The sequence below is a fragment of the Mesorhizobium sp. M0923 genome (genome assembly GCF_040319365.1).
GTDB lineage: Bacteria > Pseudomonadota > Alphaproteobacteria > Rhizobiales > Rhizobiaceae > Mesorhizobium.
This window is the reverse complement of sequence record NZ_JAMYNW010000003.1, coordinates 55,810-109,441: the sequence shown is the minus strand read 5'-3', so window position 1 is coordinate 109,441 and position 53,632 is coordinate 55,810. Positions and strand designations below refer to the sequence as shown.

The following is a 53,632-nucleotide window of genomic DNA, read 5'->3' as shown; positions in this document are numbered from 1 at the left end:
GCTGCCGCTGTGCCGGCCATCCGCGAGCGACTGGAGCGGCTCGGGATCGACGTGCCGCTGGTCGGCGATTTCCATTACATCGGCCACAAGCTCCTGGCCGATCATCCGGCCTGCGCTGAGGCCTTGGCCAAGTACCGCATCAACCCCGGCAATGTCGGTTTCAAGGACAAGAGGGATCGGCAGTTCGCGGCGATCGTCGAGATGGCGATCCGATACGACAAGCCGGTGCGCATCGGCGTCAACTGGGGTTCGCTCGACCAGGAGCTGCTGACCCGGCTGATGGATGACAACCAGGCCCAAGGCTTTCCGCTGACCGCGCAGGAAGTGACGCGCGAAGCGATCGTGCAGTCGGCGATCCTGTCGGCCGAAATGGCCGAAGAGATTGGCCTTGCGCGCGAGAAAATCATCCTCTCGGCCAAGGTCAGCGGCGTGCAGGATCTGATCGCCGTCTACACCGAGCTCGCCACCCGTTCCAACCATGCGCTGCACCTCGGCCTGACAGAGGCCGGCATGGGCTCGAAAGGCATTGTCGCATCATCGGCTGCGATGGGCATCCTGCTCCAGCAAGGCATCGGCGACACCATCCGCATCTCGCTGACGCCGGAGCCGAACGGCGACCGCACACGCGAAGTGCAGGTGTCGCAGGAGCTGTTGCAGACCATGGGCTTCCGGCAGTTCGTGCCGATCGTCGCCGCCTGCCCGGGCTGCGGCCGCACGACCTCGACCGTGTTCCAGGAGCTTGCCCAGAACATCCAGGCCGACCTGCGCAAGAACATGCCGGTGTGGCGCGAACAATATCCCGGCGTCGAGAACCTCAAGGTCGCGGTGATGGGTTGCATCGTCAACGGTCCGGGTGAATCCAAACATGCCGATATCGGCATTTCGCTGCCCGGAACCGGTGAGACGCCGACCGCCCCGGTGTTCGTCGACGGCAAGAAGGCGGCGACCCTGCGCGGCCCGTCGATCGCCGCGGATTTCGAGAAAATGGTTTCCGACTACATCGAACGGCGGTTTGGCCAACACGGCAAAGCCGCGGCGGAGTAGTTCGATGCGGCGTTTGCTTGGGGCGACGCTGGTTGTCATTTGCTGGCTGGGCTGGGCGACAGCCGTCCAGGCCGATCCGCCGCGGCCCGCCAAGCAGAAGCTGATCGATCGAGTTTGCGATCTTATCGAGACGCATGCCGACCAGAACGGCCTGCCCCGGGATTTCTTTGCCCGGCTGATCTGGAAGGAGAGTCGCTTCGATCCCAATGCGGTCAGCCCCGTCGGTGCGGAGGGTATCGCCCAATTCATGCCGGGTACCGCCAAGATGCGCGGGCTCGCCAATTCGTTCGATATCGAGCAGGCTATCCCGGCCTCGGCAAAATACCTCGCCGAAATGAAGACCGGCTTTGGCAATCTGGGCCTCGCCGCAGCCGCATACAATGCCGGCGAGAGCCGGGTGACGCGCTGGCTGAATTCCGGCGGCTTCTTGCCGATGGAGACCGAAAGCTACGTTTTGGACGTCATGGGCGAGCCGGCCGACAGGTTCACCGATGCCGCGTATGCCGGCGTCATCCGGCCGCTCGACAAGAAGGCGAGCTTCGCTGCCGCCTGCCGCACGCTGCCGGTGATCATGTCCAGAACCGTGCCGATGTCGTCGATCAACATCAAGCCATGGGGCGTGCAGGTGGCCGGCAATTTCCGCCGCGCCGCGGCGCTCAATCAGTGGAGCAATGTGAAACGGCGGTTTCCAGCCTTGCTCAGCGGTCGCAATCCGGTGGTCAGCCGGGTGCGCACACCGATCGGCAGGCGCGGCATCTATGCGGTGCGGATCGGCGCCGACACCAAAGCCAAGGCCGACGATATTTGCCAGAAGCTGCACAGCGTCGGCGGCGCATGCATTGTGGTGCGCAACCGGTAAAGCCATATGTCGGCGCGTTTCGCGCCATTGCTGCCCATCTCGCTCCCGCTGGGCGCTTCATCTTCGACACGCGATCACATTTTCCGTGAACCCTTAAGCAGAACCGTCAGGCAGGTCTTGCATCGTCGTTGATGCGGGGTAAGGTCCCCGCGATTTTTCGCGAAAGGGATCAGCATGGCCGACTTCAAGACACTGGACGACATCGGCAATATCAGCGGCAAGCGTGTGCTGGTGCGTGTCGACCTCAACGTTCCCGTCACTGAGGGCAAGGTCACCGACGCCACCCGCATCGAGCGCATTGTACCGACCATCGCCGAGCTGTCCGGCAAGGGCGCCAAGGTCGTCCTGCTTGCACATTTCGGTCGTCCCAAAGATGGACCGGCGCCGGAATTCTCGCTCGAGCCGATCGCCAAGGCGACGGCGGACGTGCTCGGCCGTCCGGTTGGCTTTGCCACCGACTGCATCGGCGACAAGGCCGCGAGCGCCGTCGCCGCCATGGAAAGCGGCGATGTGCTGCTGCTCGAGAACACCCGCTTCTACAAAGCCGAGGAGAAGAACGACCCGGCCTTCACCGAAAAGCTCGCCGCCAACGGCGACATCTTCGTCAACGACGCCTTCTCCGCTGCGCACCGCGCCCATTCGTCGACGGAAGGGCTGGCGCACGTGCTGCCGGCCTTCGCCGGGCGCACCATGCAGGCCGAGCTCGATGCGCTGGAAAAGGGCCTCGGCAATCCCGTCCGCCCGGTTGTCGCCATTGTCGGCGGGGCCAAGGTCTCGACCAAGATCGACTTGTTGATGAACCTGGTGAAGAAGGTCGACGCGCTGGTCATCGGCGGCGGCATGGCCAACACGTTTCTCGCGGCACGCGGCACCGACGTCGGGAAATCCTTGTGCGAGCACGATCTCGCGACCACCGCCAAGCAGATCATGATCGAGGCGGCCGAGGCCGGCTGCGCCATCATCCTGCCCGCCGACGCCGTTGTCGCCAGGGAGTTCAAGGCCGGTGCCGCAAGCGAGACCGTCGCCATTGCAGACGTACCAGCCGACGGCATGATCCTCGATGTCGGCGCGAAAACCGTGAAAACCATTGCCGAATGGATCGACCGTGCCGCGACGTTGGTCTGGAACGGGCCGCTCGGCGCCTTCGAGATCGAGCCGTTCGACCATGCGACGGTGGCGACGGCCAGGCACGCGGCAGCGCGCACCAAGGCCGGCAGGCTGGTCTCGGTGGCCGGCGGCGGCGATACGGTGGCCGCCCTCAACCATGCCGGCGTCAGCGATGAGTTCACCTATGTCTCGACGGCCGGCGGCGCTTTCCTCGAATGGATGGAAGGCAAGCCCTTGCCCGGCGTCGACGTCTTGAAGCGCTGAGCGCGGCGTTAATAACAGCGCGAAGCAGTGCGCTCGCGATTTTCAATCGATTCGCGCTTCTCCGACGAAAGGGTTCGACTTGAACCTGCGTTGCTCTGGTGGTCTGCTGGGTACGGGTCAATTCTTTCAGGAGAAGCACGATGAGCGAACGTCTCGAGGACATTGCCGCCGCGATGGTGGCCAACGGCAAGGGCCTGCTGGCTGCCGACGAGAGCTCCGGCACTATCAAGAAGCGCTTCGACGTCATCGGCGTCGAGTCGACCGCCGACAGCCGCCGCGACTATCGCGAGATGATGTTCCGCGCCAGCGATGCAATGACCAAGTACATTTCCGGCGTTATCCTCTATGACGAGACCATCCACCAGAAGGCCGCCGACGGCACGCCGCTGGTCGACATCATCAAGGCATCAGGCGCCATTCCCGGCATCAAGGTCGACGCCGGCGCCAAGCCTCTGGCAAGATTTCCCGGCGATACCATCACCGAAGGCCTGGACGGCCTGCGCGAACGCCTCGCCGACTATTACAAGCTTGGCGCCCGCTTTGCCAAATGGCGCGCGGTAATCGACATCGATGTTGCCAAGGGGGTGCCTTCCGCCACCTCGATCGGCTCGAATGCCCATGCGCTCGCCCGTTACGCCGCGCTTTGCCAGGAAGCCGGCATCGTGCCGATCGTCGAGCCGGAGGTGCTGATGGACGGCGCTCATGACATCGACACTTGCTACGAGATCAGCAAGGCGACACTGACAAAGCTATACACCGAGCTCTATGCGGCCCGCGTCGTCCTCGAAGGCACCATCCTGAAGCCAAACATGGTTCTCGCCGGCAAGAAATCGGGCAAGGTCACCAGCCCCGACGAGGTCGCCGAAAGGACGATAAAACTGTTCCGCGAGACGGTGCCAGCCGCGATCGGAGGCATCGCCTTCCTTTCGGGCGGACAATCGGACGAGCAAGCGACCGCCAACCTCAACGCCATCAACGCCATCGGCCCGCATCCGTGGAAGCTGACCTTCTCCTACGGCCGCGCCTTGCAGGCCGCTCCGCAGAAGGCCTGGAGCGGCAAGGCGGCGAACGTCGCCGCCGCGCAGGCCGCCTTCGCCCATCGCGCCCACATGAACCATCTGGCAGCGCTTGGACAATGGCAGCCGTCGCTGGAGCAAGCCGCTTAACCGAATCCATCTTGCGTTTCTCCCGACCCGGGCCACGTGCCCGGGTTTTGCTTGAAAGCAGCAAGGGCTGCAATTTTCTTGCAACTGAAATGCAGCTCGGTGTCGGCATTCCTCGCTGCCGAACGTCCTCCGTGAAAAGAGGAGCAGACCTATGCCAAACAACAAGACCGTTTCGCAGGAAGACTGGTTCCAGGCGCACAAGGCGCATCTGGCGCGCGAAAAGGAATTGACGCGCTTTCGCGACCGCGTCGCCGCCGAACGCCGCGAATTGCCATGGCTGAAGATCCGCAAGGACTACGTCTTCGAGACCGAGCAAGGGCCAAAGAAACTGCCCGACCTGTTTGGCGGCAACAGCCAGTTGATCGTCTACCATTTCATGTTCGGGCCGGGCGCCGATTATCGTTGCGAGGGCTGCTCGTTCCTTGCCGACCACATCGACGGCGCCAACCAGCATCTCAGGCACCACGATGTTTCGCTTGTCGTGGTGGCGCGGGCGCCGCTGGCCGAGCTTCTGCCCTACAAGCAGCGCATGGGCTGGAAATTCGACTGGGTGTCGTCCTACGCCTCGGACTTCAACTTCGATATGCACGTGTCATTCACCGACAAGCAGATCTCGGCCGGCGACACGACCTACAATTTCGAGCGGCGCGCGCGGAGATCGAAGGACCTTCCCGGCACCAGCGTGTTCTATCGCGACGAGAAAGGCGACATCTTCCTGACTTTCATCTCGCGCTCCAGAGGCGGCGATCCGCTGATCGGCGCCTATCACTATCTCGACCTGACGCCGAAAGGCCGCAACGAAACCGGGCCGCATCATAGCCTCGCCGACTGGGTGCGGCTGCATGACGAGTATGAAGACCAATCCGGGACGCATGACTGCTGCCATTGAGGCGACAGGCTGTCGCTGCAAGGTCGTTCACCTTCAGTGCAACATGCGCTAAGTGCTGTTCGCTGTGCCCCTAAAAGGGATTTGCCATGCGGCGCTTTCCGACCCTTCTCACCTGGCTCGCCTTTCCGGTCTATGTCTGGCAAGGACTTGGCGTGCGTCGCCGCACCACCCGCATGCTGCCGGCACAAGGTCGGGTCATGCACGAGATATCAGGCCAGGCGCCGGCAATCTCGCTGCTGGTGCTCGGCGATTCCTCCGCTGCCTCAGTCGGCATCGGCAATTCCGAAAACGGATTGGCCGCGCAACTGGCCGTTCTAATTGCGCAACGCACCGGCCGCACCGTGCGCTGGCGGGCAGCCGGCTTCAACTCGGCAACCTCTGGCCAGATCCGCGATCATGTGCTGCCCAATCTGTCGGCCGATCCGTGGACGCATATCGTGCTCGCCATCGGCACCAACGACACCAAGAATTTTCATTCGGTACCGCGCTTCAAGCGCGATTTTGGCGGCCTGCTCTACGCGCTGCGCGCCAAATGGCCGGAGGCGCGCGTGGTGTGGTCGCCGGTGCTGGAGTTCACCCGGGCGCCGGCAATGCCGCCGCTGCTCGGCAAGATCCTCGAGATCCGCGCCGGCGAGATGAACCGGATGGGCGAGCGCCTTTGCCTCGAGCGCGGCGCCATACCGGCGCCCCGCCTGCCGATCACCGACGCCGAGGCCGGCTTTGCGTCGGATGGATTTCATGCTTCGGAAGCCGGCTACCGCGCCTGGGCGGAACATCTGGCCGGCTTGGTGCTCGCCAACGAACCGGGCGTCGCGTAGCGGCTGCCGGCACTAAAGCGCGTCGCGTTCGATTGGCCTCATGCGACGCTACTTTAGGTTCTTTGTTTTTGTATGTCGTTGGCGCAAAACCGCTGCACACTTTTGCGCGACATGCATTACGTCCAGTGTCCGAGCACCGCCGTAATCGAAATCGCCGCCATAGCCAACAGCGCCAGCTTCCAGAAATCGCTGCGCCGCTTCAGCCCCGGCCAGCCGAGCGGCTTGATGAGCTGGATGACCATCATGGCGATGATGACGAGCGCGAGAAGTTTCGACATGCAGCCTTTGATCAGCATCGCGGCTGGCTGTCAAAGCGGCTCCGCGATCGCGGTCTTTCCACCGCGGCACGCCTCTTTTCAGCACTGTTCGATCACTTCGGTGGACAAATCGGAACGCCGGTCGCGAGAGCCGCACCCTCCTGACTGACTGCTGTCAGTAGGGGTGTGCGATAGTGCCTGCATCGAAAGAGAGGAGACCAGCCATGAACGGTTTTACTATTCTGCGTAGCGTGCAGCACTATGTCGGCAAGATCCGGACGATGCGCAATGAGATCCGCACCCAGCGTTTCATGAACACCCTGCCGGCGGACATCCGCAAGGATATTGGCTGGCCGGACATGTATGGCGACCGCCACAATGGCGGCAATTGAGGCAATCTTTCTGCCCGGCGTTTGGATGCGGCCCGGCGATAAACAGGCATGCTGAAGCCTCCTGACAGTATGGTGTCAGGAGGCTCGTGCCATAGTGGGATGGCCGTCAGAGACGGACGGCCGAGAGGACGATCGATGAAAAGCTGGACCGACAGGCTGAACACGCCTGGCATCAACGGCATAACACCGTCGCCACGCACCATCGCTGATGTCGTCGAAGGCCAGCCGATGCTGGTTCCCACAGCTCGCCAGGTCGATGCATTCATCTGCGCCATCCCCGAAGGCATGGATATGGATATCCGGGCTTTGCGCACCGCGCTCGCCATCGAGCACGGTGCCGAGGTGACATGTCCGGTCACCATCGGCTATCATCTGCGTACCGTCGCCGAGGCCGCCAACGAGGATCTTGAGCGTGGCATGGCGCTGGGCGACATTGCGCCGTTCTGGCGGGTGCTCGACGCAAGCACGCCGACAACGAGGAAACTGTCCTTCGGCGCGGCCTCCGTCGCCGCGCAGCGCAAGCGCGAAGGGCTAGAGCAATAGACGCCGAGGGACCATACGATGCGCCGCGCCGACAGGCTCTTCCAGATCGTGCAGCACCTGCGCGGTGGCCGTCTGGTCACCGCCCAGAAGCTGGGCACGTGGCTCGAGGTTTCCGAGCGGACCATCTATCGCGACATCGCCGACCTGCAGTCGACCGGCGTGCCGATCGACGGCGAGGCCGGTGTCGGCTACATGATGAGGGAGGGTTTCGACCTTCCGCCGCTGATGTTCACGCGTGACGAGATCGTCGCGCTGGTCGCCGGCGCCCGCATGGTGCGCGCCTTTGGCGGCGCGGCCATGGCGCGAGCCGCCGACGAGGCGCTGGTCAAGATCGGCGCCGTGCTGCCCGACGCCGAAAAGGACCGCATCGCCCGCACCGAGATCCACACGCCGATGTGGGTGGTAAGCGACGCCGCCCGCGAAGCCATCGACCTGATTGAGCGGTCCATCGAGAAACGTCAGGTGCTGACCATCGACTATTCGGATGAGGCCGGCCGCAGCACCGCGCGCGACATCCGCCCACTCGGCCTGTGGTTCTGGGGCAAGGTGTGGACCTTGGTCGCCTGGTGCGAGATGCGCGGCGATTTCCGCGCCTTCCGCATCGACCGCATCGCCTCCGTGGTCATCGCCGGCCGCACCTTCAAGCCGGAGCGCGGCAAGCAGCTCGCCGATTTCTACCGCGCGGTGGAACGCAGCGAGGACTACGGCATGGCACCGGACCGGGCGGCGCGAAGCTGACACGGAAGATCGAAAAAAAAGCCCGCTTGAAAGCGGGCTTTTTGTTTTGGATGCGAGACCTCTATTCCTCTTCGTCCGTATCCTTGTCCTTCGACTTCAGCGCCGAAAGCTTGGCGAAGACGGCGTTGGCGTCGAGTTCGCGGTCCTCGTCCTTCGGCTTTTCCGGCGCCGGCACCAGCCGTTCGGTCAAGGCGGCCGGCAGCAGCGTATCGCCGACCGGCTGCGCCTGCTCGCGGCCGCGCGAGGCGCGGTTGATTTCCATGTCGAGGTCGATCTGCGACGTCAGGCCGAGCGTCACTGGATCCATCGGCTGGAGATTGGCGGAGTTCCAGTGTTTTCTGTCGCGGATCTGGTCGATCGTCGACTTCGTCGTGCCGACAAGGCGGGAAATCTGCGCATCCTTGAGCTCGGGATGGTTGCGCACCAGCCAGAGGATGGCGTTGGGCCGGTCCTGGCGCTTGGACAGCGGCGTGTAGCGCGGACCCTTGCGCTTGGATTCCGGCACCCGCACCTTGGGGTCGGAGAGCTTCAGCCGGTGGTTCGGGTCCTTCTCGGCGCGCGCGATCTCGTTGCGAGTGAGCTGGCCGGTCATGATCGGGTCCATACCCTTGATGCCTTGCGCCGATTCGCCGTCGGCGATCGCCTTGACCTCAAGCGGATGCAGTCCGCAGAACTGCGCGATCTGCTCGAAGGAAAGCGCTGTGTTGTCAACCAGCCAGACGGCGGTCGCTTTTGGCATCAGCAGCGTATTGGCCATTACAAAAATCCTTCTCGTTCGCCCGCGTTCCCGCGCGGGCGGTGGTTTACAGCCACCAAAATGGGAAAATCGCGGTCTATATAACTGCTCACTCGCCATTTCGCAATGTTTTTGGCAGGCGCGCGTCAAGGACGGCATGGCGGCGCGACCAGCAGACCGCGAAGGGTCGGCACATGAAGCCATGCAGTCGAAAGCTTCAAAAAGACAAAGCCCGCCAGACCAAGGTCGGGCGGGCTCGGAACCGACGACGGAAATCCGTCTGCTACGGCTCTGGCTTCTAAGGCTTGATCCCGAACCGCGGCTCGGCGTTGCGGAAAAGCAGCGCCCGGTCTTCGGACAGGATCGTGCTCGAGATCAAAGCCCTTGGCGGGCGATTCTCTCTATGTCGCCGCGGTTGATGCCGAGATCATTGAGCTGACGAGCGTTCAGCCGGTTCAGTTCGCGCACGGTTTCGTTGTACATGCGCCAGTTACGGAAAGCGCGGATCGGGTTCATGGTAGTCCTCCATCGTTTCGATGCCGCGCAAATAGGCATCGGCGATGAAAAATTGAACAGACGCTTTTGCGTGGCGGCAATGCGTTTGTTGCATTGCACCATTAAGCCTTCGTTCAGCCTGTTTACCGGCCGTCAGGCGACATCGAGCACAATCTTGCCAATGTGCTCACCCTCCTCCATCCGCTCATGCGCCCGCCAGGCTTCCTTGAGCGGGAAGATCGTGTCCATCACCGGTGCAACCTTGCGCGTGCCGAGCAGCGGCCAAACCTGCGCCTCCAGCGCAGCCGCGACTGCCGCCTTGAAGTCCACCGTGCGTGGCCTGAGCAGCGAACCCGTGTGCACGAGTCGCTTGGCCATGATTTTGAAGAAATCGGCGCTCGCCACCGCTCCGCCCTGCGTCGCGATCTGGACGATGCGGCCCTCCACGGCCGCAGCCTCGTAGTTTCGCGCGACATAATCGCCGCCGACCATGTCGAGGATGACGTTGGCGCCCTTGCCGCCAGTTGCCTCCTTGACCGCGGCGACGAAGTCCTCCTCGCGGTAGTTGACCGCCCGGTCGGCACCGAGCTTGAGGCAGGCGTCGCATTTCTCCTTGCTGCCGGCGGTGGTGACGACATAAGCGCCGAAAGCGGCAGCAAGCTGAATCGCCGTCGTTCCGATACCCGATGAGCCGCCATGCACGAGCAGCGTCTCGCCGCTCTTCAGGCCGCCGCGCTCGAAGACATTGTGCCAAACAGTGAAGTAGTTTTCCGGCAGCGCCGCCGCTTCGGTGTAGGTAAAGCCGGCGGGCAGCGGCAGCACGCTGCCGGCATGAACCTTGACATATTCGGCATAGCCGCCGCCCGCCGTCAGCGCGCAGACCCGGTCGCCGACGCGCCAGCGCGATATCTCGTCGCCGAGGGCGGCGACTTCGCCCGCCGCTTCCAGGCCCGGCAGATCCGACGCACCTGGCGGCGGCGGATAGGCACCCTTGCGCTGCTGCACGTCGGGCCGGTTGACGCCGGCGGCACGCACCCGGATCAGGATCTCGCCAGGGCCGGGTACCGGCACGTCGCGGGTTTCCGGTTTCAGCACCCGCGGCCCGCCCGGCTCCGAGATGGCGATCGCCATCATCCTGGCCGGAATTTTCTGTGCGTTCGCCATGAATTTTCCCGTCGTGTTTCGCCGGTTTCTAGCGCCAGCTATTGCCTGCCATTTGCATCCATACCCCTGCCCTATGTATGCTCATTGGCAAATCAGGCAAATGGGCAATCACGGAGGAGCGACGATGGCGGTCTTCGACGACGAACCCAAGAAGAAAGCGCGCCCGCACGAGATCGGGCAGGATCTGTCGCTGCTTTCTGTCGATGAATTGTCCGAGCGGATCGGCATCCTGCGCGGCGAGATCGCCCGGCTGGAAGCCGAGCTCATGACCAAGGGCTCCACCAAGTCGGCGGCAGAGGCGCTGTTTCGCCGCGGATAGTACTGCGGGCAATTCCAAAAGCTCGGGCACGCCGCCGAAAAGCCCGAATGCCGCTGTCTCCAGACCTGTGCCCCGAACCCCAGCCGGATTGAACAATGTTCGCAAGCTACAGACCGATCCTCTCGCTGCTGCGCGGCACCGCGTTCCTGCTGGCGGCATCCGGGCTGCACGGGCTGCTGTTGCCGCTGCGCGGCCAGGTGGAGGGCTTCTCGACCGCATCGCTCGGCCTGATGGGCACGGCTTGGGCCGGCGGCTTCGTCACCGGCTGCTTCTTTGCGCCACGCATCGTGCGCCGCGCCGGTCATGTCAGGGCTTTCGGCGCCTTTGCCGCATCGGGAGCGATCGTCGCACTGCTCACCGGCCTGATCATTGATGAATATACCTGGATCCTGCTGCGCGCCTTCACCGGCTTCACCATGGCCGGTGCTTTCATGGTCATCGAAAGCTGGCTGAACGAGAAGGCCACCAACGAAAACCGCGGCACCGTCTTCGGCCTCTACATGATGGTCACCTATGCCTCGATCATGGGCGGTCAGATGATCGTTGCCGGCGGCGATGTGAAATCGGCGTCGCTATTCATGATCACCGGCATTCTGTTTTGCCTATCACTGATCCCGACGGCGGTCTCGACGGCGTCGCACCCCAAGCCGCTGCAGGACGTGTCGCTTGACGTCAAAGGGCTCTACGTCAATTCGCCGGTGTCGGCGATCGCCTGCGTGCTGATCGGCATCGCCAACGGCGCCTGGGGCACGCTTGGTGCCGTTTATGGAGCTCGCATCGGCATCTCGACGGCCGAGATCGCGCTCATGATGAGCCTGGTGGTCATCGCCGGCGCCGCCATGCAGCTTCCGGCCGGGCGGCTCTCCGACACGACGGACCGTCGTTTCGTGCTGGCGGGCGCGGCTTTCGGCGCTGCGCTGTTCGCCATCGCCATCTTCCTGTTCGAACCGCGCTCCGGCGTCTTCGTTATCGTCTGCACCGCCGCCTACGGCGCCTTCGCCTACACGCTCTATTCGATCGCGGTGGCGCATGCCAACGACCATGCCCGATCGGAAGACTTCGTCAAAGTGTCGGGCGGCCTGCTGCTGCTTTATGGCTTCGGCACGATGATCGGCCCGCTGCTGGCCGCCGGCCTGATGGGCTGGATGCGTCCCGAGGGGCTGTTCCTGGCTACTGCGTTGGCGCATCTCTGCCTGGCCGCCTATACGCTGCTGCGCATCAGCCGTCGCGCGCCGGTGCCAATCGAAGGCCGCGATGCCTTCAAGACCCAGCCGGCCGACCGCTCGGTGACGCCGGAAGCGTTGCGGCTCGACCCGCGCAGAAAAGCTGAAACCGACGGTTGAGATTCGAGACGCTTTGCCCCACAAATAAGGCATGATGCTTTCCGACGCCTTCATGGCGATTGCCGATCCCAACCGGCGCTATCTCTTGGAAGAGCTCCGGCGCGGACCGAAGACCGTCAACGAACTGGCCTCTGGCTTGCCGGTGTCCCGCCCGGCCGTTTCGCAGCATCTGAAGGTGCTGCTTGATGCCGGGCTGGTCAACGCCAAGCCGGAAGGCACCAGGCGCGTCTATACGGTCAGCAATGCCGGCTTCCTAAAGCTCAACATCTGGCTCGACCAGTTCTGGGATGCAGAGCAGCTCGGTTCACCCGGAAGCTGAGAGGCGTCGTCCGCGCGTCGGGCAGCTCGTGCAGCCTCGGGCCTGGAGCAATTCCAGGAAAAGTGTGAAACGGTTTTCCGTCCGGAATTGCGCAAAAAACAAAAGGATCGAGCGGTTCGGCGTTTCCGTGAAACGATGAACCACTCTCTAGCCGTTGTTGTAGGGGAAGAGCTTGAAATAGGGCTGCGCTTCCTCGATCACACGGGCAACCGACGGGCGCCGCAGCAGCCGGTCGTGATAGCGCCTCACCGCAGGATATTTGTCGCCGAACGGCTCGACCTTGTTAGCGTAGAACAGCGCGGGGGCGGCGGCGCAGTCGGCCATGGTGAAGCTCCCGCCCACCGCCCATGTCCTCGACTGCATGTCCTGTTCGATGACGGCGTAGGAGCTGCGCAGCTGGGCGCGGGCCTGCTCGACGCCGAACGGATCGGTCTAGCCCTCCGGCCGCAGCCGGTCGCCGACGATCTTCTGCATCGGTTCCTGGACGTAGAAGTCATAGAAGCGGTCGGCGAGCCGGGTCTGGCGAGCGAGATCGACATCGGCGGGGATCAGTTCGGCCGGCCCAGGATAATACGCGTTGAGATATTCGATGACGATTGTCGATTCCGGCACGGTCCGATCCAGCGCTTCATCACGCAGTACCGGCATCTTGCCGAGCGGCCACAATTTCAGAAACGCCGCGCGCGACTGTTCATTGCCGAGATCGACGACGACGGATGTGAATGGCGTGCCGTTCTCATAGAGCGCGATCAGCGGCTTCCAGCAGAAGGAGGCCAGTGGATGAAGATGCATAGTCAGGGACATTGGTTGTCGTTCCTTGGGTGGTTCGTCTCGCGGAAATTCGGTGTTGAGGTCAGGCTTGGTACTATTTGGCTTGGCTGTGGGTGACGATGGCATCGATGATCGCGGCCCAGTCGTCGGGATGCAGCTCGTGGCCGCCGCCCTCGATCCGGACCAGCCGTGCGCCGGCGACCGCGTCGGCAAGAGCGGCGCCATGCTCGACTGGAAAGATCGGATCGTCGGTGCCGTGGATAACGAGGAGCGGGATCTTCATCTCGTGCAGCCGCCCCGTCCAGTCCTGGCCGCTCCGATCTTCGCCGCTCCCATCTTCGCCGCTCTTGAGCATGAAATGATTGGTGGCGCTTAGAAAGCCGCCGGACCGGTCGTAATCCTGTTCGACGAAAGCCCGCGTGCGCTGCTCGTCGAATGAGCGTGCGGTGCCGGTGAGCGCATACGCGTCCTTGACGATGAAATCGACCGCCTGGCCACGGTCAGACCAGTCGACCTTCGCGCCTTCGTCCGAATGTTTCCTGTAGGCCTCGGTGGTTCCGGGCAGATGCGACGTATCAATGCCCAAGGGCGAGCTGCTGATCACCGTAAGCGAAGTGACACGCGACGGGTATTTCAACGCAACGAGCTGCGCAATCACGCCGCCCATCGACATGCCGACCACGTGCGCCTTTCGGATTCCCTGGTCGTCAAGGACGCGGATGGCATCGTCCGCCATGTCGTCGAATGTATAAGGCGGCTCGCCCGGCGCGTATTTCGTCGAACGGCCGGTATCGCGATTGTCATAGCGGACCACGAAGCGACCCTCGCCGGCCAGCTTCCGGCAAAACGCTTCCGGCCACCAGAGCATGGAAGCCATGGCGCCCATGATCAACAATACCGCCGGATGTGCCGGATCGCCGAACGTCTGGGATACGATTTCGGGGTGTTCGGCGTTTCTCATGGCTTTCCTCCTCGGGTCGCGAATCTGATTGCAATTTGCAATCGGTTGCACGATATTAAAACCGATACGATAATGCAACCGGTTTTTGGAGATTCGCATGAACATCGATCGCCGGTCCGGATGTCCGATCAATCTGTCGCTCGAAGTGTTCGGCGATCGGTGGAGCCTGATCATCCTTCGCGACATCATCTTCGGCGGCAGACGCCACTTTCGCGAGCTGCTCAATGGCTCGATGGAGGGCATCGCCTCCAACATCCTCGCCGACCGGCTGAAACGGCTGATGGAGCTCAGCATGCTGACCAAGGCGGACGATCCCTCCCACAAGCAGAAGGCGATCTACAGCCTGACCGAAATGGCTATTACGCTGGTGCCGATCCTGGCGCATCTCGGCGCCTGGGGCCGCGTCTGGCTCCCGGTCAGCGAAGAGCTCTCTATCCGTGCCGAGCTTCTGGAAAAAGGCGGCCCGCCGATGTGGGATAAGTTCATGAACGAGTTGCGCCACGAGCATCTAGGTGCGTCTCCCGCCCCATCTGGACCCACCGTGCGCGCGACCTTGCAGGCCGCATACGATGCGGTGATCGCCCGCAATGCGGAGCGAGTCGGGTGCGATCCGGCGCCATGACCAACTTATTTTCCCAATTGCGGGCTGGCTCTGCTATCAAGGGACTGAAGATAATTTACCGGATTGGATAACGCTCTTGGTCGAGAACTCTAAGGACACTGCCCGTGCGCGGGCCGATTTGCGTTTCAAGAAACAGGAAGAGGCAGCCACGGTGCGCCAGAAGGCCATGGCGGAATATGTCGCCGAGAGCGACGCTCGCCAAGCCAAAACCAATAAGCTGCGGGCGCTGCGCCTCGCCAAGGAAGCGGAAGATCTGGCCAATGCGCCTCCGGCGCCGGTGAAGAAGTCCCGCGCCAAGAAGAAATAAGCCGGCGTCCTTGGATCGCATTGCTTCGTTTCGTACGCGGAACAGTTTTCACCGCGATCTGTTCTGCCGGTTGACAACTGGCGCGTTTAGGAGGCGGCCATGACCGCACTGACGCTCGACAAAGCCCTTGAGATCATTGCCGCCGCCTTTGCCAAGGCTGCCGAGCTCAAGCTCAGGCCGCTTGGCGTCTCGGTGCTCGACGCTGGCGCGCATCTGGTCTCGTTCCAGCGTCAGGACGGCGCCTCGTTCCTGCGTCCGCAAATGTCGGCCGGCAAGGCCTATGGCGCGCTCGCTATCGGCATGGGCTCGCGCCGGGTGGAGGCTTTCGCCAAGGAGCGCCCGCATCTGATAGCCGGCGTCTCCGACGTGTCGGGCGGACGCGTCCTGCCGGTCGTCGGCGGCGTGCTGATCCGCGATAAGGCTGGCACGATCATCGGTGCCGTCGGCATTTCCGGCGATACGTCGGACAATGATGAAACGGCAGCCATCGCTGGCATCGAGGCGGCTGGCTTCACCGCCGACCCGGGCTGAGCCAGGATCCTTAATTCATGTTGATGTCGCGGCTGGCCGACCGCATCGACACCGAAAAGCCGGCCAGCACGTCGATCAGTGCTATGACCATCAGTGTGAAAAAGACGGAATGGGCGGCGCCCTTCACCAGCAGGAATTCGACCAGATAGGCCACAAAGACGAAGGTCGACAAAAGGTGGTCCATGATCGAGGCATTTGTCGTTCGCGTCGACTTCACCACTTCGACGAACAAGAAGATCAATGCGATCAGCACGATGAGATCGCCGAGGGTCATCGAGAACACCCCGCCCGACATCATCCGGACCGAAAACATTTCGGTCGCCCACGGGTCGTCGCCGCTACCGAATATTCCCAGAAGCCCGAGATTGTAGAGGATGAAAGGCACGATCAGCAGCGGAATGGCACCGAACATGTGGCGGCTCCGGTTGGACTGATCTTTGTAGAGTGCGCCCGGCGTTCGCCGTCAAGAATTTTCGTGCGGCCCATAAACACGGACAAAGACGGCGTGAAACAACAATGTCAGCCCCGGCCGGTATGATCAGTTGTCGACGAACCCAAAAAGACCGGCCAGTGGCCGGTCTTTTGCAATAATAAACCGTAGAAAGCTCTCTCAGCTTTCCTTCGGCTCCAGCACCTGGCGACCGCGATACATGCCGGTCTTCAGGTCGATATGGTGCGGACGGCGCATCTCGCCGGAGTTCTTGTCCTCGACATAGGTCGGGGCCTTCAGTGCGTCGGCGGAACGGCGCATGCCGCGCTTCGACGGAGAGGTTTTTCGTTTCGGAACGGCCATGGATATGCTCCACTACATGGTCAAAACGCCCCGGCGGCCCTCGTGAAAGGGCCACGTCAGGGGCCGGAATCTGAGAAAGTCGGCTGCCTATACACGCCCGATGGCGTTTTGGCCAGCGTCGCCGTGTTTTTTTTTGACACTATCGCAGGCAACCGACATAGGCGCCGGCGCGGCCCGCGCGCCGTTCGATCAACGCGGCAAGCCGCCTCAGTCCCGGCCCGGGCTTCGCCGGATTGCGCACGATCGGGTTCGGCAAGGTGACGGCAAGCAGCGCTGCCTGTCGGCGCGACAGCTGTTTTGCCGAGACGCCGAAATGATGTTGGGCGGCGGCCTCGATGCCGTAGATGCCCGGTCCCCATTCGGCGATGTTGAGGTAGATCTCCATGATCCGCCGTTTCGACAGCACCGCATCGAAATAGACGGCCAGCGGCAGTTCGACGACCTTACGGACCGAGCCCAGCGGCCGCGACCATAGATAAAGGTTCTTTACCGTCTGCATGGTGATGGTCGAGGCGCCACGCGTCATCTCGCCGGCGAGCGCATCGTCGACGACGCCGCGCAACTCGCCCAGATCTACGCCGCGATGGAAACAGAACTGCCCGTCCTCCGACATGATGACCGAATATGCCAGCACCGGCGCCACATCATCGATAGAAACCCAGCGCCGATCGTAGCCGGAAAACGTCGCGAGGTCCTTCAGCATCAATGTCGACACCGGGTGCACGAATGACGGCAGGTACAGAAAGGTCAGAACCACCGGCATCAGCGCCAGCACGATGGCGACAGCGATGCCGCGCCGGACCCAGCGTTGAAGACCGATGCGGCTGCCGCGTCTCGGTCTCGCCATGTCCAACCCTTCGGTTTCGTGATCGACGATCGGTTCCGCCAAGCCACCCAATCCGCGCTACTCCCTGCCCCGGCATAATGGCGCTTGGCTTCTTGCGCAACGTCTGAGTGTCGGCTACCGCTCCCGACCATGACGAAAGACGACCAAATGGCGTTCGAGGCTGCACTTATTGCCCGGGCAGTTCCGCTCGAGGCGCTGCTGAGGCGGTTGCTCGACGGACGCACGCTTTCAGGCGAGATCGCGCGGCCGGAACGCCTGATGGCCGCGATGCGACATGGCGTTCTGAACGGCGGCAAACGACTGCGCCCCTTCCTGGTCATGGAAAGTTCTGCACTGTTTTCAGCCGACGTCGAGCCGGCGCTGCGCGTCGCGGCAGCGCTCGAATGCGTGCACTGCTATTCGCTCATCCATGACGATCTGCCGGCCATGGACGATGACGATATGCGCCGTGGCCAGCCGACCGTGCACAGGGCTTTCGATGAAGCGACAGCCATTCTTGCCGGCGACGCCTTGTTGACGCTTGCCTTCGACATCCTTGCCGACGAGGCGACAATGCTGCCGGCCGAGCGCAGGGCAGCGCTGGTGCTGGCATTGGCCCGCGCCGCAGGGGCCGGCAGCATGGTCGGCGGCCAGATGCTCGATCTCGAGGCCGAACAAAGCCGGCCGGACGAGGCTGGCATCATTCGGCTTCAGGCGATGAAAACCGGTGCGCTGATCCGCTTTGCCTGCGAAGCGGGCGCCATCGTTGCCGGCGCGCCGTCGGGCGACCGCGAAAGGCTGGCCGAGTTCGGCTCGGCGATCGGGCTTGCCTTTCAGCTTGCCGACGATCTGCTCGACCTGACCGCCGACGCGCATCAGATGGGCAAGGCAACCGGCAAGGATGCCGCGGCCGGCAAGGCGACGCTGGTCGCGCTGCACGGACCGGACTGGGCGCGGGACCAGCTCCATGGCCTCGTCGACCAAGCTCATGCGCTGCTCGAGCCCTATGGCGAACAAGCCGCGCTTCTGAAACAAGCGGCGCAGTTCGTTGCGGCCCGCAACAATTAAGCTGCCCCCTATGGCGCGCCGTACAGCCACGGAGAATTGGCGACTGTTCGGCCAGATGCCCTCGCAGCCGGCCGATCGGGATGATTTCCGGCGATGTCGGACCACATGGACTCGCCACGCCAGTTGCCGAACCATTCTTCAGCCTCGCGGCAGGGCTCCGCGGCTCGGGTCGACGCGGTCAGCCTTCGCCAGTTGTCTTTTCGACCACGGGCTGCGGAACCGGTTCCATTTCGGCCACCGCCTCGACCGCTCGCGCTTCGGCCGGCTTGCGCCGGTTGCGGATGAAGGCGGCGATACGGTCGCGGATTTCGCCGGCGCTGAGGAACACCGGAACGCGTGCCACCGGCGCGGTCGGCTCGAAGGATAGGCCAAGGCCGGTGATCCTGCCCTTGTCGTCGACGTCGCGGACGATCAGCTCGATCGGACCGAGCAGCACGCGGTCGGCATATTCGGCGTGGCCGCCGAGCCGCGCCGTGACCAGATCGCCAATGGTGAGCTTGCGTTCCGCTTCGGTCAGGCCCGGCGCGTAGGCGGTCTCCAGTTCCTCGGCGGAGCGTGACGGATCGACGGCAAAGGCGCCGAAGAAATCCGCATCCTCGGGATCGACCACGGCACGGCTGGCGAACAGCTTGTCGAGCAGGCGCGGATAGCGGTCCGGCACGAAGATGTAGACATGATCGCCAGCCGCCAGCCGGCCCATATCCTGGAAGCGCATCGAGCGTCCGTCTCGCAGCACAAGCGACGGCCGCGCCCAGCGCGGAATGCGTTCGCCCCGCGCCACCGGGCTGCCGGGTGCCACACGGTAGGCAAGAAGCTCATGATGGGCGGAGCCCGGCAGTTCCAATTCGACCTTGTCGAGCGGTCCCAGGCGGGCCGGCACGATAAGGCCGAGGCGGCGCGCCAGCGGCCCGACGGTCCATCCCTGGATGACCAGAGAGACCAGCACGATGATGAAGGCGGTGTTGAAGATGAGGCGGCCGTTCTCAAGACCGCCGAGCAGCGGCGTGATAGCAAGCAGGATCGACACGGCGCCACGCAGGCCAACCCATGAGACAAAGGCGACTTCCGGGCGTGGCAGACGGAACGGCACCAGGCATAGCCAGACGGCGACTGGCCGTGCGACAAATATCAGGAACAGTCCGAGCAGCACCGCCGGCACCAGGATCGCCGGAAATTGCGAAGGCGTCGCGAACAGGCCGAGGATCAGGAACATGATGATCTGCGCCAACCACGACATCCCGTCCTGAAAGCGCTTGAGGATGGTGACAGCCCGGATATCGGAATTGCCGGCGATCAGGCCCGCGAGATAGACCGCCAGGAAGCCGGAGCCGCCGACGGCGCCGGCGGCGGCAAACACCATCAGCGACAGCGTCAGCACGAAGATCGGCAGCAGGCCGTGATCTAGATTGAGGCGATCGACAAGGCGCACGATGGCCATGCCGCCGAGAATACCGATGACCGCACCGAGCCCCATGTTGACAAGGAAACCGACGGCAAGATCGGTAACCAGCACCTTGGCCTCGGGGTGGGTGTTGGCGGCGATGACCTCGACCAGCGTGATGGTCAGGAAGATGGCGATCGGGTCATTGGTGCCGGATTCCACCTCGAGCGTCGAACGCACGCGTTCGCGCAAATTGATCTCGCCGGCGCGCAGCAGGAAGAACACCGCCGCGGCGTCGGTCGAGGCGACGGCGGCACCGAGCAGGAAGGATTCCAGCCATGTCAGGTCGAGCAAATAATAGGCGGCGGCGCCGAACAGGCCAGTGGTCAAAAGGACGCCGAAGGTCGCCAGCGACAGCGCCGGCCCGGCCGCCTGCCGCAAGGCATTGAGCGGCGTGCCAAAGCCGGAATCGAAAAGGATCACCGCCAGCGCCAATGAGCCGGCAAAATAGGCAAATCGGGCATTGTCGAAATGGATTCCGAGACCGTCGGTTCCGGTGGCAAGGCCGATGCAGAGAAACAGCAGCAGGAGGGGGGCGCCGAAACGGAAGGCGATCAGGCTCGAAAACGCGGCGGCAACGACAAGTGCTGCGCCAACGAGCGTCACCAGATAGATACCATGCTCCATTCGTTGGTCGCCCCTAGTCGATATGCTCCGGCATCACGGGAGAGTGGGGCGAAGACATGGCCGCTGCAAGGCAGCAGCGCGGCTTTTCGCCCTACGCTGCCGATAGTCGAATGTTTTGGCACCTCCGAGCAGCGGAGGCTGCCTCGGGGGGGCGTGCTGCAACGAAAAACGCCCGGACTGAGCCGGGCGTTGTCCAAGTCGAGAAGATGGTTCTGCGATCAGGCGATGGTCTTGCCGAAGGCGACAGCGGTGTCGCCCATGCGGTTGGAGAAGCCCCACTCATTGTCGTACCAGGCCAGCACCGAAACGAAATTGCCGTCCATGACCTTCGTCTGGTCGAGCGCCACGATCGAGGAGTGCGGATCGTGGTTGAAGTCGATAGAAACATTGGGATGACGAGTGACGGCAAGGATGTCCTTCAGCTTGCCGTTCGAAGCGGCGATTACCGCGTCGTTGATTTCCTGGACGGTGGTCGACCGCTTGGCGATGAACTTGAAATCGACCAGCGAGACGTTCGGGGTCGGCACGCGGATGGAGATGCCGTCGAGCTTGCCCTTGAGCTCGGGCAGTACCAGGCCGATGGCCTTGGCGGCACCGGTCGAGGTCGGAATCTGCGAAAGCGCGGCGGCGCGGGCGCGGTAGAGGTCCTTGTGCATGGTGTCCAGCGTCGGCTGGTCGCCAGTATAGGAGTGGATCGTCGTCATCATGCCCTTCTCGATGCCGACGGCCTCATTCAGCACGGCCGCCAGCGGCGCCAAGCAGTTGGTGGTGCAGGAGGCGTTCGAGATGACGATGTGGTCCTTGGTCAGCTTGTCGTGATTGATGCCATAGACGACGGTCAGGTCGGCCCCCTCCGCCGGAGCGGAGACGAGAACGCGCTTGGCACCGGCGGTCAGATGGGCGGCGGCCTTGTCGCGGGCGGTGAAGATGCCGGTGCATTCGAGCGCGATGTCGATGCCGAGTTCCTTCCACGGCAGTTGCGTCGGATCCTTGATCGCGGTGACCTTGAATTTTTCCTTGCCGACGATGATCTGATCGCCGTCAACCGTCACCTCATGCGGAAAGCGGCCATGCACGCTGTCGAAGCGCAGCAGATGCGCGTTGGTCTCGACCGGGCCGAGATCGTTGACGGCGACGACGTCGATATCCTTGCGGCCGGATTCGTGGATGGCGCGCAGGATGTTGCGGCCGATGCGGCCGAATCCATTGATGGCAACTCTGACGGTCATTGTTCTCTCCCTGGGAGTTGGGGGCCGAAGATCAAGTCCGCAGCTTCATAACGGCGGACGGGCAAAGAATCCAGCCGCCGAGGCTCGGATTTAAATCGATTAGTGCTCCGCCGGCCGGCAAAACCGCTATGCCAGCCTTTGCGGATCGGGGCTTAATTTCATTTGCCGTGCAGACGGGCTTCCGCCGCCTTCACCGTTGCTTCGGCGGTGATGCCGAAATGCGGATAGAGCTGTTCGATCGTGCCGGAGGCGCCGAAGCCGGTCATACCGATAAAGATGCCTTCGGTGCCGATGAAATAATCCCAGCCCTGACGGATGCCGGCTTCGATGGCAATCTTGAGCGGCGCATTGCCGATCATCCTGCTGCGATAGTCGGCGCTCTGCTTGTCGAACAATTCGAAGCACGGCACCGAGACGACGCGGGTAGCATGGCCGTGCTTTTCCAGCGCCTCGCGCGCGGCCAGGGCGATCTCGACCTCGGAGCCCGAAGCGAAGATTGTCACCGCCGCCTCGCCACTTGCGGCGGCAAGTTCATAGGCGCCGCGGCTGGAGAGGTTTTCCGCAACGAAGTCGTTGCGTACCGTCGGCAGGTTCTGCCGGGTCAGCGCCAAAGTCGAAGGCGTCTTTTCCGATTCAATGGCCAGCTGCCAGCATTCCGCGGTTTCCACCGCGTCGGCCGGGCGGAAGACATTGTGGTTCGGGATGGCGCGAAGTGCTGCCAGATGCTCGACCGGCTGATGGGTCGGGCCGTCTTCGCCAAGGCCGATGGAATCATGGGTCATGACGAAGATCGAGCGGATGCCCATCAACGAGGCAAGCCGCATCGCCGGACGGGCATAATCGGAAAAGCACATGAAGGTGCCGCCATAGGCGACAATGCCGCCATGCAGCGTCAGCCCGTTGAGCGCGGCCGCCATGCCGTGCTCGCGAATGCCGTAGTGGACATAGCGCTGGCCGTAATCGTCGGCAGTGATGTTCTTGGTCTGGCTGGTCTTGGTGTTGTTGGAGCCGGTCAAATCGGCCGAGCCGCCGATGGTTTCGGGCACGGCGCCGTTGATGACCTCCAGCGCCATTTCCGACGATTTGCGGGTGGCGACCTTCGGCTTGTCGGCGGCGAGCTTCTTCTTGTAATCGCCAATGACAGCATCGAAGTTGGCCGGCAGCGTGCCACCGATGCGGCGTTCGAATTCGCCGCGCAATTTGGTGTCGGCCTTGGCAAGGCGGCTTTCCCAGTCGGTGCGCGCCTTGACGCCGGCCCGGCCGGCGGTACGCCATGCGTCGAGGATATCGGCCGGAACCTCGAACGGCGGATAATCCCAGCCGAAGAATTTTCTGGCGCCGGCGATTTCCTCGGCGCCGAGCGGCGAGCCATGCGCCTTGTTGGTACCGGCCTTGGTCGGCGCGCCGAAGCCGATCGTCGTCTTGCAGGCAATCATCGTCGGCTTGTCGGAGTGGCGGGCCGCTTCAATGGCATAGGCGATCGCTTCCGGGTCCTGGCCGTCGATATGGCTGGCGTTCCAGCCGGACGCCTGGAAGCGGGCGACCTGATCGGTGTTGTCGGCCAGCGACACCGGGCCGTCGATGGAGATGTTGTTGTTGTCCCAGAAGACGATCAGCTTGTTCAGCTTCAGATGTCCGGCAAGCGCGATGGCTTCCTGGGACACGCCTTCCATCAGGCAGCCGTCACCGGCCAGCACATAGGTGTAGTGGTCGACGAGATCGTTGCCGAAAGCGGCATTCATGATGCGCTCGCCGAGCGCGAAACCGACCGAATTGGCAAGGCCCTGGCCGAGTGGGCCCGTCGTCGTCTCGATGCCGGCGGCATGGCCGTATTCCGGGTGGCCCGCGGTCCTCGACCCCAATTGGCGGAACTGCTTGATCTGGTCGATGGTGATGTCTTCGTAGCCGGTCAGATAGAGCAGCGAGTAAAGCAGCATCGAGCCGTGGCCGGCCGACAGGATAAAGCGGTCGCGATCCGGCCAATGCGGGTTCTTCGGATCGTATTTGAGAAAGCGGGTGAACAGCACGGTGGCGATGTCGGCACAGCCCATGGGCAGCCCGGGGTGGCCGGAGTTTGCCTTCTCGACGGCGTCCATGGCGAGAAAACGGATCGCATTGGCCATCCGGTCATGTTGTTCGCGCGAGGTCATGCTTCCTCCAAAATGGGGGTTTGGGCCTTGGGAAAGCCCTTGAAAAGGGTGCGCGACACATAGCAGGCGCGGCCTTTTAGTCAACAAATCGGTGTGCTTTTGCCGGTCTTGTGATGGCCATGCACCACTTACATTAGCGTTAGCAGGGGACAGTCGCGATCGCTTTATTGACGTGCGGTTCACACGGCGCGTAATGTTTCAGGGATAACGCGTTCTGAACGTGGATGATTCGGTGATGGGCAGGGCGCAGGACGAAAGCCATGACCGGGGAAACGACCCTCAAGGAAGTCATTGCCAGGCTGGGTAAGGCCATCGAAGGGCTGGAAAACGCCGTCGCGGCCAAGCTCGAGCACGAGCGGGACTATTCGGAAGCCGAGGCCGAAGTGCAGCGGATGAACGCCGACCGCTCGCGGCTGGCGCAGGAACTCGACAATTCCGAGGCCCGCGCCGAACGGCTGGAAGATGCCAACAAGGAAGTGTCGCGAAGGCTGGTGACAGCCATGGAGACCATCCGCGCGGTACTGGACAGGTAGGCCAATGGCACAAGTCACGGTTTCCATCGACGGCAAGCAGTATCGGATGGCCTGCGACGAGGGCCAGGAAGAGCATCTGATCGATCTTGCCGAGCGCTTCGACCGCTATGTCTCGCATCTGAAGGATTCTTTTGGCGAGATCGGCGACCAGAGGCTGACCGTGATGGCCGGCATCATGGTCATGGACGAGCTTTCAGAACTGCAAAAGCGGGTCAAGGGCATGGAAAGCGAAGTGCTGACGCTGCGCAAGACGCGCGACGACGCACTGACCAAGGCCGACAAGAACGATTCCGTGCTGACCGGGGCGCTCGGCGCGTTGGCCCAGCGCATGGAAGACCTGACGACGACGTTAGCAGTGAGCAAGGCCTGAGCCAGCGCAGCGAAAATTCCTGCTGCATTTGCCGAGAAGCAATGAAAATATTTCGCCGCCGGCCTCGATGCCGGCGCAACAGCCGTTTGAAGGATGACGCCGGAGTGGTAGAAAGGCAAAAGCAGCGCCGGTCAACGCCGGCTGCGATCTGCACTCACAAGGTAGGGACATGTCATGAGCCTCCGCATCAACGATATCGCGCCGGACTTCACCGCTGAGACCACGCAAGGACCGATCAGCTTCCATGAATGGATCGGCGACGGCTGGGCGGTATTGTTCAGCCATCCGAAGAACTTTACGCCGGTTTGCACAACCGAACTCGGCACGATGGCCGGGCTCGAAGGCGAGTTCAGGAAGCGCAACGTTAAGATCATCGGCATCTCGGTCGATCCCGTCGAAAGCCATGGAAAGTGGCAGAACGACATCAAGACGGCGACCGGCCATTCGGTGAACTACCCGCTGATCGGCGACAAGGATCTCAAGGTCGCCAAGCTTTACGAGATGCTGCCGGCGGGTGCCGGCGAGAGCTCGGAGGGCCGCACGCCCGCCGACAATGCCACGGTGCGTTCGGTCTACGTCATCGGGCCCGACAAGAAGATCAAGCTGGTCCTCACCTATCCGATGACGACGGGCCGCAACTTCGACGAAATCCTGCGCGCCATCGATTCCATGCAACTGACCGCCAAGCACCAGGTGGCGACGCCGGCGAACTGGAAGCAGGGCGAGGACGTCATCATCACCGCTGCTGTCTCGAATGAGGATGCCATCAAGCGCTTCGGCGCCTACGAGACAATCCTGCCATATCTCAGGAAAACCAAGCAGCCTTCCGCCTGAGCAGGCAGAGGCGGCACGGAGAAATTTTTGGTTTTCCTAGCCGTGTGAGCACGGGGTGCTTGACGACGCCTGGTTGACGGACAACCATGCCTTTCATTTGCCGTGGCTGAGAAAATCATTCCTGCCACGGTGAGAGATCAAGGGGGCTGGGATTGGACGCATTATCGGCTAGGTCGCAGGTCACCGGCTTCTATGACAAGCCGAGCGGGTCCGTCCAGTATGTGGTCGCCGACATGGCGACCCGCAAATGCGCCATCATCGATCCGGTGCTCGACTTCGACGAAAGGTCCGGTGCAACGGCAACGAAAAACGCCGACGCCCTGCTCGACTTCGTCAGGGAAAGCGGGCTGGAGGTCGAGTGGATCCTCGACACGCATCCGCATGCCGACCATTTGTCCGCCGTCCATTATCTGAGGGGGAGAACCGGAGCGCCGACGGCAATCGGCGAGAGGATCATCGACGTCCAGAAATTGTGGAAGGTGATCTACAACTGGCCGGAATTCCCCGCCGACGGTTCGCAATGGGACAGGCTGTTCGCCGACGGCGCGACTTTTTCGGTCGGCGGCCTTCCGGCAAGAGTGCTGTTTTCGCCGGGCCACACCCTGGCCTCGATTACTTACGTCATCGGCGACGCCGCCTTCATCCACGACACGCTGTTCATGCCGGACAGCGGCACCGCAAGGGCAGACTTTCCCGGCGGCAGCGCCGAGCGGCTCTGGCGTTCGATCGAGGACATCCTGGCACTGCCGGACGAGACACGTCTGTTCGTCGGTCACGACTACCAGCCGGGTGACCGCGAAGCGCGCTGGGAAAGCACGGTCGCGGAACAGAAAGGCGGCAACATCCATGTTGCCGGCTGCAAGACGGAAGCCGACTTCGTCGCGCTCCGCCAAGCCCGCGACAGGACGTTGCCGATGCCGCGGCTGATCCTGCACGCGCTGCAGGTCAATATGAATGGCGGACGCCTGCCGGAACCGGAATCCAACGGGCGGCGCTATCTGAAATTTCCGCTCGATTGCCTGTGAGGAGATGGGTCGTTGGCACTACAATGCCATTCAAACTCTGCGATGGTCATCCAAGTTATTGATCCAGATTCGATTTTTGCGATGTTTGAATCCGAGAGGTCCATGCGGGAAGACGGTGGCGGCAGCCGGATGAGGAGCGGCGCAGACGCCAGCTAAGTGTTTAGTCCAGCGTCAGGGTTTTGTTCGGCGGGCTAAATGTTCATACGTGATTTGCCAAGGATCGCTCTCGGAAGATCTTTCCTCGCCGATCCAATGGAAGCTGTTGGCAGTGATCTCAGTGAAACGCCATCGAGTTTTCAGACCGCGCGAGTCATTGCCGAGCTGGACAATGTCCTTACCCTCGGCCCGGCCGATCTGGCGCGAGTGATCCCGGTTGAGCGGGTCGTTCCATATGATATGCCAGCCATCGATCCCAGGGTCGAAGATGCGCAAGGTTGTGCCATACATCGCGGACGGAGCAGGGCGCTTGGGCCTGATCCAAACGTCCTGAACCGCGCGGCCTTCGAGCACCCAGCCAAAATGGCATTCTCCATTCCATTTCTGGATTGTCCCGTCATCGAGGTAGTGGACCGTGTCCATTTCCCAGCTTCCAATTAGCCATCCATACAGGTCCATGTCTTTCGCTCGGTCGGCTGGGGGACCTTCGGATCCGAGAGCGGTCAGAAACGGAGAAATCGTCATCGTCATACTGCCTTTCGTTTCCGAACAGACGAGTTCAACTGCCCGGCGCGGCCCGGCGGCCCGTTGTCGCCCGCCTGCCGCAAGCGCCGCCTTGTGGAATTTTGCAACGGAAGCCCGTGTCGGCGCCGGAACATTGCCGCCACAGCTTGCAGCGTTGCGGTTTCCAGGGCTTGGGGAAAATTGCGGTAATGCCGCTATCGATGAGATCGTCTGCGGACACGATGGCGAGGCTACTGAGCAGTTTGTGGCAGTGGATCGGACATCCGCGAAGGCGCCGCGGAACTGGCAACCCTCTAAAATACAGGCGGCGCCAGTTACGTGGCGCCGCCGTTATTTGTTTCTATCGGGAGGCTTTACGCCGCCGGCTGCGCCTCGATGGTGCGAAGCGCCTGCATCTGGCGCTTGGCCGCGGCCTTGACCGCGTCCTGCACCTTCTCGAATGCGCGCACCTCGATCTGGCGCACGCGCTCGCGGCTGATATCGAACTCGGCCGACAGCTCTTCCAGCGTCAACGGCTCATCGGCGAGGCGGCGCGCCTCGAAGATGCGGCGTTCGCGGTCGTTGAGCACGGCAAGAGCGCCCGACAGCATGCCGCGCCGGTTTTCCAGCTCGTCCTGCTCGATCAGCATCTCTTCCTGGCTTTCGTGGTCGTCGACCAGCCAGTCCTGCCATTCGCCGGATTCGCCTTCGCTTGCCCGGATGGGCGCATTGAGCGAGGCGTCGCCCGACAGACGACGGTTCATCGACACGACTTCCGCTTCCGAGACGTTCAGCCGGGTGGCGATCTCGGTGATCTGGTCGGGCTTCAAATCGCCTTCGTCGAGCGCCTGGATCTTGCCCTTCACCTTGCGCAGGTTGAAGAACAGGCGCTTCTGGTTGGCGGTGGTGCCCATCTTAACCAGGCTCCACGAGCGCAGGATGTATTCCTGGATCGAGGCCTTGATCCACCACATCGCATAGGTGGCGAGACGGAAGCCGCGCTCCGGTTCGAATTTCTTGACGGCCTGCATCAGGCCGACATTGCCTTCCGAGATCACCTCGCCGATCGGCAGGCCGTAGCCGCGATAGCCCATGGCGATCTTGGCGACGAGCCGAAGGTGGCTGGTGACGAGCTTGTGCGCAGCCGTGGTGTCCTCATGCTCGGCGTAGCGCTTGGCGAGCATGTACTCTTCCTGCGGCTGAAGCATCGGAAAACGGCGGATTTCTTCCAGGTAGCGGCTGAGGCCGCCTTCGCCGGAAACGATACTGGGTAGTGACTGGGCCATTATAGCGCCCCCTCTCTATTGGAGTGATGCCCCCGAAACGCGGCAGGCATGTGGCGCGAATGCCAAAGGCACATTCGCGCCAACCGACATATATAGGAACAAAACCAGAAAGACAGGCATTTGTTCAACACGAAACAGTGTGTCACGCTGAAGTGAACAACGCCGGTCAGGTTTTCAGGTGGTTGGTTCAAAGCTTGCGGAAGCCGTCGACGAGGTTCTCCATGTCCCACGGTATCGGTGCTTCGAACCTCATCGTTAAATGGGTATCCGGATGCCGAAATGCAAGGAGGCGGGCGTGCAACGCTTGTCGCGGAAATGCTTTCACTTTGCTGGTTAGCGGCGCAGGCAACCGGTTGGCCTTGGTGCGGAAAGCCTGGCCGTATTCGGGGTCGCCAATCACCGGATGGCCGATATGGGCCATGTGGACGCGTATCTGGTGGGTGCGACCGGTTTCCAGCCGGCATTCGACCAGGCTCGCCGTGGCGAATTCCTGCTGCTGCTCGCCAAAGCGCTCAATGACGGTGAAATGCGTTATGGCGTGGCGGGCATCGTCGCGGCCTTGCGGCACCACGGCGCGGCGTACCCGGTCGGCGGCGCGGCCGAGCGGCGCGTCGACCATCCCCGTCGGCCTTGCCGGTATGCCCCAGACCAACGCCAGATAGGCGCGCTCGAGATCGCCGGTCAGGCCGTGGTCGGCAAAGGCCTCCGACAACGCCTTGTGGGCGCGATCGGTCTTGGCGACGACCATGACGCCACTGGTCTCCTTGTCGAGGCGATGGACGATGCCCGGCCGTCTCACCCCGCCGATGCCCGACAGGCTGTTGCCGCAATGATGGATCAGCGCGTTGACCAGCGTGCCGGTCCAGTTGCCGGCGCCGGGATGCACGACCAACCCGGCCGGCTTGTTGATGACGATCAGCTCGCTGTCCTCGTAGAGGACATCCAGCGCAATATCTTCGCCTTGCGGCTCCGCCGGTTCCGGCTCCGGCATGTCGACCGACACGCTGTCACCTTGTGCCATCTTGCGCTTCGTCTCGCTGGCTGGCCTGCCGCCGATCCTGACCGCGCCCTGCTTTATCAGCATCTGCACCCGGCTGCGCGACATGTCGGGGCCGAGCCTGGCCGCCAGCCATTGGTCGAGCCGTTGGCCGGCCGCATCGGCGCCGGCCTCCAGCACGATCTGTCTGGCCCCTATTAATTGTCTGACCTCTTCGTTATGAGCGCTCATCGAAAACAGTTCCGGAATCTGCTGCCATGGCCCAGCCGCTTGCCGACGAAGACGAGGAAAAGCCGCTCGACCCCGAGGTCGAAAAGGTGCGGAGGAAGCTCGTCCGCTTCGTCGCCATCAATCTCGGCCTGCTGTTCCTCGCCCTTATGGTGGTGATCGCGGCGCTTGTCTACAAAGCGCGCAATGCACCGCCTGCCGCCCCGCCGTTGACGAGCGACATCCAGGTGTCGGCAGGCGAGCCGGTCAGTGGCGACATCGTGCTGCCGGTCGGCGCCAGGGTGGTCAGCCAATCGCTCTCGGGCAATCGCCTGTCGATCGACGCCGAGTTGGCCGACGGCAGCCGCGCCATTTTCGTCTACGACACCACTGAGCGCCGCATCGTCGGCCGCTTTTCGATCAGGAACAAATGACCGGTTTTGCCGAACACCGCAGCATTGCCACGGTCGCGCTCGTCGTCGCAAATTATGACGAGGCGATCTCCTGGTATGTCGACCGGCTGGGTTTTGTCCTCACCGAAGATGTCGATCTCGGCGGCGGCAAACGCTGGGTCACGATCACGCCGGGCAACGGGCAGGGCGCGCGGCTGCTTCTCGCCGAGGCATCCGGCGATGCGCAAAGGCACGCCGTCGGCAACCAGACCGGCGGGCGGGTTTTTTTGTTCCTCGAAACCGACGAGTTTGCCCGTGACTATGCGCTGATGTTCCAAAAGGGCGTCGAGTTCCGCGAGGCGCCGCGCCATGAAGCCTATGGCACGGTCGCGGTTTTCGCCGATCTCCATGGAAATCTCTGGGACCTGATCGAGCCAAAACGCTAGGCTTGCAGCGGATATTTCACCGGCGCGACAGGCAGCCTTAAGCCTAGTTGCTTTTTCCCAGCCGTCAGCCTATATCGCCGGTTCTTGAACGCGCCCATCGTCTAGCGGTCAGGACACCGCCCTCTCACGGCGGGAACAGGGGTTCGATTCCCCTTGGGCGTACCAATCGTTTCAACTACTTAGCGGGCCGGCAGGTAAAACCGTCAAATAACGGTCAAATAAGCCATTCGTAGGATCCATTTTTGAGGTGCCTAGAGCGCCGTGAGCCGCGCCGCTTGGCAAGCAGTTGAGCAAAACCGTTGAGCAAGGATGGGGACCATCACTATGTGCCGCAGTTTCACCTCCGGCGGTGGGCCGACACTGCTGGCTATGTGACACAATGGGGCAGAATCAAGCACAATGGAAAACTGACTAGAAAGGGGGTAGCTCCTGCTGCCACCGGATACGTCCCAGGTCTTTACGCTTTGGAGCACGTCCCCGCGGACAAGGTCCACCTTGTGGAAGAACGGGTTTTCGGTTTCGTAGACGACAAAGCAGCACCCATCCTCGAGAAGATGGTCGTTCGAGGGGCAAAATCGCTCTCCATTGAAGAACGATACTGGTGGGCGATCTATCTGAACGCGGCGCTGCTGCGTGTCCCTCATGTTGTCGCGTCGATATCAAAGCGCATTGAAGAGATGCAGCAAAAAATACTTTCGGAACCCGATGCAGACTTCGACGCTGCAAAAGGGTCCGCACCCGAACGAAACCTACTCGAATGGGCTCAGAATCACGCACCTAGTGCATTGGCCAATTCTGGCATGGAAACCTTGTCCAAGATGATCGGCGAGAGCCGGCCAATTGAGCGCCTGCTTTCCTTCTGGTGGACAGTACGCGACGTCAGCAATTCAAGTCGGCCTCTCATGCTCGGCGACGACCCACTTGAACGCATTGGAGACCTCTACCGTCCGAAATGTCTCATAAATCTCCCCATCTCCCCTGGTCACGCCTTTTTCGCAACAAACGCGCGGTCAATCGCAGAAAACATCGCTAAGATGCCCGATAGGCGCGTGGTAGACGCCACGAACATCTCCACCATCTCCACAGCGAAGAAATTTGTGTATGGCGACGCAGAGCCCAGCTTCGTCGATCGTTACCTAACAAGAACGGAGTCGTCCTCACACTTGGTCTAACTCCCTTCGCGGGGAGGCGGCAAACCGTTGAGGGGCGCTTGCGCGCCCGGCAGAGCTGCGTCACTTTCAGCCGAAAGGCAGCGAGGAAGGAGACCCGATGGCCGCAACGAAAGACCAGTGGAAGGCTTTCCGCGAAGAACTTAGCCAGCAGCTCGAAGAGGAGCGCCGGTTCATCACCAATGCCGAAGCAGGGAAAACGGGCATTTGGACTGTTCAGCCAGGCAAGGGAAAAGTCGATACCACGGCTGCTCATGTTGAGATATCGAGGCGCGCAGTCCAGGCTCTTGAGGGGGTAATTGCCAAGATCGATCAGGACCATCTGGCAGAATAACTCTTGCGGTCGAATTAGGAATATGGTCCTCATTTGCGCCGGTGCGGCGATCCACTTAACGGAGATCGCAAAATGGCCAGAACCAAACCATCCAAGCAACTTGCACAGGCCGAGATCGACCGCTTCATGGCGGCTGCGGAAGAGCTTGAGGCCGTAGCGTTGGAAGTACGCTAAACAACAGCAAGACGTCGTTGGCAACTTAGTACAGATTGAAACAGGTAAGATGCGGTTTTCGGAGGAATTGATGCATTACACACTTCATGCTGCGCCAGGCTCTTGCTCTTTTGCACCTCACATCGTCATGGAGGAGATTGGAAGGCCCTATTCGCTGGCGTTGATGTCGCCAGGTCATCCCGAAGCCAAGACCGACGAATTTCACCGCTTAAACCCGAAAGGGCGAATCCCTGTTCTCATTGCCGACAATTTCACTCTCACTGAAGCGCCGGCAATCTTATTTCACCTGGGCCTGACGAATCCAGACGCGCGGCTCCTGGGAGCGAATGCAGAAAACATCATCCGTTCCATCGAATGGTTTAACTGGCTATCGAGTGCGGTTCACGCGGTCGCCGTCCGAATGATCTGGCGCGCCGACTTTTTCTTACCGGATCAATCGATGTACGAGCCCTTGGTTCATAAAGGAAAGGAGCACTTGGCTTCCGCGTTTGCGCTTATAGAATCCAAGTTGACGGATCGAGATTGGGCCGTAGGAGAGTCCTATTCAATAGTTGATCCGTATTTGCTCGTATTCTACAGGTGGGGAAATCGCATGGCCGTAGACATGCGAAATACCTACCCCGCTTGGACCTCTCATGCACGTCGGTTGGAGGAGCGAGCGGCTGTGCAACGAGCCTTAACGCAAGAGGGAATATCCCTCTGGGAGTAGCTGTCGCGTTGCCGAATCCAAAAATTCGCAAGACCATCGATCCTACGCGGTCGTACTTAAATGTCTGGTAGCGTTGTTTAGCGGGAAACCAACGCTACGGCCTCAGCTTCACAAGAGCATTGTCCGGCCGCTGCTATCGCCTACCTGCGACCATTATCGGGCGCTTCGAGCGGTCCATGAACCCTGTTGAAATCGGTGAAGGACATTACCGGCAAGGATGCAGCTTTCATCCGATGGCACGGCTCGGGGCCAGCGATAGCGGCAGCGGGGAAGCGCCTCATTGCCACCTTAACGCCACCCATGTTGTTCTCCTTCCCTAAAATATAGCTCAAGTATCCCGGCCCCGAAACGGGGGCGACATATGTGAGTATTGGGTCCTCAGGAAACAAGATGGCGTCGTCCGTGTCGACTATCCGTTCCGTGACGCTGCCCGCCGCATGTCCGATGCCTGATTGGCGAGGATTCGGGCTTCCGTCCGTTTGAAGCTGTCCGGCTGATTTGACTCAGCGCACTATCCACGGCCCCGGCGACGCGATCGGCAAGCATGCCGACGGCATGGCTGGGCTCTAAACGCGCCATACTCCAGTTGCAGTATCGTAGCTTCTTTGCCGTTCGAATTTCTCTCAGTCATGGCTTCGCACGATACCAAGATATGCTGCGAACGACACATCCACGGCGGGCTCAACCATTCGATCTATTCCGGCAAGCCGAAAAGTGTTTGCGCGCCTGCTATTCCTCCGAGCGGATGACTGCCCATGGCGATCATCGGCTCGGTAGTTTCTGCCTCGAACACTGTCGACGCGAGCACCGTCCGTCCCAACGGCTTGCACAGCCCTTCGATGCGGCTGACAAGATTTACAGCCTTGCCGATCGCGGTGAAGTCCAACCTGCCGGCAGTGCCGATGTTCCCCCAGAGTATCTCGCCGACATGCAGGCCAATGCCATATCCGAGCTCAGGGCCGCCATTGCGGCGCCGAGTTTGGTTGAGATGATCTATCCCGGCGCGCGTGGCCTTCACGGCGCGTACCGCAGCGTCACATGCGGCATTTGCATCGCGCTCGCCAATCGGGAAAATCGCGAGGACGCCATCACCTATAAACTTGAGAACCTCACCACCAAATGCGTGCACCGCGCCCGCGACGCAATCGAACCAGGCATCAAGTACCAATACGATCTCGTCTGCATCATGAACCTCGGATAGATCGGTGAAACCTCGAAGGTCCGCGCACAGAAGCGCAGCCCGTATCGTCTCTCCCTTTACTCGACGAGAATGACCGTTGAGCACATGTGCTGCACTGCGCTTTCCCAAATATGCTTCGAGCAATGCGCGTTTCGCGGACCGTTCTGCGAGTGCGGTCATCGGAGCCGCAGCAAACCGGGAGATTTGCCGCAGCAGCTCTGACTGCGCCTCATCCGGAGTATGATCGAACGCCCACACCAAAGTCGGTGCGACACCGCCCGCTCGCTCGTCGAACACCATCGCCCGCGTCGTGCCAAGCCACTCCCGCAGCACGAGCCGGGGATCGGCATTCTGGCGGTCGGCGCCTATGCCCAAAGCCTCGACCACTTCATTCCCAGGCGCTCGCCAGAGCCAGATGCGGCGTGAAATGATCGGGTCGGGAGCATCCTGCGCCAGCGCGCCGGCAATGATCGGCAGGCCGTCTTCCATCAAATGCGTTGAGAGCTGCAATAGAAGTCGCCCACCGTCGCCAATATGCGCGGCGTCGTCCAGAAGGAATGAAAGCGAGTTTGCGAGAAGCATCGGCAGAAGGTCACTCGGCACAGGCTTATGCTTACGCCTCGAACATCTTCTTGCAACTCCCCACATTCGCTTCAATCATGCACGGTATTCGATGCGGATGTGACCTGGAGTGAGCGATGGCGGAATCGGTTTACATAGAGATTGAGGTCGCCGCGCCACAAGCGACCGTGTTCGCGCTTTTGACGGATCCGGACCAGATCGTGCGATGGATCGGGACCGAAGCGAATTTGGATGCATCGCCGGGCGGTCTGTTCCTCGTCAATGTCGGTGGTCGCCATATGGCCCGCGGTGAGTTCACCGAGGTGATCCCGGTCCACCGTCTTGCCTACAGTTTTGGCTGGGAAGACAACGAGACCGTGCCGCCCGGCTCCAGCCATGTCGAGATCGACCTGATCGCGAGGGATGCGGGGACACTGATCCGCTTCACGCACAGCGGACTGCCGAACGCAAAGGAGCGTGACAGCCACCGAAGGGGATGGGAGCACTACCTCTCACGGCTGAAGATCACTGCCGATGGGGGACATGTCGATCCCGACGTGCCGATGAAGAATATGTGATTTTCATCTAAGGGCCGCGGATGCCCGTAATCCGAACCAGGCGCGGCATGCGTCAACGAGGCCCCTTTGACCTGCCGTCGCCAAACCGGCCGCTCGGGAAACCCAGCGACCTGCGGGCTGCCGCACCATTACAGCTGCCGGCGACGGATCGTTTCGGCGAGCTCGGCGAAGGCGTCCGCGATCCCGGTGCCGCTCTTGGCGCCTGCGTGGAGTTCTTGAAACTCAGCGCTTCTGGCGCAACGCCTCGGATTGAATTAGCATCCGTTCATCAAAGCTCCGGCCGCACTCCTGCAGGATGCGGAATGCGGAGCGCAGGCGAGCGAGGCCGGGCGCGGTCACATGCCGGGCGCTGATCCAAGCGCGACTGGGCATCCGAACTTCCGTTCGGCGGCAAGACGGCGTGGCCGGGAGGAGTCAGATGCAGAAGCTGCAATCACAAGGCGTCCATCACATCACGCTGGTCGGCGCCGATCGCCAGAGCTCCATCGATTTCTGGGAAGGCGTGCTCGGCATGCCTTTCATCTTCGAGCAGCCCAACCTCGACAAAGCCAGCGAAAGCCATCTTTATTTCGATCCGGGCGACGGCCGGCTGATCACCGTCTTCACCGACGAGAGCCGCACGCCGGTCAAGCGGCGCACGCCAACCGATACGGGCTGCGTCCATCACATTGCTTTCGCGGTGTCGCGCGTCACCTTTTTGCAGGCGGTCGGCCGGCTCGACGAGCGCGCCATCAAGCACAGCGGCGTCAAGGATCGCGGCTTCATGGACTCGATCTACTTCGAGGATCCGCTCGGCCTGCTGATCGAGCTCGCCTCCTACCGTTTCGAGCCGCCGGCGGGCTTCACCCATGCCGACGTGTTGATGCAGGCGCACAAGATCCGCGTCGCGCGCGGCGACTACGCAATAGCCGAGGTGCATCTCGCCGACGCGATCCAGGCGCTTGTCGAGCGCTCCCGCGCGACCTTGTCGGAAGACCGCGCTCCGAAAGATCCATACTGACGACAGGCCAAACAAAGGGAGGACACAATGGCAAAGACGACAACGAAGAGTGCGAAGAAGCCGGCCGCCAAGGCCGCTCCGAAACCAGCTGCCAAGGCCGCGACAAAGCCTGCTGCCAAGGCGTCGAAAGCGTCCGCCAAGTCGGCAACGAAAGCCGCCGCAAAACCTGCAGCCAAGGCATCCGCGAAGTCCGCGCGGAAGGCCGTAGCGAAATCAGCGAAAAAACCCGCGCTGATGCTCAGCATGCTGAAGCCGAGCGTCAACAATATGAGCGTACGGGTGTTTGCGCGCGCGGCCGGGCTCGACCATTCCGAGACCGACGTATGGGGCCACACGCGCTCGCCTGAATATATGGCGCGAAACCCGGCCCACCTGACCCCGATGATCGAGGACAAGGGCCTGCCGAGAGGTGTCTTGTGGGAAAGCTGCGCCATCATGCAGTACCTCGCCAACAAGCACGGGCTGGAAAAATTGTACCCTAAGGAACCCGCCAAGCGGGCAATGATCGACAGTGCCATGTTCTACCTGATCGGCACGCTCTACCCCTATGTGGCGCGCGCCACCTATCCAGCACTGAATTTCCCGCAATATGCCGGCGAGGTCGGCCACAGCGACGCTCATCCCGACAGGAAATCGGAAGCCCAGAAGGCCGCGGCGGCCGCAATTGCCGAGCCGCTGGAGGTCTTTCACAGCTTCTTCAGGAACGGCAAGCCGTTCATCGGCGGCAAGAACCCGTCGATCGCCGACATCCGTCTGGCGGCGACGCTCGAGTTCCTCGCCGTCATCGACTATGCGCTGCCCCAATGGGCAAAAGACTATATGACGGCGATCGAGAAGAAGCTCGGCAAGGCCTATGCCGAGCCGGCCGGCGATGTGCGCGGCTATATCGCCTATGTGCGGTCGCAGGCCAACGCCTGAGGCACGTGCAGGCCGGCGATCGTCCGTACGTTCTGCAGGAGCCGGTAACGATCTGGGGTAATTCTTTTTACTCTCCCCTGTTTGCACGATGTGGGGAGCTTAAGGTTTCGTTAACCGAAACCCTTTCTACTGTATCCACCTCCAGCCCGCGACCACGGATGTACTGGCGCGGATGGAAAGCAAAGGTCGGCTGCTCGCCGGCCTTTTGCTTGTTGCAGCCCTGCCGAAGTTGCGGTCGACGGCGCTTCCCGACGCCTGCATGGCTGATGAAGCGCGTTGCTGGCACCTTGTCATCGCCGATGTCGGCCCTACCATCGAAGTTAGTCACGTCCTCGAGGGCGGTTCAAGGACAGAGGCCCTGTCATGAAAAGCATTGCTGGAATGGTGGTGATTGCAGGCGCCATGCTGGCGGGTGCAGCCGGTCAATCGAATGCAGCGACGCTCAACACCATGCCCGAGGTCGGGGCTGCCATCCAGGCGTGCTGGACCCCCCCAGCGAATGCCGGGAATTCCACCGTCACCCTGAGCTTCAGCTTCAGGCGCAATGGCACGCTGATCGGCCGGCCCAAGCCGACCGCCATCCGCGTGGCCGGCGACGACAAGGCGCGGCAAGCTTTTGTCGACGCGGCGATTGCGGCCGTGGACCACTGCCTGCCGTTGAGCCTTTCACCGGCGCTGGCTGAAGGCATCCCGGGCAAGGTGTTCACTCTGCAATTCAACTCGCCCAAACAAAAACAGCCTGCAACGCGAGTGCAGGCTTCGCCTTGATCTTTTCCGACAACCGGATTCTACTTTTCGGGATCTAGCGCATGTCGAGCAAAAGTGTGCAGCGGTTTTGCGACAACGACATGCATAAAACAAGAACCTAAGCGCGTCGCATGAGGCCGGGTCGACCGCGATGCGCTTTAGTGGCGGCTTCGTCTGGCCTCGACATGTCGCGCCAGTTCCGGCATTTCGAAGACATAGTCGCTCCAGGCCGATTCCGGAATCTGGCCGGCGAGATAGCACTCCAGCAAAAGCCTCTGCTCGTGGTCGAGCGGCCTCGGTGTGCGTTCATGGTCCAGCCCAAGTGAATGGAACAGATTCCTGGTCAGGCCCGCGACAGTGAAATGAATCGACATTTGCGGTCTCCTCCTTGGCCGCTCAACGCCGAACGTGGGGCTAAGGTTTCAGCAACGGCCGGCCGGTAACGCCGGATTGATCGCGGTGCGGATCCGGCCGGGTGCTTCAAACTTCGCCGTGGCGCGAGTTCGCCGGCGCTGCTGCCGGTTCGTCTCAATCTTGAAATAAAAATGTAATATTGAATTTACGCCAGCGGATATAATACACTAGAACTAAAGTCTCTGGTGGCGGTGCGGTCTACTTCAATTAGGTAAAACTGATTTAGCCAGTACTTATCCATAGTCGACAAAGAAATCCTGTTCTCGGCGCAACAAGGACAATGGTCGCTCCAATGACACGCTTCTGGCTTCTCACGATTCTGATGCTGGTGTCGGCAATAGCCGTTGCGCTCGGCACGTCCTCCTCCTATGCGGATAGCTGCGGCGCGATCAGGAGCCAATTGCTTTCGGCGGGGCGTGGCGCCGGGACCAGCCCCGAGCTTGCCCAACTACGCCGGCAACTCGCCGCGATTCAAAGGCTGGAGAGACAGCGCCGATGCACGGCGAAAACGGCCGGGTTCTTCTTCAACCCCTGCGCCGACCTCGTAAGCAGCAAGGCGGAGGTGCAACGGCAGATCGCCAGACTGTCGAATTCGGGCAGGGACACCTCCGGCCTGAAGGCCAGGTTCGTCGCGCTAGGCTGCGCCGCCCCCGCTGCCAAGAAGCAGCAGGCGCAGCAGAACCAGCCGCAGGCACAGCAGCGCACAGCACCAAAACCTCAGTCCGCAGGCGCAATAATGGGTGGCAATCGGATGCTGTTTTGCGTTCGCTTGTCGGACGGATATTTCTTCCCCGCGCCAAAATCGCAGTTCGCCAAGAACGACGATCTGAAGGAAACGGTCGATCAGTGCCGCTATATCTGCGACGATGCCGGCGTCGAACTCTATACGCTGAGCGATGCCACCCGCGAGACCGAAGAGATGATCGCGCTCGAGACGCAAAAGCCCTATGTGGAGCTTGCGACCGCCTTCAGGTACCGCGACGACGCGAACTTCAAGGCCTGCGATGTCAAGCGCTATTACCAGCGCGTCGCCGAACTCAGGGCACGAACCGTGACACCGGCCAACATGAGCAACGCCATCATTCCGTTGCCGACGGCAAAGCCGGATTTTGGCATCGTCGCGGAAATTCCTGAATCCGGGATCCAAACCGCCGGTACCGCTCTCGCAGGGGAAAAAACGCTGGTTGCCGAGGTACCAGGGGCTGCCCAGCATCAGTCGGTCGAAAGAGCGATCGGCGCGCGGCCGGTGAGAGTGGTCGGGCCGGCCTTTTTCCCGGCGGACTGACCAAGGCAGGCGATGTCCCGAGACGGCGAACGGCTGGCCGGATAGCCGCTTCAAGGCCTACAGCCGCACGCATCGACCGACGGCCGGTTGGTTATTCGCAGACCATGCGGGCCCGTTTGCCGGGCTGGCTGACATTCCTGCAGGTGAGCGGCTTCGCCGGCTCCGATGACAGCATGGGCGGATTGGCGACCTTCCTTCGTGGCGCTGCAACGGAAGCTGCGCTCCGGCGCACCGCCGGCCTTTTCGGCGTTTGAGGCGCCACAGGAAAGACATCGGTCTCCAGCTGCGACTGTTCGGCTTGCGCCTGCGGAGAAGGCCGGTCCCAGAAACGGCGAACATCGAGCGGCTTGGGAATGATCACGGTGCCGTCATAGCTGCGCGCGCAGCCGGTTCCCAGAAGCAGCGCCAGGCACAGGAAGACAGGCAGAATCCGTCGAAACATCAGCAACACCCCTGCAAGCTTATAACGCTGCTTCGGCCCAACCGACAACCGGCGGAATAGTGCAGAGGGAGTAGGTAAGGTGAAGTAGAAATCGTCGCACTTCCAGTCGAAGGCCCCGCTCGAAAGATCGAGCGCCGGGTCGGGCGCGGATGGAGGTCCAGCGCGAGGCGAGTTAAAACCTTGCGATTCGTCACCGCTTCCAGCGTAAGGCCATGGTGCGATCGCACCATACCCAATGGCGCGCTCAGTCGCGACAATGGGATATTCGAAGTTCCGCTCCTCCAGTTACGGGCGGGAGCAGCGACCGCCGGCAAGAAACAGGGTCAGATTTACCCCAACGGACCTGTTTCGGCGATGGCGCGGCCATGACACGTTCTGGCTGCATGCAATGCGCTCCCGTCCGGCTTTTTTCTTCTCAAGGTCAGTGGCTGCTATCGTCGAGCGGACAAAGCCGGCCGGAATTCACGCAAGCTGCTGATTCCAGCGGCAAACCGCGGCCCATGCCGACAAAGCCCGCGGCCGTTCCTTCTTAACCCGGCTGGACGACGTTACCGGAGCGACATGAAACTGTCATGCGACTGTAATAATCGGGGGCTATTGGCCTCAGCGGGCGCCGGAGGAATGGCGCCGAGAGACCATATTCCGAACAGGAGCAGGCCACATGAGACATTTCATCCGCTCGGCGGCCGTTGCGATTGCAATGGCTGCGGCGACGACTACCCTCACCCTGTCCGCCGCGCTCGCCGCGGACATCTCCGGCGCCGGCGCCACCTTCCCCTACCCGATCTATGCGAAGTGGGCCGACACTTACAAGAAAGACACCGGCATTGGGCTTAACTATCAGTCGATCGGTTCCGGCGGCGGCATCAAGCAGATCAAAGCCAAGACCGTTACCTTCGGCGCTTCTGATGCGCCGCTGAAAGGCGAAGAGCTTGAATCGTCCGGATTGGCTCAGTTCCCGATGGTGATGGGCGGCATCGTTCCCGTCGTCAACCTCGAAGGCATCAAGCCGGGCGAGTTGGTTCTCGACGGCCCGACGCTGGCCGACATCTTCCTCGGCAAGATCACGAGCTGGGATGACGAGGCGATCAAGAAGCTCAATCCCGACGTCAAGCTGCCTTCGCAGGCGATCGCGGTCGTTCACCGTTCCGATGGGTCGGGCACGACGTTCAACTTCACATACTACCTCGGCGACGTCAGCGCGGACTGGAAAGAAAAGGTCGGCGTCGACAAGGCCGTGGAATGGCCCGTGGGCATCGGCGCCAAGGGCAATGAGGGCGTTGCCAACAACGTCTCCCAGACCGGCGGCGCGATCGGCTATGTCGAATACGCCTATGCCAAGCAGAACAAGCTCACCCACACCGATATGATCAACAAGGACGGCAAGAAGGTCGAACCCACCGCGGCGGCATTCTCGGCGGCAGCGGCCAATGCCGACTGGAGCTCGCAGCCGGGCTATGGCGTCATCCTCGCCAACGAGCCGGGCGCCGAGTCCTGGCCAATGACGGCGGCGACGTGGATCCTCCTGTACAAGAAGCCGGACGACGCGGCGACCACCGGCGAAGCGCTCAAATTCTTCGCCTGGGCATACGACAAGGGCGACGAGATGGCCGGCGAGCTGGACTACGTTCCGATGCCCGACAAGGTGGTCGAGAGCGTCAAGGCCATGTGGGCCAAGGAAGTCGTCGGCAGCGACGGCAAGCCGCTCTACTCGGCTATGTAATCTCCTCCAGGGAGGGCGTCGACGGCGCCCTCCCTGTTGCCTTCAATCGCGAGGACCCAATGACCATCGCTTCCGATGCCATGCTATCATCTGCAGCCCGGGCCAGGGAAGCTACGGTGCGGCGCTTCGCGCTCACAGACGCCATATTCCGCGGACTCACCCGCGCTTCCGCAATTCTTGTGCTGGTCATCCTCGGTGGTGTCGCAATCTCGCTGTTTGCCGGCTCATGGCAGGCCCTGTCGTCCTTCGGGTTCTCTTTCCTGACGACTGAAAGCTGGAATCCGGTAACGGAAAAATTTGGCGCGCTGGCGCCGATCTACGGCACGCTGGTCACGGCGGCCATCGCCATCCTGATCGCGGTTCCGATCGGCATCGGCATTGCCGTGTTTCTCACCGAACTCTGCCCGCGCCCGCTCAGGCGCCCGATCGGCATAGCGGTCGAGCTGTTGGCCGGCATTCCCTCGATCATCTACGGCATCTGGGGCCTGTTCGTGTTCGCGCCGTTCCTGCAGACGACGATACAGCCCTTCATCATCAACATCTTCCACGGCGTGCCGGGACTATCCAGCCTTTTCGCCGGCCCTCCTTACGGCATCGGCCTTCTGACCTCGGCGCTGATCCTCGCCATCATGGTGCTGCCCTTCATCACCTCGATCACCAAGGACGTCTTCGATACGGTGCCGGCGGTGCTGAAGGAATCGGCCTACGGCATCGGTTGCACGACCTGGGAAGTGACCCGGCGCGTGGTCATTCCCTATACCCGCATCGGTATCATGGGCGGCGTCATGCTTGGCCTCGGCCGCGCGCTCGGCGAAACCATGGCGGTGACCTTCGTCATCGGCAACGCCCACCGCATCAGCGCCTCCCTGTTCGCGCCGGGCACGACCATCTCGGCGACCATCGCCAATGAATTCACCGAGGCCGACGGCGATCTCTACACCTCTTCCCTGGTTTCGCTCGGCCTGATCCTGTTCGTCATCACTTTCCTGATCCTTGCCGCCGCCCGCTATATGCTGATGCGGATCGACGCCCGTACGGGAGCCTGACCGATGTCGACATCCTCATCGCTCCACAGCCGCCGCAAAGCCAGAAATTCGGTGATGATGGCGCTTTGCGTCGTCGCCGCCGGCATCGGGCTTGCCTGGCTGGCGCTCATTCTCGGTGCACTGGTCTATAAGGGCACAGCCGGGCTTTCGTTCGCGGTCTTCACCGAGATGACGCCACCGCCAGGCGAGGCCGGCGGCCTGCTCAATGCAATCGCGGGCAGCCTGCTGATGACGATCATCGCCGTTGTCGTCGGCACGCCGATCGGCGTGCTGGCGGGAACCTACATGGCCGAATATGGGCGTTTCTCGCGCATCACCACCGTCGTGCGCTTCATCAACGACATCCTGTTGTCGGCGCCGTCGATCATCATCGGCTTGTTCGTCTATGAGTTGATGGTGCGGCCAATGGGGCATTTCTCGGCCATAGCCGGCGCCGTTGCGCTTGCCATCCTGGTCATTCCGGTGGTCGTGCGCACCACTGAAGACATGCTCAACCTGGTGCCGAACGCGTTGCGTGAAGCCGGCGCCGCGATCGGCGCGCCGCGCTGGGTGGTGATCCGTTCGGTCGCCTACCGCGCCGCATTGTCCGGCATCGTCACCGGCATATTGCTGGCGATAGCACGCATTTCCGGCGAGACGGCGCCGCTGCTCTTCACCGCGCTCAACAACCAGTTCTGGAGCAGCAATATCAACGCGCCGATGGCCAGCCTGCCGGTGACCATCTTCCAGTTCGCTCTCAGCCCTTACGAGGAATGGCAGCAACTGGCGTGGAGCGGCGCACTCATAATCACCCTGACGGTTCTGGGCTTGAGCATCCTCGCCCGCAGCCTTACCGGACGCAGAGAGGACAGATGACACAGATGTTGTCCGCGGACATGACGATGACCGAGACGGTCGCCGAGAAGACGAAGATCGAGGTCAAGAACCTCAACTTCTACTACGGCCAGAGCAAGGCGTTGAAGGACATCACCTTGTCGCTGCCCGAGCGCAGCGTCACTGCCTTCATCGGCCCTTCGGGCTGCGGGAAATCGACGCTGCTGCGTGTGTTCAACCGCATCTACGAACTCTACCCGAAGCAGACAGCCGAGGGCCAGGTGCTGCTCGACGGCAAGAACATTCTCGACCGCTCGCAGGACCTCAATCTCCTGAGGACCAAGATCGGCATGGTGTTCCAGAAGCCGACGCCGTTCCCGATGTCGATCTACGAGAACATCGCCTTCGGCGTCAGGCTTTATGAGAATCTGGGCAAGTCCGAAATGGACGGCCGCGTCGAACAAGCGTTGAAGCGGGCCGCGCTGTGGGGCGAGGTCAAGGACAAGCTCAACGCCAGCGGCTTGAGCCTGTCAGGCGGCCAGCAGCAGCGGCTTTGTATTGCCCGCACCGTGGCGGTGAAGCCGGAAGTCATTCTGCTCGACGAGCCGGCTTCGGCACTCGACCCGCTGTCGACCGCCAAGATCGAGGAACTGATCGACGAATTGCAAGCCGACTACACGATCGTCATCGTCACCCACAACATGCAGCAGGCGGCGCGCGTATCGCGCCAGACCGCCTTCATGTATCTGGGTGAACTGGTAGAGTTCGACCGGACCGAGAAGATCTTCACGTCGCCCCGCGAGAAGCGCACGCAGGATTACATCACCGGCCGCTTCGGCTGAGCCGTTCCGATCACGCATATGAGGACAGGACCATGGGCGAACACACAGTCGCTTCTTTCGACGAGGATCTCGAGCAGATCAGCAAGCTGATCCGCGACATGGCCGACCTCGCCGGTTCGATGGTCGGCGGGGCGACCAAGGCCCTGTTGAATTCTGACAACGTGCTGGCGCAACGCGTCGTTTCCGACGATGCCATCATGGATGCGCGTCAACGCGAACTGGACGACCGCGCCATCACCCTGATCGCCAAGCGCCAGCCGATGGCCCACGATCTGCGCCATGTCGTCGGGGCGATCCGCATGGCCGGCGATCTCGAACGCATCGGCGACCTTGCCAAGAATATCGCCAAGCGTGTGAGTGCGGTCGGCCTTAGCGTCACACCGCGCGACCTATCGCATTCCATCGATGCGATGGCGCAGCTGGTGCTCATCCAGGTGCAGGGCGTCATCGAGGAGTATGCTGCAGGCGATGCGGCCGCGTTGGCCAAGCTACGCGCCGCCGACGAGCGCATCGACGTCAAATATACGTCGGTGTTCCGCGAACTGTTGACCTACATGATGGAAGACCCGCGCAACATCACCGCTTGCACGCATCTGCTGTTCTGCGCCAAGAATCTGGAGCGGATCGGCGACCATGTCACCAACATCGCCGAAAATGCGTATTATGTGCTGACCGGCGAGCAATTGCCGGTCAATCGTCCGAAGCAAGACGAAACGACAATGTCCGCACCGGCGACATGATGGGGGTGCCCAGCCGATGATCGCACCACGCATAATGGTGGTGGAGGACGAGGAGCCGTTGGGTGTGCTGCTCCGCTACAATCTCGAATCCGAAGGCTACCAGGTCGAGGTGGTGACACGCGGCGACGAAGCCGAGATCCGTTTGCAGGAGAATGTGCCCGATCTTCTGGTGCTCGACTGGATGATACCAGCGGTTTCCGGCATCGAGCTCTGCCGCCGGTTGCGGGTGCGCCCCGAAACCGAACGGCTGCCGATCATCATGCTGACCGCGCGCGGCGAGGAGAGCGACCGGGTACGCGGTCTTTCGACCGGCGCCGACGACTATCTGGTCAAACCGTTTTCGACACCGGAATTCATGGCCAGGGTCAAGGCGCTGCTGCGCCGCGCCAAGCCGGAAGTGCTGTCCAGCGTGCTGAAGGTCGGCGACATCGTGCTCGATCGCGAATCGCACAGGGTGTATCGCAAGAAGACCGAGATCCGGCTCGGGCCGACCGAATTCCGGTTGCTCGAATTCATGATGCGGCATCCGGGCCGCGTCTTCTCGCGCAGCCAGTTACTCGATAATGTCTGGGGCGAGACGATCTATATCGACGAACGCACCGTCGACGTGCATGTCGGGCGGCTGCGCAAAGCCGTCAACAACGGCCGCATGCCTGATGTCATCCGCACCATCCGCGGTGCCGGCTACGCGATCAGGGAAGATTGACCCGCCCAGTCAGGCTACGTTCTTTCTGACGCCGGGCCTCATTTGCGCGCCCGGCGCGAAAATCTGCTGGTCGACGAAGCTTAACGCCCGCATTGCACAGCCTTCGCGGATCAGCGGCAATTCGTTCGGCTCGGTATCGAAGGAGATCGAGCCCGAATGCTGGCCGCCGGCGGTCTGGGCGATGGCCTTCCGCAAGGCCGGCTCGATCAGATCAAAGGCGGCGGCACTGGCGCCGACCATTGCGACCGGTGCCGGATCGATCAGCGCGAACAGCGAGCCGAGACCGAAACCCAGCGCTTCGCCGGCCTTGCGGTAGGCTTCGCGTTCCGGCCCGTCCTTCTCGCGCGCCCGAACCGCCAGCGCGCGCATGTCGGCGTCGCTGACGTCGGCGACCGGTTGGCTGTCTTCGCTCATCTGCGTGGCGTTGCGCCAGATGGCGTAATTGCCGGCATAGGCCTCGATGCAGCCGCGCCGCCCGCAACGGCAGAGCGCGCCGCCCGGACGATGGATCATGTGGCCAAACTCGCCGCCCGAGGAATGCGTGCCGGTGAACAGCTCGCCCTTCAACACCAGCCCCATGCCGATGCCGTGCGAAAGCAGGATGGCGATGAAGTCGTCGCGATAGCGATCCGGATCGCGCCAGCGCAAAGCCACCGCCATCATATTGCAGTCGTTCTCCACCGTGGCCGGGATGCCGAATTCATCTTCCAGCATGTCGGCAAAGGCGATGTCCGTCTGGGGCGTGATCGGCGACCACAGCATGGCGCGTGCAGGGGAGTCGGTAATTCCCTGAATCGCCAGGGCGATGCGGGCGACACTGCGGACGTCAAGATCTGGATCGTCCAGCCGGCGCCGGACGATGGCCATGCATTCGCGGATCAGTTCGTCGCGCGGCATGGTCAGCGTGTCCAGCCGGCGCTGTTCCTCGGCGACCACCTGCCCCGCATAGTCGATGATGGCGGCCGACAGGAAATTCAGCGACAACACCACGGTCAGCACCGCCGCCGCTTCCGGATTGAGGGCGAGGCCGACCTGCGGACGACCGCGTTTCAACGAAACGGGTTCGCTTGCCTTGCTCTCGGCGAGGATGCCTTCCCGTATCAGGTCGGAGGAGATCGCCGATATGGTCGAGTGGCTGAGGCCGGTGGTTGCGGCGATCTCCGTACGCGATGGCTGGCCGGCCCGGCGCACGGCCGAGATCACCATCGCCCGGTTGCGCCGGCGCAAATCGTCATGGCGGATTCCGACCGACATCGTTTTGCTTTCCTCCCGGTTTGCCGCGGCCGCTCATGAACCGGAAGCCGTCGGTAATGCCGACAAATAATGTCGGATGAGGCAAATAGTGTCAGATGCAGGTGGCGCTGTCATCGTTTATTCCGAAGCTCGAAAAAAGTCGCAGCAACATCAAAATCCATCAGAATCGATGTTGACAGCAGCGGGAGATCGGGCCAGTATTTTTTCGAGGCTCGAAAAAATTAGCGCCTCTAAGCTGGCCTTTGGGGCCAATTGGTCACGCCGTACGCGGCGCAGGGAGGATATGATGAAGAAATTCACGACCGCCATTCTGGCGGGTGTCGCCATGACGCTGGCGCTTGCGTCGGTGGCGCAGGCTAAAGACAAGGTCATCGGCGTTTCCTGGTCGAACTTCCAGGAAGAGCGCTGGAAGACCGACGAAGCCGCAATGAAGGCGGCCATCGAGGCTGCCGGCGACAAGTATATCTCCGCCGACGCACAGTCCAATCCGGGCAAGCAGCTCACCGACGTCGAGAGCCTGATCTCGCAGGGCGCCAACGCACTGATCATCCTGGCGCAGGACGCCTCGGCGATAGGGCCGGCCGTGCAAAAGGCGCTGGACGAAGGTATTCCGGTTGTCGGCTACGACCGGCTGATCGAGAACAAGGACGTCTTTTACCTGACCTTCGACAACAAGGAAGTCGGCCGCATGCAGGCCCGCGACGTGTTCAAGGTGAAGCCGGAAGGCAACTATGTCTTCATCAAGGGCTCGGGCGCCGATCCGAATGCCGATTTCCTTTTTGCCGGTTCGATGGAAGTGCTGAAGGACGCCATCGACAGCGGCAAGATCAAGAATGTCGGCGAGGCCTATACCGACGGCTGGCTGCCGGCCAACGCCCAGAAGAACATGGAACAGTTCCTGACCGCGAACGACAACAAGGTCGATGCGGTGGTCGCCGCTAACGACGGCACTGCCGGCGGCGTCGTCGCCGCACTGACGGCGCAAGGGTTGGCTGGATCGGTTCCGGTCTCGGGCCAGGACGGCGACCACGCCGCGCTGAACCGCATCGCGCTCGGCACACAGACGGTCTCGGTGTGGAAGGACGCGCGCGAGCTCGGCAAGAACGCCGCCGAGATCGCCTCGCAATTGGCCGACGGCAAGCAGATGACCGACATTGCCGGCGTGAAGGATTTCACCACGCCCGGCGGCAACACCGTAAAGTCCCTGTTCCTGACCCCGGTCGCCATCACCAAGGACAACCTCAACGTCGTCATCGACGCCGGCTGGATCAAGAAAGAAGAGGTCTGCGCGGGCGTGGCGGCGGGCGCTGTTCCGGTCTGCAACTGATCCGAGTTTCCGAGAAGTCCGAACGCCGCGGCCGCTTGCCGCGGCGTTTTTTCAAGAAAGAATTGTTTTTCCGCTTCCGGCGGATAACTTCTAGGCTGCTTCCGGCATCCGCGGCAGACGGCAACCCGGCGGGAGAAACATCATGACCGACACGACTTCCAACACGCCGGTCGACAGCTCGACGGCAGACCGGGCGCGGGAATCGGAGGCCGGCGTCGTTGCCCGATTTCTCAAGGCAACCGAACTCGACACGCGCATGCTCGGCATGGTCGGCGCGCTGCTGGTCATCTGGGTCGGGATCCACATACTGTCGGGCGGGCTCTTCCTGACGCCGCGCAATCTCTGGAACCTTTCGGTGCAGACCTCGTCGGTGGCGATCATGGCGACCGGCATGGTGCTGGTCATCGTGATGCGTAACATCGATCTTTCCGTCGGCTCCGTGGAAGGCGTGATCGGCATGGTGATGGGCGTGGCGCAGGCCGAATTCCTCGTCCGCATCATGGGATTTCAGCTTGGCAGCCCCTGGCTGTGGGTCATCGCACTGGCCGCCGGCCTGGTGCTCGGCCTGGCTATCGGAGCGTTTCAGGGTTTCATCATCGCCTATCTCCAGGTTCCTGCCTTTATCGTGACGCTCGGCGGATTGCTGGTCTGGCGCGGCATGGCATGGCTGATCACCAGCGGGCGCACCGTTGCGCCGCTGGACAGGACCTTCCAGCTGATGGGCGGCGGACCACGGGGCTCGATCGGCGCCACCTGGAGCTGGATCGTCGGTGTCCTCGCCTGCGCGGCCGTTGCCTTCATGCTCTTCAACGGCCGCTCGCAGCGCAAGCGCTTCAACTTTCCGCTGCGCCCTGTCTGGGCGGAAAGCTTGCTCGGCGTGATAGCCTGCGCCGCCATCCTCGGCGCCGTGTGGATCGCCAATTCCTATCCTTGGCCGGTCGGCATCGTACGCCAATATGCCCAGCAGAACGGCATCACCGTTCCCGAGGGCGGGTTGTTCATCGCCCACGGCATCGCCATACCTGTGCTGATGGCCGTGGCCGCGGGCATCGTCATGACCTTCATCACCAGACGCACCCGTTTCGGCCGCTATGTCTTTGCCATAGGCGGCAATCCGGAAGCGGCCGAACTCGCCGGCATCAACACACGCTGGGTCACCATGAAGGTGTTCATGATCATGGGCGTGCTGGCCGCGATCAGTGCGGCGATCGCATCGGCGCGCCTCAACGCGTCGACTAATGCGCTGGGGACCCTGGACGAGCTGCTGGTCATCGCGGCGGCCGTGATCGGCGGCACGTCGCTCGCCGGCGGCTCCGGCACGGTGCTCGGCGCCATGCTCGGCGCGCTTTTGATGCAGTCGCTGCAATCCGGCATGGTGCTGCTCGGCATCGATTCGCCGCTGCAGAGCATCGTTGTCGGCGCCGTGCTGGTGGTCGCGGTGTGGCTCGATACCGTCTATCGCAAACGGGTCTAGTGAGGAGAACGAGCATGGCAGACAGGACCGCTCCCACGGGCACGCCGCTGATCGACATGCGCAACATCTCGATCGCCTTCGGCGGCATTCGCGCCGTCGACGATGCCTCGGTCGATCTTTTTCCGGGCGAGGTGATGGCTTTGCTCGGCCATAACGGTGCCGGCAAATCGACGTTGATAAAAATCCTGTCCGGCGCCTACAAGCGCGATGCGGGCCAGATTTTCGTCAACGGCGAGGAGGCTTCGATCTCCAATCCCCGCGACGCCAAGAAGTACGGTATCGAGACGATCTACCAGACGCTGGCGCTGGCCGATAATGTCGACGCGGCTGCCAACCTGTTTCTCGGCCGTGAGCTGATGACCGGCTGGGGTACGCTCGACGACGTCGCCATGGAGGCTGAGGCGCGCAAGGTGATGGGCAGGCTCAATCCGCGCTTCCAACGCTTCAAGGAGCCGGTGGTAAAGCTTTCGGGCGGCCAGCGGCAGTCGGTTGCGATCGCCCGCGCCATCCTGTTCAACGCCCGCATCCTGATCATGGACGAGCCGACAGCGGCACTCGGGCCGCAGGAGACGGCACAGGTCGGCGAACTGGTCAGGCAGCTCAAGGCCGACGGCATCGGCATCTTCCTGATCAGCCATGACATCCATGACGTGTTCGAGCTTGCCGACCGCGTCTGCGTCATGAAGAACGGTCGGGTTGTCGGCACGGCGCGCACGACCGATGTCACCCAGGACGAGGTGCTCGGCATGATCATCCTCGGCAAGTGCCCGCCCGGCGCCATCCCAGGGCCGGGCGCCCTGAAGATCGCGGCCTGAACGAGAATTAGCCGGCTAATCACAAGTCGCCAAAATGTGCCAGCAGTCACCATGCTTTGGCCTCCCCATTGTGTTGGCGTCGGGAGTTGCCCATAAAGATGCCGAACCGTCCACGGGACGTATCGGCAATTGAAGAAACTCTTTCCGACCGTAGCTTTCATCGCCGTCGCGCTGATCAGCCTGACGATGGCGGGTTTTGCCTATTTTGCCACCCAGGAAGCCGCCCGTATAAAATTCGAGGCGACGGCGGACGACGCGCTTAACCGGATCGAAAGCCGCATCGACCTGGACCTGTCGCTGCTGCGCTCAACCCGGGCATTGTTCGATGCGCGCAATGGCGGTATCTCGCAAGGCGAGTTCAAGGCTTTCTTCAACGCGCTCGACATCGACAATAATTTCGCCGGCCTGCGCGGCATCGGCTTCCTCCGCCTGGCGAAAACTGAAAACGAGGCGGCGGTCGAGCGCGATATCCTGCACGATCACGGCGCAAGCCATCCGATCTATCCCGACACGAACTTGCCGTGGCGTACGCCCATCGTGCTGTTCGAGCCGCTGGACCCGTCCAATAAATCCAGCATCGGTTATGATATGTTCGCCGGGCCGGTGCGGCGCGAGGCGATCGAAAAGGCGATGGTCGACGACCAGCTGCACGCCAGCGGGCTCGTGCAGCTCGGCAAGGATACGGGTGCCGCGCAGACCTTCACCGGGTTCCTCGTCTTCGTCCGGCTCAATGTCGAAACCGCGCCGGACGCCGTCAACGCATCGAGATCTTCGACTGCCGGCTTCCTCTATGCGGCCTTCCGCTCCCGGGACCTGTTCCAGGCTGCGCTCAGCCGGGCACCTCTGTTGCCGGTCAACACCGAAATCTATGACGGCGCTGTGAACAGTGACAACCTGCTGTTCCAGTCGGAAACGCCGCCTGTTTCAGCCCTTGGCGACAGGCTGCTGATCACCCGCAAGATCACCGTTGCCGGTCGGCCGTGGGTCGTCCTGTTCAGGCCGACAAGTGCTTTCTCGCAACCTTCCTCGCGTGCCATTCCGGTGATGCTCGGATTGTTCGGGCTACTGCTTGCGGGCGCCATCGCGCTGGTGGCCCGCTATCAGGAGCGGGCCTATGAGGCGGTCTCGCTGCTTCACGAAACGACCGAAAAGAGCCTGCTGGAAAAAGACCTGATGCTGCAGGAGATGAAGCATCGCATCAAGAACTCGATCACGCGGGTGCTGGCAATCGCGCGCCAGACAGCATCGCACACCGCCGACGTCCAAGAGTTCTCGGCATCATTTTCGGCTCGGCTGCAGGCGATGGCGGCTTCCCAGGACATGCTGACGCGCTCACGCTGGCAGAAAGCCGATCTCGGCGACCTGCTGCGCATCGAGCTTGGCCAGGTGTTCGGAAGCGAGCTTCCTGAAGGGCTGTTGTCGGGACCGGAGGTTCTTCTCGACGAAAAGACGACGCAGGCACTCGGCCTCGTCTTTCACGAACTGGCGACGAATGCGCTGAAGCATGGCGAAACCGGCAATTCAGTCGGTGCGCTCAAGGTCGACTGGTCGCTCGAAGGCCGCGGCGGAGCCCGGACATTGGCTCTCAACTGGCGCGAGGCCGGGCAGAGGAAGCTCGAGACACCGGCGAAGAGCGGTTTCGGCACCAGACTGATCGATCTCAACGTCACACGCGAGTTGCGTGGCACAATCAGGCGCGATTTTCACGAAAACGGCTTGAACGTGGAAATCAAGGTTCCGCTGCCGGCTTGAAACGCCGTCTCGTGAGCCGCATCGCGACAGCGCTTTGGAAGTGCAAACGCGGAGACAGGTGGTCTGCCTCCGCGTTTGCTGTTCGCCTGGAACTCGAAACTAGTTGCAGCGAGCTGTGTAGATCCGGCCGTGACGATCTCTGTATTGGCAGTAGCCATTTTGCAGGCGGCGAACCAGCAGACCGCCAATCGCACCAGCGCCAGCGCCGATCAAAGCGCCCTTGCCGCCGCCAACAGCGCCACCAATAAGCGCGCCGCCCACAGTGCCGATACCCACGTTCTCTTCCGTGGTGGTGCAGCCGCTGACCGCAACCACGGCAACCATGGCAATAATCATCTTCCGCATGGAGTCATCCTCACTTTGTCCTCACTTTAACAAGCTCCAGCCGCCATCTAGCATGAAAGTGCGGCCTCTGCGCGCACGATTTCATTGTTGATTAAGATAGTCTTTTCGGACGTGCGCCGTTCGATGCTACCACGAACTCGGAAATCTCCAAGGACGCATCGAGCGTGGCGTCGGGATGCACATTCCAGACAATCCTGTCATAGCCGTCCTCGAGCGCAGGATCGACGGCAAGACATTTGGCGCCGACATGTTGGGCTTGGCCCTGCCGGTCGATGACCGCGAACGGGGGCGCGCCGCCGTGCACTCGGCCGCGGTTTCAAAGGAATCAAGCAGAGGCAAGCTCGATCAGATCAACTGGGACGCGGCGGTCAGGACGATCGCGGCCATAAGCGCAAAGGCGGCGAAGCGAAGGGGCAAAGCACGAGGCGCGGGCGCTGCGGACACGTCGGGATCCTGAAAACCGCCCATCGAGACGCGAGCGGCCTGTTCCAGTCTGTTCAAGTCGGCAGCCGTCAAGGCCCATTCCTTTCATATTGTGCCAAACTCAATCAATGTCCGCTGAATCGGCACGTTCGGACAGGATCGGACTTTATGGTGAACAGTCGGTTAAGGCGGGGTGATGCAGCCAGCCTTCTTCCTGCGGCCGCCGTTCGTTCAATCCGTCTCGAAATTGCCGTGAGGAACGACAAGACGGTATTCGAGGCGGTTCCCGGTGATCTCAAGTGTCGCCGTTCCATTCAACGAAGTGGGCACGA

61 protein-coding genes, 1 tRNA gene and 1 pseudogene (2 of these 63 running past the window's edge) are annotated in these 53,632 nt (G+C 62.0%); 41 read left to right on the top strand and 22 right to left on the bottom strand.

Features of this window, described 5'->3' with window-relative positions; all coding sequences use genetic code 11:
- The 6 genes from ispG to NKH89_RS06535 form a co-directional block, all read left to right on the top strand.
- Nucleotides 1–1,044, top strand: partial view of a flavodoxin-dependent (E)-4-hydroxy-3-methylbut-2-enyl-diphosphate synthase gene (ispG, locus tag NKH89_RS06560; RefSeq protein WP_352480886.1) — the 3' portion only. The gene continues 210 nt to the left of window position 1, outside the view; 1,044 of the gene's 1,254 nt are visible here — the last part of the coding sequence; its start codon lies off the left edge, out of view; its stop codon occupies nt 1,042–1,044.
- Between the two features lie 4 nt (nt 1,045–1,048).
- Complete coding sequence (locus NKH89_RS06555; RefSeq protein WP_023720984.1) at nt 1,049–1,903, top strand: lytic transglycosylase domain-containing protein; 855 nt, start codon at nt 1,049–1,051, stop codon at nt 1,901–1,903.
- Nucleotides 1,904–2,077: 174 nt separating this feature from the next.
- A complete protein-coding gene (locus NKH89_RS06550; protein ID WP_352717022.1) occupies nt 2,078–3,274 on the top strand; it encodes a phosphoglycerate kinase in 1,197 nt (398 codons plus the stop codon).
- Between the two features lie 140 nt (nt 3,275–3,414).
- Nucleotides 3,415–4,440, top strand: coding sequence for a class I fructose-bisphosphate aldolase (locus NKH89_RS06545; RefSeq protein WP_352480884.1), 1,026 nt, complete (start codon nt 3,415–3,417; stop codon nt 4,438–4,440).
- Nucleotides 4,441–4,591: 151 nt separating this feature from the next.
- Nucleotides 4,592–5,329, top strand: coding sequence for a DUF899 domain-containing protein (locus NKH89_RS06540; RefSeq protein ID WP_352855448.1), 738 nt, complete (start codon nt 4,592–4,594; stop codon nt 5,327–5,329).
- Nucleotides 5,330–5,415: 86 nt separating this feature from the next.
- The gene (locus NKH89_RS06535; RefSeq protein ID WP_352908518.1) at nt 5,416–6,147 is read left to right on the top strand and encodes an SGNH/GDSL hydrolase family protein; all 732 of its coding nucleotides are present in this window, start codon (nt 5,416–5,418) and stop codon (nt 6,145–6,147) included.
- A gap of 116 nt (nt 6,148–6,263) precedes the next feature.
- Here NKH89_RS06535 and NKH89_RS06530 read toward each other — a convergent pair whose 3' ends face one another.
- On the bottom strand, nt 6,264–6,425 hold the full coding sequence (locus tag NKH89_RS06530; protein WP_008873884.1) for a hypothetical protein: 162 nt from the start codon (nt 6,423–6,425) through the stop codon (nt 6,264–6,266).
- 203 nt (nt 6,426–6,628) lie between these two features.
- On the opposite strand from NKH89_RS06530, the gene NKH89_RS06525 reads away from it, so the two are divergent.
- From NKH89_RS06525 to NKH89_RS06515, 3 genes are all read left to right on the top strand, one after another.
- Complete coding sequence (locus tag NKH89_RS06525; protein ID WP_023720979.1) at nt 6,629–6,796, top strand: hypothetical protein; 168 nt, start codon at nt 6,629–6,631, stop codon at nt 6,794–6,796.
- 135 nt (nt 6,797–6,931) lie between these two features.
- On the top strand, nt 6,932–7,339 hold the full coding sequence (locus tag NKH89_RS06520) for a hypothetical protein (protein WP_023720978.1): 408 nt from the start codon (nt 6,932–6,934) through the stop codon (nt 7,337–7,339).
- Between the two features lie 18 nt (nt 7,340–7,357).
- Nucleotides 7,358–8,077, top strand: a complete 720-nt coding sequence (locus NKH89_RS06515) for a helix-turn-helix transcriptional regulator (protein WP_023678491.1) — start codon at nt 7,358–7,360, stop codon at nt 8,075–8,077.
- A 61-nt stretch (nt 8,078–8,138) separates the two neighbouring features.
- Here NKH89_RS06515 and NKH89_RS06510 read toward each other — a convergent pair whose 3' ends face one another.
- The 3 genes from NKH89_RS06510 to NKH89_RS06500 all read right to left on the bottom strand — a co-directional run bounded on the left by NKH89_RS06510 (nt 8,139) and on the right by NKH89_RS06500 (nt 10,472).
- Nucleotides 8,139–8,834: a DUF1013 domain-containing protein gene (locus NKH89_RS06510; RefSeq protein WP_352908517.1), complete on the bottom strand. Its 696-nt coding sequence runs from the start codon at nt 8,832–8,834 to the stop codon at nt 8,139–8,141.
- Between the two features lie 354 nt (nt 8,835–9,188).
- Nucleotides 9,189–9,329 (bottom strand): DUF1127 domain-containing protein, encoded by a 141-nt coding sequence (locus NKH89_RS06505; RefSeq protein ID WP_023720976.1) that lies wholly within the window; start codon nt 9,327–9,329, stop codon nt 9,189–9,191.
- Nucleotides 9,330–9,461: 132 nt separating this feature from the next.
- A complete protein-coding gene (locus tag NKH89_RS06500; RefSeq protein ID WP_031194545.1) occupies nt 9,462–10,472 on the bottom strand; it encodes an NAD(P)H-quinone oxidoreductase in 1,011 nt (336 codons plus the stop codon).
- A 124-nt stretch (nt 10,473–10,596) separates the two neighbouring features.
- On the opposite strand from NKH89_RS06500, the gene NKH89_RS06495 reads away from it, so the two are divergent.
- The 3 genes from NKH89_RS06495 (at nt 10,597) to NKH89_RS06485 (ending at nt 12,453) form a co-directional block, all read left to right on the top strand.
- On the top strand, nt 10,597–10,791 hold the full coding sequence (locus NKH89_RS06495; protein WP_023720974.1) for a DUF1192 domain-containing protein: 195 nt from the start codon (nt 10,597–10,599) through the stop codon (nt 10,789–10,791).
- 95 nt (nt 10,792–10,886) lie between these two features.
- Nucleotides 10,887–12,134 carry an MFS transporter gene (locus NKH89_RS06490; RefSeq protein ID WP_352480880.1) on the top strand — a complete coding sequence of 416 codons (1,248 nt, stop codon included), beginning with the start codon at nt 10,887–10,889 and terminating at the stop codon, nt 12,132–12,134.
- A 31-nt stretch (nt 12,135–12,165) separates the two neighbouring features.
- On the top strand, nt 12,166–12,453 hold the full coding sequence (locus NKH89_RS06485; protein WP_023720972.1) for an ArsR/SmtB family transcription factor: 288 nt from the start codon (nt 12,166–12,168) through the stop codon (nt 12,451–12,453).
- A gap of 147 nt (nt 12,454–12,600) precedes the next feature.
- Here NKH89_RS06485 and NKH89_RS06480 read toward each other — a convergent pair.
- A pseudogene (locus tag NKH89_RS06480) lies at nt 12,601–13,257 on the bottom strand (glutathione S-transferase family protein).
- A 61-nt stretch (nt 13,258–13,318) separates the two neighbouring features.
- A complete protein-coding gene (locus NKH89_RS06475) occupies nt 13,319–14,185 on the bottom strand; it encodes an alpha/beta fold hydrolase (RefSeq protein ID WP_352908516.1) in 867 nt (288 codons plus the stop codon).
- 97 nt (nt 14,186–14,282) lie between these two features.
- On the opposite strand from NKH89_RS06475, the gene NKH89_RS06470 reads away from it, so the two are divergent.
- The 3 genes from NKH89_RS06470 to NKH89_RS06460 all read left to right on the top strand — a co-directional run bounded on the left by NKH89_RS06470 (nt 14,283) and on the right by NKH89_RS06460 (nt 15,645).
- Nucleotides 14,283–14,807, top strand: coding sequence for a winged helix-turn-helix transcriptional regulator (locus NKH89_RS06470; protein ID WP_023720969.1), 525 nt, complete (start codon nt 14,283–14,285; stop codon nt 14,805–14,807).
- On the top strand, nt 14,773–15,114 hold the full coding sequence (locus NKH89_RS06465; protein ID WP_352908573.1) for a hypothetical protein: 342 nt from the start codon (nt 14,773–14,775) through the stop codon (nt 15,112–15,114). Before NKH89_RS06470 ends, NKH89_RS06465 begins: the two co-directional genes overlap by 35 nt.
- A gap of 99 nt (nt 15,115–15,213) precedes the next feature.
- On the top strand, nt 15,214–15,645 hold the full coding sequence (locus NKH89_RS06460; RefSeq protein ID WP_352908515.1) for a GlcG/HbpS family heme-binding protein: 432 nt from the start codon (nt 15,214–15,216) through the stop codon (nt 15,643–15,645).
- A 10-nt stretch (nt 15,646–15,655) separates the two neighbouring features.
- Here NKH89_RS06460 and NKH89_RS06455 read toward each other — a convergent pair whose 3' ends face one another.
- From NKH89_RS06455 to NKH89_RS06445, 3 genes are all read right to left on the bottom strand, one after another.
- Nucleotides 15,656–16,057, bottom strand: coding sequence for a hypothetical protein (locus tag NKH89_RS06455; RefSeq protein WP_023720966.1), 402 nt, complete (start codon nt 16,055–16,057; stop codon nt 15,656–15,658).
- A 198-nt stretch (nt 16,058–16,255) separates the two neighbouring features.
- Entirely contained in the window at nt 16,256–16,438 is a 183-nt protein-coding gene (rpmF, locus tag NKH89_RS06450; protein ID WP_006203806.1) for a 50S ribosomal protein L32, read from the bottom strand.
- A 139-nt stretch (nt 16,439–16,577) separates the two neighbouring features.
- A complete protein-coding gene (locus tag NKH89_RS06445; protein WP_031194544.1) occupies nt 16,578–17,336 on the bottom strand; it encodes a transglycosylase domain-containing protein in 759 nt (252 codons plus the stop codon).
- A 78-nt stretch (nt 17,337–17,414) separates the two neighbouring features.
- Between NKH89_RS06445 and NKH89_RS06440 the strand changes: the two genes are divergently transcribed.
- Nucleotides 17,415–18,332, top strand: a complete 918-nt coding sequence (locus tag NKH89_RS06440; protein WP_352494184.1) for a polyprenyl synthetase family protein — start codon at nt 17,415–17,417, stop codon at nt 18,330–18,332.
- A 178-nt stretch (nt 18,333–18,510) separates the two neighbouring features.
- Here NKH89_RS06440 and NKH89_RS06435 read toward each other — a convergent pair whose 3' ends face one another.
- The 3 genes from NKH89_RS06435 to tkt all read right to left on the bottom strand — a co-directional run bounded on the left by NKH89_RS06435 (nt 18,511) and on the right by tkt (nt 23,779).
- Nucleotides 18,511–20,400 (bottom strand): potassium/proton antiporter, encoded by a 1,890-nt coding sequence (locus tag NKH89_RS06435; RefSeq protein WP_023720962.1) that lies wholly within the window; start codon nt 20,398–20,400, stop codon nt 18,511–18,513.
- A gap of 218 nt (nt 20,401–20,618) precedes the next feature.
- On the bottom strand, nt 20,619–21,629 hold the full coding sequence (gene gap, locus NKH89_RS06430; RefSeq protein ID WP_023720961.1) for a type I glyceraldehyde-3-phosphate dehydrogenase: 1,011 nt from the start codon (nt 21,627–21,629) through the stop codon (nt 20,619–20,621).
- A gap of 158 nt (nt 21,630–21,787) precedes the next feature.
- Nucleotides 21,788–23,779 (bottom strand): transketolase, encoded by a 1,992-nt coding sequence (gene tkt, locus NKH89_RS06425; protein WP_352480874.1) that lies wholly within the window; start codon nt 23,777–23,779, stop codon nt 21,788–21,790.
- 260 nt (nt 23,780–24,039) lie between these two features.
- Between tkt and NKH89_RS06420 the strand changes: the two genes are divergently transcribed.
- The 4 genes from NKH89_RS06420 (at nt 24,040) to NKH89_RS06405 (ending at nt 26,541) form a co-directional block, all read left to right on the top strand.
- Nucleotides 24,040–24,312 (top strand): DUF4164 domain-containing protein, encoded by a 273-nt coding sequence (locus NKH89_RS06420; RefSeq protein WP_006200774.1) that lies wholly within the window; start codon nt 24,040–24,042, stop codon nt 24,310–24,312.
- A gap of 4 nt (nt 24,313–24,316) precedes the next feature.
- On the top strand, nt 24,317–24,682 hold the full coding sequence (locus tag NKH89_RS06415) for a cell division protein ZapA (protein WP_023720959.1): 366 nt from the start codon (nt 24,317–24,319) through the stop codon (nt 24,680–24,682).
- 174 nt (nt 24,683–24,856) lie between these two features.
- Nucleotides 24,857–25,516: a peroxiredoxin gene (locus NKH89_RS06410; protein WP_023720958.1), complete on the top strand. Its 660-nt coding sequence runs from the start codon at nt 24,857–24,859 to the stop codon at nt 25,514–25,516.
- A gap of 152 nt (nt 25,517–25,668) precedes the next feature.
- On the top strand, nt 25,669–26,541 hold the full coding sequence (locus NKH89_RS06405) for an MBL fold metallo-hydrolase (RefSeq protein WP_023720957.1): 873 nt from the start codon (nt 25,669–25,671) through the stop codon (nt 26,539–26,541).
- A 171-nt stretch (nt 26,542–26,712) separates the two neighbouring features.
- Here NKH89_RS06405 and NKH89_RS06400 read toward each other — a convergent pair whose 3' ends face one another.
- From NKH89_RS06400 to NKH89_RS06390, 3 genes are all read right to left on the bottom strand, one after another.
- Complete coding sequence (locus NKH89_RS06400) at nt 26,713–27,228, bottom strand: hypothetical protein (protein ID WP_036245367.1); 516 nt, start codon at nt 27,226–27,228, stop codon at nt 26,713–26,715.
- Between the two features lie 347 nt (nt 27,229–27,575).
- Nucleotides 27,576–28,487 carry an RNA polymerase sigma factor RpoH gene (gene rpoH / locus NKH89_RS06395; RefSeq protein ID WP_023720954.1) on the bottom strand — a complete coding sequence of 304 codons (912 nt, stop codon included), beginning with the start codon at nt 28,485–28,487 and terminating at the stop codon, nt 27,576–27,578.
- 187 nt (nt 28,488–28,674) lie between these two features.
- Entirely contained in the window at nt 28,675–29,715 is a 1,041-nt protein-coding gene (locus tag NKH89_RS06390; RefSeq protein ID WP_023720953.1) for an RluA family pseudouridine synthase, read from the bottom strand.
- 26 nt (nt 29,716–29,741) lie between these two features.
- On the opposite strand from NKH89_RS06390, the gene NKH89_RS06385 reads away from it, so the two are divergent.
- The 6 genes from NKH89_RS06385 to NKH89_RS06360 all read left to right on the top strand — a co-directional run bounded on the left by NKH89_RS06385 (nt 29,742) and on the right by NKH89_RS06360 (nt 32,915).
- Entirely contained in the window at nt 29,742–30,125 is a 384-nt protein-coding gene (locus tag NKH89_RS06385; protein ID WP_352494185.1) for a fimbrial protein, read from the top strand.
- Complete coding sequence (locus tag NKH89_RS06380; protein WP_352494186.1) at nt 30,122–30,529, top strand: VOC family protein; 408 nt, start codon at nt 30,122–30,124, stop codon at nt 30,527–30,529. Before NKH89_RS06385 ends, NKH89_RS06380 begins: the two co-directional genes overlap by 4 nt.
- 90 nt (nt 30,530–30,619) lie before the next feature.
- A tRNA-Glu gene (locus NKH89_RS06375) sits at nt 30,620–30,694 on the top strand.
- A 161-nt stretch (nt 30,695–30,855) separates the two neighbouring features.
- Nucleotides 30,856–31,701, top strand: coding sequence for a DUF4238 domain-containing protein (locus NKH89_RS06370; protein ID WP_352588427.1), 846 nt, complete (start codon nt 30,856–30,858; stop codon nt 31,699–31,701).
- A gap of 97 nt (nt 31,702–31,798) precedes the next feature.
- Nucleotides 31,799–32,032 carry a hypothetical protein gene (locus tag NKH89_RS06365; RefSeq protein ID WP_352494188.1) on the top strand — a complete coding sequence of 78 codons (234 nt, stop codon included), beginning with the start codon at nt 31,799–31,801 and terminating at the stop codon, nt 32,030–32,032.
- Nucleotides 32,033–32,276: 244 nt separating this feature from the next.
- On the top strand, nt 32,277–32,915 hold the full coding sequence (locus tag NKH89_RS06360; RefSeq protein WP_352588326.1) for a glutathione S-transferase family protein: 639 nt from the start codon (nt 32,277–32,279) through the stop codon (nt 32,913–32,915).
- A 694-nt stretch (nt 32,916–33,609) separates the two neighbouring features.
- Here the strand turns inward: NKH89_RS06360 and NKH89_RS06355 are convergent.
- Nucleotides 33,610–34,677, bottom strand: coding sequence for an adenylate/guanylate cyclase domain-containing protein (locus tag NKH89_RS06355; RefSeq protein ID WP_023720940.1), 1,068 nt, complete (start codon nt 34,675–34,677; stop codon nt 33,610–33,612).
- Nucleotides 34,678–34,793: 116 nt separating this feature from the next.
- Between NKH89_RS06355 and NKH89_RS06350 the strand changes: the two genes are divergently transcribed.
- The 4 genes from NKH89_RS06350 to tolA all read left to right on the top strand — a co-directional run bounded on the left by NKH89_RS06350 (nt 34,794) and on the right by tolA (nt 37,920).
- The gene (locus tag NKH89_RS06350) at nt 34,794–35,234 is read left to right on the top strand and encodes an SRPBCC family protein (RefSeq protein WP_352908514.1); all 441 of its coding nucleotides are present in this window, start codon (nt 34,794–34,796) and stop codon (nt 35,232–35,234) included.
- A gap of 418 nt (nt 35,235–35,652) precedes the next feature.
- Nucleotides 35,653–36,234 (top strand): VOC family protein, encoded by a 582-nt coding sequence (locus NKH89_RS06345; protein WP_023720938.1) that lies wholly within the window; start codon nt 35,653–35,655, stop codon nt 36,232–36,234.
- A gap of 27 nt (nt 36,235–36,261) precedes the next feature.
- Nucleotides 36,262–37,152 (top strand): glutathione S-transferase family protein, encoded by an 891-nt coding sequence (locus NKH89_RS06340; RefSeq protein ID WP_352588332.1) that lies wholly within the window; start codon nt 36,262–36,264, stop codon nt 37,150–37,152.
- A gap of 363 nt (nt 37,153–37,515) precedes the next feature.
- Nucleotides 37,516–37,920, top strand: coding sequence for a cell envelope integrity protein TolA (gene tolA, locus NKH89_RS06335; protein ID WP_352999141.1), 405 nt, complete (start codon nt 37,516–37,518; stop codon nt 37,918–37,920).
- A 137-nt stretch (nt 37,921–38,057) separates the two neighbouring features.
- On the opposite strand, the gene NKH89_RS06330 is transcribed toward tolA, so the two are convergent.
- Nucleotides 38,058–38,273 carry a hypothetical protein gene (locus tag NKH89_RS06330; protein ID WP_023720934.1) on the bottom strand — a complete coding sequence of 72 codons (216 nt, stop codon included), beginning with the start codon at nt 38,271–38,273 and terminating at the stop codon, nt 38,058–38,060.
- A gap of 332 nt (nt 38,274–38,605) precedes the next feature.
- Here NKH89_RS06330 and NKH89_RS06325 point away from each other — a divergent pair, with 332 nt between their 5' ends.
- Nucleotides 38,606–39,598: a DUF2865 domain-containing protein gene (locus NKH89_RS06325; RefSeq protein WP_352588335.1), complete on the top strand. Its 993-nt coding sequence runs from the start codon at nt 38,606–38,608 to the stop codon at nt 39,596–39,598.
- A gap of 91 nt (nt 39,599–39,689) precedes the next feature.
- On the opposite strand, the gene NKH89_RS06320 is transcribed toward NKH89_RS06325, so the two are convergent.
- Entirely contained in the window at nt 39,690–40,040 is a 351-nt protein-coding gene (locus tag NKH89_RS06320; RefSeq protein WP_023720932.1) for a hypothetical protein, read from the bottom strand.
- Between the two features lie 661 nt (nt 40,041–40,701).
- On the opposite strand from NKH89_RS06320, the gene pstS reads away from it, so the two are divergent.
- The 6 genes from pstS to phoB are packed head-to-tail and all read left to right on the top strand — an operon-like array spanning nt 40,702 to nt 45,910.
- The gene (gene pstS, locus NKH89_RS06315) at nt 40,702–41,763 is read left to right on the top strand and encodes a phosphate ABC transporter substrate-binding protein PstS (protein ID WP_031194537.1); all 1,062 of its coding nucleotides are present in this window, start codon (nt 40,702–40,704) and stop codon (nt 41,761–41,763) included.
- A 59-nt stretch (nt 41,764–41,822) separates the two neighbouring features.
- Nucleotides 41,823–42,809: a phosphate ABC transporter permease subunit PstC gene (gene pstC, locus NKH89_RS06310; protein WP_502896305.1), complete on the top strand. Its 987-nt coding sequence runs from the start codon at nt 41,823–41,825 to the stop codon at nt 42,807–42,809.
- 3 nt (nt 42,810–42,812) lie between these two features.
- Nucleotides 42,813–43,664, top strand: coding sequence for a phosphate ABC transporter permease PstA (pstA, locus tag NKH89_RS06305; RefSeq protein WP_352588338.1), 852 nt, complete (start codon nt 42,813–42,815; stop codon nt 43,662–43,664).
- On the top strand, nt 43,661–44,464 hold the full coding sequence (gene pstB, locus NKH89_RS06300) for a phosphate ABC transporter ATP-binding protein PstB (RefSeq protein WP_352494192.1): 804 nt from the start codon (nt 43,661–43,663) through the stop codon (nt 44,462–44,464). The genes pstA and pstB overlap by 4 nt, the downstream gene beginning before the upstream one ends.
- A 32-nt stretch (nt 44,465–44,496) precedes the next feature.
- Nucleotides 44,497–45,204 carry a phosphate signaling complex protein PhoU gene (gene phoU / locus NKH89_RS06295; protein WP_023720927.1) on the top strand — a complete coding sequence of 236 codons (708 nt, stop codon included), beginning with the start codon at nt 44,497–44,499 and terminating at the stop codon, nt 45,202–45,204.
- A gap of 16 nt (nt 45,205–45,220) precedes the next feature.
- The gene (gene phoB, locus NKH89_RS06290) at nt 45,221–45,910 is read left to right on the top strand and encodes a phosphate regulon transcriptional regulator PhoB (protein ID WP_031194536.1); all 690 of its coding nucleotides are present in this window, start codon (nt 45,221–45,223) and stop codon (nt 45,908–45,910) included.
- A 9-nt stretch (nt 45,911–45,919) separates the two neighbouring features.
- On the opposite strand, the gene NKH89_RS06285 is transcribed toward phoB, so the two are convergent.
- Complete coding sequence (locus NKH89_RS06285; protein WP_023720925.1) at nt 45,920–47,164, bottom strand: ROK family protein; 1,245 nt, start codon at nt 47,162–47,164, stop codon at nt 45,920–45,922.
- A 286-nt stretch (nt 47,165–47,450) separates the two neighbouring features.
- Here NKH89_RS06285 and xylF point away from each other — a divergent pair, with 286 nt between their 5' ends.
- The 4 genes from xylF to NKH89_RS06265 all read left to right on the top strand — a co-directional run bounded on the left by xylF (nt 47,451) and on the right by NKH89_RS06265 (nt 52,532).
- Nucleotides 47,451–48,491 carry a D-xylose ABC transporter substrate-binding protein gene (xylF, locus tag NKH89_RS06280; RefSeq protein ID WP_352494193.1) on the top strand — a complete coding sequence of 347 codons (1,041 nt, stop codon included), beginning with the start codon at nt 47,451–47,453 and terminating at the stop codon, nt 48,489–48,491.
- Between the two features lie 142 nt (nt 48,492–48,633).
- Complete coding sequence (locus NKH89_RS06275; protein ID WP_352494194.1) at nt 48,634–49,965, top strand: sugar ABC transporter permease; 1,332 nt, start codon at nt 48,634–48,636, stop codon at nt 49,963–49,965.
- A gap of 14 nt (nt 49,966–49,979) precedes the next feature.
- Entirely contained in the window at nt 49,980–50,780 is an 801-nt protein-coding gene (locus NKH89_RS06270; RefSeq protein ID WP_023720922.1) for an ATP-binding cassette domain-containing protein, read from the top strand.
- 129 nt (nt 50,781–50,909) lie between these two features.
- A complete protein-coding gene (locus NKH89_RS06265) occupies nt 50,910–52,532 on the top strand; it encodes a CHASE domain-containing protein (protein ID WP_352817753.1) in 1,623 nt (540 codons plus the stop codon).
- Nucleotides 52,533–52,631: 99 nt separating this feature from the next.
- Here the strand turns inward: NKH89_RS06265 and NKH89_RS06260 are convergent, their stop codons facing one another.
- The 3 genes from NKH89_RS06260 to NKH89_RS06250 form a co-directional block, all read right to left on the bottom strand.
- On the bottom strand, nt 52,632–52,877 hold the full coding sequence (locus tag NKH89_RS06260; RefSeq protein ID WP_006328050.1) for a YMGG-like glycine zipper-containing protein: 246 nt from the start codon (nt 52,875–52,877) through the stop codon (nt 52,632–52,634).
- Nucleotides 52,878–53,222: 345 nt separating this feature from the next.
- The gene (locus tag NKH89_RS06255; RefSeq protein ID WP_352494195.1) at nt 53,223–53,393 is read right to left on the bottom strand and encodes a hypothetical protein; all 171 of its coding nucleotides are present in this window, start codon (nt 53,391–53,393) and stop codon (nt 53,223–53,225) included.
- A gap of 138 nt (nt 53,394–53,531) precedes the next feature.
- Nucleotides 53,532–53,632: the final stretch of a sensor histidine kinase gene (locus NKH89_RS06250; protein WP_352908513.1), read on the bottom strand. The gene runs 934 nt beyond the window's last position; 101 of the gene's 1,035 nt are visible here — the last part of the coding sequence; its start codon lies beyond the right edge, outside the window; the stop codon is at nt 53,532–53,534.

What these genes read in the sequence shown, in the direction of transcription:
- NKH89_RS06555 (WP_023720984.1), top strand. Translation starts at nt 1,049, where the DNA reads ATGCGGCGTTTGCTTGGGGCGACGCTGGTTGTCATTTGCTGGCTGGGC.
- NKH89_RS06550 (WP_352717022.1), top strand. Translation starts at nt 2,078, where the DNA reads ATGGCCGACTTCAAGACACTGGACGACATCGGCAATATCAGCGGCAAG.
- NKH89_RS06545 (WP_352480884.1), top strand. Translation starts at nt 3,415, where the DNA reads ATGAGCGAACGTCTCGAGGACATTGCCGCCGCGATGGTGGCCAACGGC.
- NKH89_RS06540 (WP_352855448.1), top strand. Translation starts at nt 4,592, where the DNA reads ATGCCAAACAACAAGACCGTTTCGCAGGAAGACTGGTTCCAGGCGCAC.
- NKH89_RS06535 (WP_352908518.1), top strand. Translation starts at nt 5,416, where the DNA reads ATGCGGCGCTTTCCGACCCTTCTCACCTGGCTCGCCTTTCCGGTCTAT.
- NKH89_RS06530 (WP_008873884.1), bottom strand. Translation starts at nt 6,425, where the DNA reads ATGTCGAAACTTCTCGCGCTCGTCATCATCGCCATGATGGTCATCCAG.
- NKH89_RS06525 (WP_023720979.1), top strand. Translation starts at nt 6,629, where the DNA reads ATGAACGGTTTTACTATTCTGCGTAGCGTGCAGCACTATGTCGGCAAG.
- NKH89_RS06520 (WP_023720978.1), top strand. Translation starts at nt 6,932, where the DNA reads ATGAAAAGCTGGACCGACAGGCTGAACACGCCTGGCATCAACGGCATA.
- NKH89_RS06515 (WP_023678491.1), top strand. Translation starts at nt 7,358, where the DNA reads ATGCGCCGCGCCGACAGGCTCTTCCAGATCGTGCAGCACCTGCGCGGT.
- NKH89_RS06510 (WP_352908517.1), bottom strand. Translation starts at nt 8,834, where the DNA reads ATGGCCAATACGCTGCTGATGCCAAAAGCGACCGCCGTCTGGCTGGTT.
- NKH89_RS06505 (WP_023720976.1), bottom strand. Translation starts at nt 9,329, where the DNA reads ATGAACCCGATCCGCGCTTTCCGTAACTGGCGCATGTACAACGAAACC.
- NKH89_RS06500 (WP_031194545.1), bottom strand. Translation starts at nt 10,472, where the DNA reads ATGGCGAACGCACAGAAAATTCCGGCCAGGATGATGGCGATCGCCATC.
- NKH89_RS06495 (WP_023720974.1), top strand. Translation starts at nt 10,597, where the DNA reads ATGGCGGTCTTCGACGACGAACCCAAGAAGAAAGCGCGCCCGCACGAG.
- NKH89_RS06490 (WP_352480880.1), top strand. Translation starts at nt 10,887, where the DNA reads ATGTTCGCAAGCTACAGACCGATCCTCTCGCTGCTGCGCGGCACCGCG.
- NKH89_RS06485 (WP_023720972.1), top strand. Translation starts at nt 12,166, where the DNA reads ATGATGCTTTCCGACGCCTTCATGGCGATTGCCGATCCCAACCGGCGC.
- NKH89_RS06475 (WP_352908516.1), bottom strand. Translation starts at nt 14,185, where the DNA reads ATGAGAAACGCCGAACACCCCGAAATCGTATCCCAGACGTTCGGCGAT.
- NKH89_RS06470 (WP_023720969.1), top strand. Translation starts at nt 14,283, where the DNA reads ATGAACATCGATCGCCGGTCCGGATGTCCGATCAATCTGTCGCTCGAA.
- NKH89_RS06465 (WP_352908573.1), top strand. Translation starts at nt 14,773, where the DNA reads ATGCGGAGCGAGTCGGGTGCGATCCGGCGCCATGACCAACTTATTTTC.
- NKH89_RS06460 (WP_352908515.1), top strand. Translation starts at nt 15,214, where the DNA reads ATGACCGCACTGACGCTCGACAAAGCCCTTGAGATCATTGCCGCCGCC.
- NKH89_RS06455 (WP_023720966.1), bottom strand. Translation starts at nt 16,057, where the DNA reads ATGTTCGGTGCCATTCCGCTGCTGATCGTGCCTTTCATCCTCTACAAT.
- rpmF (WP_006203806.1), bottom strand. Translation starts at nt 16,438, where the DNA reads ATGGCCGTTCCGAAACGAAAAACCTCTCCGTCGAAGCGCGGCATGCGC.
- NKH89_RS06440 (WP_352494184.1), top strand. Translation starts at nt 17,415, where the DNA reads ATGACGAAAGACGACCAAATGGCGTTCGAGGCTGCACTTATTGCCCGG.
- NKH89_RS06435 (WP_023720962.1), bottom strand. Translation starts at nt 20,400, where the DNA reads ATGGAGCATGGTATCTATCTGGTGACGCTCGTTGGCGCAGCACTTGTC.
- gap (WP_023720961.1), bottom strand. Translation starts at nt 21,629, where the DNA reads ATGACCGTCAGAGTTGCCATCAATGGATTCGGCCGCATCGGCCGCAAC.
- tkt (WP_352480874.1), bottom strand. Translation starts at nt 23,779, where the DNA reads ATGACCTCGCGCGAACAACATGACCGGATGGCCAATGCGATCCGTTTT.
- NKH89_RS06420 (WP_006200774.1), top strand. Translation starts at nt 24,040, where the DNA reads ATGACCGGGGAAACGACCCTCAAGGAAGTCATTGCCAGGCTGGGTAAG.
- NKH89_RS06415 (WP_023720959.1), top strand. Translation starts at nt 24,317, where the DNA reads ATGGCACAAGTCACGGTTTCCATCGACGGCAAGCAGTATCGGATGGCC.
- NKH89_RS06410 (WP_023720958.1), top strand. Translation starts at nt 24,857, where the DNA reads ATGAGCCTCCGCATCAACGATATCGCGCCGGACTTCACCGCTGAGACC.
- NKH89_RS06400 (WP_036245367.1), bottom strand. Translation starts at nt 27,228, where the DNA reads ATGACGATGACGATTTCTCCGTTTCTGACCGCTCTCGGATCCGAAGGT.
- rpoH (WP_023720954.1), bottom strand. Translation starts at nt 28,487, where the DNA reads ATGGCCCAGTCACTACCCAGTATCGTTTCCGGCGAAGGCGGCCTCAGC.
- NKH89_RS06390 (WP_023720953.1), bottom strand. Translation starts at nt 29,715, where the DNA reads ATGAGCGCTCATAACGAAGAGGTCAGACAATTAATAGGGGCCAGACAG.
- NKH89_RS06385 (WP_352494185.1), top strand. Translation starts at nt 29,742, where the DNA reads ATGGCCCAGCCGCTTGCCGACGAAGACGAGGAAAAGCCGCTCGACCCC.
- NKH89_RS06380 (WP_352494186.1), top strand. Translation starts at nt 30,122, where the DNA reads ATGACCGGTTTTGCCGAACACCGCAGCATTGCCACGGTCGCGCTCGTC.
- NKH89_RS06365 (WP_352494188.1), top strand. Translation starts at nt 31,799, where the DNA reads ATGGCCGCAACGAAAGACCAGTGGAAGGCTTTCCGCGAAGAACTTAGC.
- NKH89_RS06360 (WP_352588326.1), top strand. Translation starts at nt 32,277, where the DNA reads ATGCATTACACACTTCATGCTGCGCCAGGCTCTTGCTCTTTTGCACCT.
- NKH89_RS06355 (WP_023720940.1), bottom strand. Translation starts at nt 34,677, where the DNA reads ATGCTTCTCGCAAACTCGCTTTCATTCCTTCTGGACGACGCCGCGCAT.
- NKH89_RS06350 (WP_352908514.1), top strand. Translation starts at nt 34,794, where the DNA reads ATGGCGGAATCGGTTTACATAGAGATTGAGGTCGCCGCGCCACAAGCG.
- NKH89_RS06345 (WP_023720938.1), top strand. Translation starts at nt 35,653, where the DNA reads ATGCAGAAGCTGCAATCACAAGGCGTCCATCACATCACGCTGGTCGGC.
- NKH89_RS06340 (WP_352588332.1), top strand. Translation starts at nt 36,262, where the DNA reads ATGGCAAAGACGACAACGAAGAGTGCGAAGAAGCCGGCCGCCAAGGCC.
- tolA (WP_352999141.1), top strand. Translation starts at nt 37,516, where the DNA reads ATGAAAAGCATTGCTGGAATGGTGGTGATTGCAGGCGCCATGCTGGCG.
- NKH89_RS06330 (WP_023720934.1), bottom strand. Translation starts at nt 38,273, where the DNA reads ATGTCGATTCATTTCACTGTCGCGGGCCTGACCAGGAATCTGTTCCAT.
- NKH89_RS06325 (WP_352588335.1), top strand. Translation starts at nt 38,606, where the DNA reads ATGACACGCTTCTGGCTTCTCACGATTCTGATGCTGGTGTCGGCAATA.
- NKH89_RS06320 (WP_023720932.1), bottom strand. Translation starts at nt 40,040, where the DNA reads ATGTTTCGACGGATTCTGCCTGTCTTCCTGTGCCTGGCGCTGCTTCTG.
- pstS (WP_031194537.1), top strand. Translation starts at nt 40,702, where the DNA reads ATGAGACATTTCATCCGCTCGGCGGCCGTTGCGATTGCAATGGCTGCG.
- pstC (WP_502896305.1), top strand. Translation starts at nt 41,823, where the DNA reads ATGACCATCGCTTCCGATGCCATGCTATCATCTGCAGCCCGGGCCAGG.
- pstA (WP_352588338.1), top strand. Translation starts at nt 42,813, where the DNA reads ATGTCGACATCCTCATCGCTCCACAGCCGCCGCAAAGCCAGAAATTCG.
- pstB (WP_352494192.1), top strand. Translation starts at nt 43,661, where the DNA reads ATGACACAGATGTTGTCCGCGGACATGACGATGACCGAGACGGTCGCC.
- phoU (WP_023720927.1), top strand. Translation starts at nt 44,497, where the DNA reads ATGGGCGAACACACAGTCGCTTCTTTCGACGAGGATCTCGAGCAGATC.
- phoB (WP_031194536.1), top strand. Translation starts at nt 45,221, where the DNA reads ATGATCGCACCACGCATAATGGTGGTGGAGGACGAGGAGCCGTTGGGT.
- NKH89_RS06285 (WP_023720925.1), bottom strand. Translation starts at nt 47,164, where the DNA reads ATGTCGGTCGGAATCCGCCATGACGATTTGCGCCGGCGCAACCGGGCG.
- xylF (WP_352494193.1), top strand. Translation starts at nt 47,451, where the DNA reads ATGAAGAAATTCACGACCGCCATTCTGGCGGGTGTCGCCATGACGCTG.
- NKH89_RS06275 (WP_352494194.1), top strand. Translation starts at nt 48,634, where the DNA reads ATGACCGACACGACTTCCAACACGCCGGTCGACAGCTCGACGGCAGAC.
- NKH89_RS06270 (WP_023720922.1), top strand. Translation starts at nt 49,980, where the DNA reads ATGGCAGACAGGACCGCTCCCACGGGCACGCCGCTGATCGACATGCGC.
- NKH89_RS06260 (WP_006328050.1), bottom strand. Translation starts at nt 52,877, where the DNA reads ATGCGGAAGATGATTATTGCCATGGTTGCCGTGGTTGCGGTCAGCGGC.